The organism is Phyllobacterium sp. RCAM01083 (assembly GCF_055685835.1).
Genome location: NZ_JBVFZN010000004.1, coordinates 195,344 through 253,014 on the forward strand (window position 1 = coordinate 195,344; position 57,671 = coordinate 253,014).

The 57,671-nt window shown below is 57.9% G+C and carries 52 protein-coding genes (2 of these 52 running past the window's edge); 30 read left to right on the plus strand and 22 right to left on the minus strand.

The features are described from left to right. The 6 genes from ACZ25R_RS05020 to ACZ25R_RS05045 form a co-directional block, all read right to left on the minus strand. Positions 1–1,005, minus strand: the beginning of a protein-coding gene (locus tag ACZ25R_RS05020) for a bifunctional aldolase/short-chain dehydrogenase (protein ID WP_472460263.1). 1,050 nt of this gene lie to the left of the window's left edge; the window shows 1,005 of its 2,055 coding nt (coding positions 1–1,005); the start codon lies at positions 1,003–1,005; its stop codon lies off the left edge, out of view. A gap of 77 nt (positions 1,006–1,082) precedes the next feature. Further along, the gene (locus tag ACZ25R_RS05025) at positions 1,083–2,048 is read right to left on the minus strand and encodes a sugar-binding transcriptional regulator (protein WP_472460264.1); all 966 of its coding nucleotides are present in this window, start codon (positions 2,046–2,048) and stop codon (positions 1,083–1,085) included. A gap of 167 nt (positions 2,049–2,215) precedes the next feature. After that, a complete protein-coding gene (locus tag ACZ25R_RS05030) occupies positions 2,216–3,898 on the minus strand; it encodes a dipeptide ABC transporter ATP-binding protein (protein ID WP_472460265.1) in 1,683 nt (560 codons plus the stop codon). Next, positions 3,895–4,785: an ABC transporter permease gene (locus tag ACZ25R_RS05035; protein ID WP_472460266.1), complete on the minus strand. Its 891-nt coding sequence runs from the start codon at positions 4,783–4,785 to the stop codon at positions 3,895–3,897. The genes ACZ25R_RS05030 and ACZ25R_RS05035 overlap by 4 nt, the downstream gene beginning before the upstream one ends. Beyond that, complete coding sequence (locus tag ACZ25R_RS05040) at positions 4,782–5,756, minus strand: ABC transporter permease (protein WP_288191405.1); 975 nt, start codon at positions 5,754–5,756, stop codon at positions 4,782–4,784. Before ACZ25R_RS05040 ends, ACZ25R_RS05035 begins: the two co-directional genes overlap by 4 nt. Before the next feature lie 83 nt (positions 5,757–5,839). Further along, on the minus strand, positions 5,840–6,547 hold the full coding sequence (locus tag ACZ25R_RS05045) for a creatininase family protein (protein WP_346308229.1): 708 nt from the start codon (positions 6,545–6,547) through the stop codon (positions 5,840–5,842). A gap of 145 nt (positions 6,548–6,692) precedes the next feature. Here ACZ25R_RS05045 and ACZ25R_RS05050 point away from each other — a divergent pair, with 145 nt between their 5' ends. From ACZ25R_RS05050 to ACZ25R_RS05070, 5 genes are all read left to right on the plus strand, one after another. Next, positions 6,693–7,262 (plus strand): MarR family winged helix-turn-helix transcriptional regulator, encoded by a 570-nt coding sequence (locus tag ACZ25R_RS05050; protein ID WP_472460267.1) that lies wholly within the window; start codon positions 6,693–6,695, stop codon positions 7,260–7,262. A 28-nt stretch (positions 7,263–7,290) separates the two neighbouring features. After that, complete coding sequence (locus tag ACZ25R_RS05055; protein ID WP_472460268.1) at positions 7,291–8,871, plus strand: ABC transporter substrate-binding protein; 1,581 nt, start codon at positions 7,291–7,293, stop codon at positions 8,869–8,871. Between the two features lie 67 nt (positions 8,872–8,938). After that, positions 8,939–9,898 carry an isoaspartyl peptidase/L-asparaginase family protein gene (locus ACZ25R_RS05060; RefSeq protein WP_472460269.1) on the plus strand — a complete coding sequence of 320 codons (960 nt, stop codon included), beginning with the start codon at positions 8,939–8,941 and terminating at the stop codon, positions 9,896–9,898. A gap of 141 nt (positions 9,899–10,039) precedes the next feature. Continuing rightward, entirely contained in the window at positions 10,040–11,074 is a 1,035-nt protein-coding gene (locus ACZ25R_RS05065) for a glycoside hydrolase family 25 protein (RefSeq protein WP_472460270.1), read from the plus strand. A gap of 104 nt (positions 11,075–11,178) precedes the next feature. Continuing rightward, positions 11,179–11,691, plus strand: coding sequence for a cupin domain-containing protein (locus ACZ25R_RS05070; RefSeq protein ID WP_464663835.1), 513 nt, complete (start codon positions 11,179–11,181; stop codon positions 11,689–11,691). 30 nt (positions 11,692–11,721) lie between these two features. On the opposite strand, the gene ACZ25R_RS05075 is transcribed toward ACZ25R_RS05070, so the two are convergent. Beyond that, the gene (locus tag ACZ25R_RS05075) at positions 11,722–12,867 is read right to left on the minus strand and encodes an alpha-hydroxy acid oxidase (RefSeq protein ID WP_472460521.1); all 1,146 of its coding nucleotides are present in this window, start codon (positions 12,865–12,867) and stop codon (positions 11,722–11,724) included. Between the two features lie 727 nt (positions 12,868–13,594). Here ACZ25R_RS05075 and ACZ25R_RS05080 point away from each other — a divergent pair. The 3 genes from ACZ25R_RS05080 to ACZ25R_RS05090 all read left to right on the plus strand — a co-directional run bounded on the left by ACZ25R_RS05080 (position 13,595) and on the right by ACZ25R_RS05090 (position 18,973). Further along, entirely contained in the window at positions 13,595–17,728 is a 4,134-nt protein-coding gene (locus ACZ25R_RS05080) for a Pls/PosA family non-ribosomal peptide synthetase (protein WP_472460271.1), read from the plus strand. 85 nt (positions 17,729–17,813) lie between these two features. After that, positions 17,814–18,296, plus strand: coding sequence for a GNAT family N-acetyltransferase (locus ACZ25R_RS05085; RefSeq protein ID WP_472460272.1), 483 nt, complete (start codon positions 17,814–17,816; stop codon positions 18,294–18,296). Between the two features lie 56 nt (positions 18,297–18,352). Further along, entirely contained in the window at positions 18,353–18,973 is a 621-nt protein-coding gene (locus ACZ25R_RS05090; protein WP_472460273.1) for a 4'-phosphopantetheinyl transferase superfamily protein, read from the plus strand. 76 nt (positions 18,974–19,049) lie between these two features. Here ACZ25R_RS05090 and ACZ25R_RS05095 read toward each other — a convergent pair whose 3' ends face one another. Together ACZ25R_RS05095 and ACZ25R_RS05100 are read right to left on the minus strand one after the other, a co-directional pair. After that, the gene (locus ACZ25R_RS05095) at positions 19,050–20,132 is read right to left on the minus strand and encodes an acyltransferase family protein (RefSeq protein ID WP_472460274.1); all 1,083 of its coding nucleotides are present in this window, start codon (positions 20,130–20,132) and stop codon (positions 19,050–19,052) included. 469 nt (positions 20,133–20,601) lie between these two features. Beyond that, the gene (locus ACZ25R_RS05100) at positions 20,602–21,411 is read right to left on the minus strand and encodes an IclR family transcriptional regulator (protein WP_472460275.1); all 810 of its coding nucleotides are present in this window, start codon (positions 21,409–21,411) and stop codon (positions 20,602–20,604) included. 173 nt (positions 21,412–21,584) lie between these two features. Here ACZ25R_RS05100 and ACZ25R_RS05105 point away from each other — a divergent pair, with 173 nt between their 5' ends. From ACZ25R_RS05105 to ACZ25R_RS05135, 7 genes are read left to right on the plus strand one after another with little or no spacing between them, the layout of a single operon-like run. Beyond that, positions 21,585–22,658 (plus strand): ABC transporter ATP-binding protein, encoded by a 1,074-nt coding sequence (locus ACZ25R_RS05105; protein ID WP_472460276.1) that lies wholly within the window; start codon positions 21,585–21,587, stop codon positions 22,656–22,658. Beyond that, positions 22,655–23,527, plus strand: a complete 873-nt coding sequence (locus ACZ25R_RS05110) for an ABC transporter permease (protein WP_472460277.1) — start codon at positions 22,655–22,657, stop codon at positions 23,525–23,527. Before ACZ25R_RS05105 ends, ACZ25R_RS05110 begins: the two co-directional genes overlap by 4 nt. Before the next feature lie 4 nt (positions 23,528–23,531). Further along, complete coding sequence (locus ACZ25R_RS05115; RefSeq protein ID WP_472460278.1) at positions 23,532–24,326, plus strand: ABC transporter permease; 795 nt, start codon at positions 23,532–23,534, stop codon at positions 24,324–24,326. Then, the gene (locus ACZ25R_RS05120; protein ID WP_472460279.1) at positions 24,326–24,634 is read left to right on the plus strand and encodes a (2Fe-2S)-binding protein; all 309 of its coding nucleotides are present in this window, start codon (positions 24,326–24,328) and stop codon (positions 24,632–24,634) included. The genes ACZ25R_RS05115 and ACZ25R_RS05120 overlap by 1 nt, the downstream gene beginning before the upstream one ends. Then, positions 24,627–25,997, plus strand: coding sequence for an FAD/NAD(P)-dependent oxidoreductase (locus tag ACZ25R_RS05125; RefSeq protein WP_472460280.1), 1,371 nt, complete (start codon positions 24,627–24,629; stop codon positions 25,995–25,997). The genes ACZ25R_RS05120 and ACZ25R_RS05125 overlap by 8 nt, the downstream gene beginning before the upstream one ends. Continuing rightward, on the plus strand, positions 25,994–27,160 hold the full coding sequence (locus tag ACZ25R_RS05130; RefSeq protein WP_472460281.1) for an NAD(P)/FAD-dependent oxidoreductase: 1,167 nt from the start codon (positions 25,994–25,996) through the stop codon (positions 27,158–27,160). Before ACZ25R_RS05125 ends, ACZ25R_RS05130 begins: the two co-directional genes overlap by 4 nt. Next, a complete protein-coding gene (locus ACZ25R_RS05135) occupies positions 27,144–28,199 on the plus strand; it encodes an ABC transporter substrate-binding protein (protein ID WP_472460282.1) in 1,056 nt (351 codons plus the stop codon). The genes ACZ25R_RS05130 and ACZ25R_RS05135 overlap by 17 nt, the downstream gene beginning before the upstream one ends. A 70-nt stretch (positions 28,200–28,269) precedes the next feature. Here the strand turns inward: ACZ25R_RS05135 and ACZ25R_RS05140 are convergent, their stop codons facing one another. Further along, a complete protein-coding gene (locus ACZ25R_RS05140; RefSeq protein ID WP_472460283.1) occupies positions 28,270–29,193 on the minus strand; it encodes a LysR family transcriptional regulator in 924 nt (307 codons plus the stop codon). Between the two features lie 207 nt (positions 29,194–29,400). Here ACZ25R_RS05140 and ACZ25R_RS05145 point away from each other — a divergent pair, with 207 nt between their 5' ends. The 13 genes from ACZ25R_RS05145 (at position 29,401) to ACZ25R_RS05205 (ending at position 42,809) form a co-directional block, all read left to right on the plus strand. Continuing rightward, entirely contained in the window at positions 29,401–30,690 is a 1,290-nt protein-coding gene (locus ACZ25R_RS05145; RefSeq protein ID WP_472460284.1) for an ABC transporter substrate-binding protein, read from the plus strand. 2 nt (positions 30,691–30,692) lie between these two features. After that, a complete protein-coding gene (locus tag ACZ25R_RS05150; RefSeq protein WP_472460285.1) occupies positions 30,693–31,637 on the plus strand; it encodes a carbohydrate ABC transporter permease in 945 nt (314 codons plus the stop codon). Between the two features lie 103 nt (positions 31,638–31,740). Continuing rightward, positions 31,741–32,514 carry a carbohydrate ABC transporter permease gene (locus ACZ25R_RS05155; protein WP_472460522.1) on the plus strand — a complete coding sequence of 258 codons (774 nt, stop codon included), beginning with the start codon at positions 31,741–31,743 and terminating at the stop codon, positions 32,512–32,514. Positions 32,515–32,517: 3 nt separating this feature from the next. Continuing rightward, entirely contained in the window at positions 32,518–33,537 is a 1,020-nt protein-coding gene (locus tag ACZ25R_RS05160) for a Gfo/Idh/MocA family protein (protein WP_472460286.1), read from the plus strand. Beyond that, positions 33,534–34,646, plus strand: a complete 1,113-nt coding sequence (locus tag ACZ25R_RS05165) for a Gfo/Idh/MocA family protein (protein WP_472460287.1) — start codon at positions 33,534–33,536, stop codon at positions 34,644–34,646. Before ACZ25R_RS05160 ends, ACZ25R_RS05165 begins: the two co-directional genes overlap by 4 nt. Continuing rightward, positions 34,630–35,712, plus strand: coding sequence for an ABC transporter ATP-binding protein (locus ACZ25R_RS05170; protein ID WP_464663803.1), 1,083 nt, complete (start codon positions 34,630–34,632; stop codon positions 35,710–35,712). The genes ACZ25R_RS05165 and ACZ25R_RS05170 overlap by 17 nt, the downstream gene beginning before the upstream one ends. Positions 35,713–35,794: 82 nt before the next feature. Then, positions 35,795–36,703 (plus strand): LysR family transcriptional regulator, encoded by a 909-nt coding sequence (locus ACZ25R_RS05175; RefSeq protein WP_472460288.1) that lies wholly within the window; start codon positions 35,795–35,797, stop codon positions 36,701–36,703. A 119-nt stretch (positions 36,704–36,822) separates the two neighbouring features. Next, a complete protein-coding gene (locus ACZ25R_RS05180; protein ID WP_464663800.1) occupies positions 36,823–37,983 on the plus strand; it encodes an ABC transporter substrate-binding protein in 1,161 nt (386 codons plus the stop codon). A 64-nt stretch (positions 37,984–38,047) separates the two neighbouring features. Next, positions 38,048–39,046 carry an ABC transporter ATP-binding protein gene (locus ACZ25R_RS05185; RefSeq protein WP_223614297.1) on the plus strand — a complete coding sequence of 333 codons (999 nt, stop codon included), beginning with the start codon at positions 38,048–38,050 and terminating at the stop codon, positions 39,044–39,046. Beyond that, positions 39,046–39,999: an ABC transporter permease gene (locus ACZ25R_RS05190; RefSeq protein ID WP_472460289.1), complete on the plus strand. Its 954-nt coding sequence runs from the start codon at positions 39,046–39,048 to the stop codon at positions 39,997–39,999. Before ACZ25R_RS05185 ends, ACZ25R_RS05190 begins: the two co-directional genes overlap by 1 nt. Next, the gene (locus ACZ25R_RS05195) at positions 39,989–40,804 is read left to right on the plus strand and encodes an ABC transporter permease (RefSeq protein ID WP_464663796.1); all 816 of its coding nucleotides are present in this window, start codon (positions 39,989–39,991) and stop codon (positions 40,802–40,804) included. Before ACZ25R_RS05190 ends, ACZ25R_RS05195 begins: the two co-directional genes overlap by 11 nt. A gap of 25 nt (positions 40,805–40,829) precedes the next feature. Continuing rightward, positions 40,830–42,257, plus strand: coding sequence for a gamma-aminobutyraldehyde dehydrogenase (locus ACZ25R_RS05200; protein WP_472460290.1), 1,428 nt, complete (start codon positions 40,830–40,832; stop codon positions 42,255–42,257). A gap of 132 nt (positions 42,258–42,389) precedes the next feature. Further along, complete coding sequence (locus ACZ25R_RS05205) at positions 42,390–42,809, plus strand: GNAT family N-acetyltransferase (protein ID WP_472460291.1); 420 nt, start codon at positions 42,390–42,392, stop codon at positions 42,807–42,809. A gap of 72 nt (positions 42,810–42,881) precedes the next feature. On the opposite strand, the gene ACZ25R_RS05210 is transcribed toward ACZ25R_RS05205, so the two are convergent. The 9 genes from ACZ25R_RS05210 to murA form a co-directional block, all read right to left on the minus strand. Then, positions 42,882–43,997, minus strand: coding sequence for an anhydro-N-acetylmuramic acid kinase (locus ACZ25R_RS05210; protein WP_472460292.1), 1,116 nt, complete (start codon positions 43,995–43,997; stop codon positions 42,882–42,884). 10 nt (positions 43,998–44,007) lie between these two features. Further along, positions 44,008–45,045: a serine hydrolase domain-containing protein gene (locus tag ACZ25R_RS05215; RefSeq protein WP_472460293.1), complete on the minus strand. Its 1,038-nt coding sequence runs from the start codon at positions 45,043–45,045 to the stop codon at positions 44,008–44,010. Between the two features lie 3 nt (positions 45,046–45,048). After that, positions 45,049–46,821 (minus strand): ABC transporter ATP-binding protein, encoded by a 1,773-nt coding sequence (locus ACZ25R_RS05220; protein WP_472460294.1) that lies wholly within the window; start codon positions 46,819–46,821, stop codon positions 45,049–45,051. Then, on the minus strand, positions 46,818–47,657 hold the full coding sequence (locus ACZ25R_RS05225; protein ID WP_464663786.1) for an ABC transporter permease: 840 nt from the start codon (positions 47,655–47,657) through the stop codon (positions 46,818–46,820). The genes ACZ25R_RS05220 and ACZ25R_RS05225 overlap by 4 nt, the downstream gene beginning before the upstream one ends. Then, entirely contained in the window at positions 47,657–48,616 is a 960-nt protein-coding gene (locus ACZ25R_RS05230) for an ABC transporter permease (protein ID WP_472460295.1), read from the minus strand. The genes ACZ25R_RS05225 and ACZ25R_RS05230 overlap by 1 nt, the downstream gene beginning before the upstream one ends. 45 nt (positions 48,617–48,661) lie before the next feature. Continuing rightward, the gene (locus ACZ25R_RS05235) at positions 48,662–50,185 is read right to left on the minus strand and encodes an ABC transporter substrate-binding protein (protein ID WP_472460296.1); all 1,524 of its coding nucleotides are present in this window, start codon (positions 50,183–50,185) and stop codon (positions 48,662–48,664) included. An 81-nt stretch (positions 50,186–50,266) separates the two neighbouring features. Beyond that, positions 50,267–51,190 carry an N-acetylmuramic acid 6-phosphate etherase gene (murQ, locus tag ACZ25R_RS05240; protein ID WP_472460297.1) on the minus strand — a complete coding sequence of 308 codons (924 nt, stop codon included), beginning with the start codon at positions 51,188–51,190 and terminating at the stop codon, positions 50,267–50,269. Between the two features lie 339 nt (positions 51,191–51,529). Beyond that, positions 51,530–52,411, minus strand: a complete 882-nt coding sequence (locus ACZ25R_RS05245) for a glucosamine kinase nucleotide-binding domain-containing protein (protein ID WP_472460298.1) — start codon at positions 52,409–52,411, stop codon at positions 51,530–51,532. Next, entirely contained in the window at positions 52,408–53,664 is a 1,257-nt protein-coding gene (gene murA, locus ACZ25R_RS05250; protein ID WP_472460299.1) for a UDP-N-acetylglucosamine 1-carboxyvinyltransferase, read from the minus strand. Before murA ends, ACZ25R_RS05245 begins: the two co-directional genes overlap by 4 nt. 346 nt (positions 53,665–54,010) lie before the next feature. Between murA and ACZ25R_RS05255 the strand changes: the two genes are divergently transcribed. Continuing rightward, on the plus strand, positions 54,011–54,868 hold the full coding sequence (locus ACZ25R_RS05255) for a MurR/RpiR family transcriptional regulator (protein ID WP_288191445.1): 858 nt from the start codon (positions 54,011–54,013) through the stop codon (positions 54,866–54,868). Positions 54,869–54,914: 46 nt separating this feature from the next. Here ACZ25R_RS05255 and ACZ25R_RS05260 read toward each other — a convergent pair whose 3' ends face one another. Then, a complete protein-coding gene (locus ACZ25R_RS05260) occupies positions 54,915–55,658 on the minus strand; it encodes an aspartate/glutamate racemase family protein (protein WP_472460300.1) in 744 nt (247 codons plus the stop codon). A gap of 22 nt (positions 55,659–55,680) precedes the next feature. After that, entirely contained in the window at positions 55,681–56,310 is a 630-nt protein-coding gene (locus ACZ25R_RS05265; RefSeq protein ID WP_288191449.1) for a flavin reductase family protein, read from the minus strand. 125 nt (positions 56,311–56,435) lie between these two features. Between ACZ25R_RS05265 and ACZ25R_RS05270 the strand changes: the two genes are divergently transcribed. Next, the gene (locus ACZ25R_RS05270) at positions 56,436–57,113 is read left to right on the plus strand and encodes a GntR family transcriptional regulator (protein ID WP_223614320.1); all 678 of its coding nucleotides are present in this window, start codon (positions 56,436–56,438) and stop codon (positions 57,111–57,113) included. 11 nt (positions 57,114–57,124) lie between these two features. On the opposite strand, the gene ACZ25R_RS05275 is transcribed toward ACZ25R_RS05270, so the two are convergent. Beyond that, positions 57,125–57,671 carry the 3' portion of an ABC transporter ATP-binding protein gene (locus ACZ25R_RS05275; RefSeq protein WP_472460301.1) on the minus strand. Its footprint extends 449 nt past the window's final position, so only the last 547 of its 996 coding nucleotides appear in the window; its start codon lies off the right edge, out of view; the stop codon is at positions 57,125–57,127.

Consider the following 57,671-nt stretch of genomic DNA (forward strand, 5'->3'; position numbering starts at 1 on the left):
ATAAGCCGCAACAGCGCGATCCACCGCCACCTTGAACGCATCGAGATCACGGCCATCAGGCGCTGGCAGCACCATCGGACCAGTCTTGATCCGTATGGACAAGTCAGGGGTCGACACGCCGCGCTGCGCCATCTCGTGAACGGTAGTCGCATTGACAAACTCGAGGATCGCCGGCGACGAGCGGAATTCGCTGACCATGCGATCAAACTTGCCTTCGCCCCGATTGACGGCGACGGCGCCGCGCACGATAGCAGCGATATCACCGGATTTGGCGAGTGTTTTCGGCAATGCCGCCGGTGTGAACGGGTTCCGCCCCTTGTCGCGGACATAGGTCTCGGCGAGCGAGACATAATGAATCATGCGGTCGTAGGCTTCCCGAGCCGTCGCGCCAAACGTGAAAATGCCGTGCTTGTCGAGAATGAGGCCGTCAACGGTGGGATCCGCATCAAAAACCGCGGCCGCCCGCTTTGCCAGATCAAAACCGGGCATCACATAGGGCACGAAGCCCATTTTGCTGCCAAAGATTTTCTCGCTGAGGGCCCGGCTCTCCGCCTGGTCAGCGATGGCAAGAATTGCGGTCGAGTGGGTGTGATCGACAAATTTGTGCGGGATGAAGGCATGCAGCAGCGCTTCCACTGACGGGTTTGGCGAAGCCGGATCGATCAGGTTTGCCCGTTGCAGGGTGACCATATCCTCGTCGGACAATTTGCTCAGCTTGCGGGCCTTGAGCAGGGGGGCGATCTTGACGGCCGGCAGGCCGGCTGGCTCGATGATACCCATGTCCCAGCCGCTCCCCTTCACGCAGAGCACATCCCACTCGTCACCAATCAGATCCTTGACGGTGGTTTTGACGGAGGTGTTTCCGCCGCCGTGCAATACCAGCTGCGGCACGCTTCCAAGAAGCCGCGTGGTATAGGTTCTCAATGCGAGATCGCGGTTGATACCCTTGGCGGCATAGACCGCCGCCATGTCTTCCGCCTCTTTGTCATTCCACAAATTTTTCATGCGAACTCCTCCCGTCCGGCAAGTGGTCTCACGGTCTGGCAACGGGCCAGGCGATCCGCCAATGTTTCCAACTGTTGCTATGCTTGTTTGAGCCCGACGCCCTTGGCGCGTTTGAGCAGGCGTTTCGCCATGGATGCCGTGACCATGAGATGGGACGCGAACCCGCCCTTGATGGCTGCCACAAGCGGTTCGTACTTGCTGTCCTCCTGAACCACCAGCATCCTTTTGGGGATTTTCCGGATGGAATCGAGGTCTGCAGAAATACAGCGCCGGTTATGGGCGCAGTCCAGCCACTGCCCGTCCACGTCGATCAGTTGCCCGGCAATCACACCCGCAGCGCCGGCCTGCCCGAGCGCGTGCATTTCTGCCGCGGTGATCGCGCCGCATTTCACCAGATGGCTGTCATCTTCGATGCCACCCACGGAGTAAAGTGCCAGCTGACAGTCGGTGATTGCCAATAACTGCTCCCGGATGACCGGCTCCCGGCGCAACTCCTCCGCCAGACGTTCAGAGCTGAGCACGAGCGGTGCGTAAAGGTTGATGCCTTCCGCGTTCAACCGGCGGGCAATTTCAGTCGTGCATTGATCCGGGCGATAGGAATAAGGCGCCCCGAGATTGCCGCAGAGCTGCACGACCGCCACGCCCTGCAGGTCTGCGTAAGGCATGACGTCGGCAATATGATAGACGGTCCGCCCCCAGGCCACGCCGACACGATCACCCTTGTTGATCAGCTCAATAAACGCAGCCGCTGCAACAACGGGCATTTCAACCGATGGATTGAAAGCCTGTCTGTCTTCGGGAATGATCCAAACGGTTTCAAGGCCAAGGGCATCCTCGGTTTCGCGCGCAAGAACATCATCGGAAAACAATTCCGTCGATGTGGAGATGGTAACAATGCCGATTTCGCGGGCACGGCGCAGATACATCGCCACGGACGCGCGGGAAATATCGAGATGCTTGGCCACTTCGTCTTGCCGCAAACCATGGGTATAATAGAGCCAGGCGGCCTTATGGATTATCTGATCGGCGGACCGGACAGGCATTGAAGTTCCTCACAAAATATCGCTGATTAGACAATATTCATGTGATCTGACAAAAGTCAAATAGCGGATCATCTGCTGTCTGCATTGCGCGCGTTTCTCTCCTCAGTTTTATGGGAAAGTCGCGTTGCCACCCTCGCCCCCGGGTGGCAAATCAATGCGTGAGCGCCTCAGGCGAGCTTGGGTATGGCGTTGAGGAGCGCGCGCGTATAGGCCTCCTGCGGCGCGTCGAATATTTCCTCCGCCGTCCCCACTTCGATGATCTTACCGCGATACATCACGGCAACCCGGTCGCAGAGATGACGCACGACGGAAAGGTCATGACTGATGAACAGCAGCGTCAGGCCCAGTTCCTTACGCAATTGCAAAAGAAGATTGAGAATCTGCGCCTGAATGGAAACGTCGAGCGATGCCACCGGTTCGTCGCAGACAATGACGTCGGGGCGCATGGCCAAGGCGCGGGCGATGGCGATACGCTGGCGCTGACCGCCTGAGAACTGATGCGGATAACGGTCCGCAAATGCCGGGTCGAGCGAAACAGCCTTCAGCCACTCCGCCACATATGAACGGGCTTCGGCCTTGCTGGTCAGACCATGCGCTATCGGTCCTTCCGCGATGGACTGTCCAATCGTGCGGCGCGGGTCAAGTGATGCAAAGGGATCCTGAAAGACCATCTGGACGTTGGTGGTCAGCTTTCTCGGCTGCGGGCCGGCGGACATCACCGGGCTGTTGTTTAGCGTTACCGTGCCTTCGGTCGGCTGATAGATGCCGCAAACAATACGTCCGAGCGTCGATTTGCCCGAACCGGATTCCCCGACCAATCCAAGCGCCTCTCCCTTTGCGAGGGTCAGATCAACGTTTTCAACGGCAAGCACCGGCTTCTTTGATTTGAGCAGGCCGGTCCGCTCACCCAGCCGCGCCCAAAAACCACGCTTCTGTTCAAACACTTTGACGAGCCCATGCATCGCCACGAAGGACGGATCGGCCATCGTCGCGGCAACGGGATGCGCAGCGCTTTCGCTGTCAACGTCGTTGGCGCCAGCACCCAGCCGCTGACCGGGCTTTGACCGCGATGGCAATGCATCGAGCAGAGATTGTGTATAGGGATGGCTTGGCGTGCGCAGGACCTCCGTGGCAAGGCCCGTTTCCACGATCTTGCCCGCCTTCATCACGGCGATGCGCTTTGAGATGGAAGCCACGGTTGCCAGATCATGGCTGATCCAAATCATGGAAATGCCAAGCTCGGCAACCAGCGACTTTACTTCAACGAGAATTTCCGCCTGGACCGACACGTCAAGCGCCGTGGTTGGTTCGTCGGCAATGACAATTTTGGGCCGGTGCAGCAATGCAATGGATATGGCAACGCGCTGGCGCATGCCGCCGGAGAACTGGTGCGGATAAAAATCCACCTTCTGTTCAGGATCGACAATGCGAACCTTTCGCAGCGCCTCGACGGCACGCAGGCGCGCATCGGCGTCTGAAATCCGTTCATGCGCCTGCAGCGCCAGGGTCATCTGATCCAATACGGTCAGGACCGGATTGAGTGTCATCATCGGGTCCTGGAAGACCATGGCAATGTCCCGGCCACGGATCTTGCGCAATTCCGGCTCGCTGAGGCCAACAAGCTCGCGGCCGTCAAGTTTGATCGAACCGCTGACAATGCGCCCTGGCTTGTCGATGAGACCGATCAGGGAAAAGCCGGTAATGGACTTGCCAGAGCCCGACTCGCCCACCAGTCCCAGAATCTCGCCCTTTTCCAGATGGAGCGAGATGCCGTCGACTGATTTCACGGTTCCCGTCCGCGCTTCGAAATAGGTGCAAAGATCAGTCACTTCGAGAAGGGGAGCGGTCATCGTTTCAACCTCGGATTGAGCTGACTCCGCACCTGATCACCGACAAGGTTGATCGCCATGATGAGAATGATGAGAGCCACGCCCGGATAGATGGAAATCCAGTATCGGCCGGAGAGAAGATACTGGAAGCCGCCGGAGATCAGCATGCCAAGTGATGGTTCGGTGGGCGGCAGACCGACCCCGAGAAATGACAGGGTTGCTTCTAGCGAAATGGCGCTCGCCACCTGTACGGTCGCCACGACGATAAGCGGCGGCAGCGCGTTGGGCAGGATATGCCGTGTCACCACAAACCAGCCGCTCATGGGTACGGACAGAGCCGCCTCGACATAGTCCTTGTTCCGTTCAACAGCTGCCGCGCCATGGGCAGTGCGCACGAAATAGGCGTATTGCGAAAAGACCAGTGCGACAATCAGCTGCCCCTTGCCCTGCCCGAGGAGTGCCGCCACCACGAAAGCGAGCAGGATCGCCGGGAACGAAAGCTGCAGATCCACCAGCCGCATCACGAGGGCTTCAAAGCGGCCGCCCACATAGGCGGCGGTACAGCCGACCAGCGCGCCGATTGAAAAGGCTATCGCTCCCGCGAGAAGGCCCATCTCCAGCGAAATGCGCAGGCCGTAGAGGATGGCGGAAAAGAGATCACGGCCCTGGCTGTCGGTTCCCAGAATGTGGGTATATCCGCCGGTGCCGATATATCCCGGTGCCCTGCGTGCATCGCGCATCACAAGACTTGAAAGATCGTAGGGGTCCTGCGGCGCAATCAGCGGCGCGAAAACAGCCAGCACAATGACAACGAGCAGTATGATGGCAGCGATGACAGCAACGGGATGGCGGGCAAACTCCGCCCAGAAATCGGATGATGTACGGGCTTTTTCAACGGATAGGGTCATTTGCCGCCCCCATGGCGCATGCGCGGATCGAGGACGGCATAAGCCAGATCGACAACCAGGTTGATCGTAATGAACATGAGCGAAACCAGCATGAGATAGGCCACCATCACCGGCCGGTCCAGCGACGTGATGCTGTCAATGATCAGCTTTCCCAGACCCGGCCACGAATAGATCGTCTCGGTCACGACGGCGAACGCAATGGTCGAGCCCAATTCCAGTCCGAATACGGTCACGAGCGGAATGGAAATCAACCGCAGCACATGCCGGCGCAGGATCGTCCACTCATGGATACCTGCCGCCCGGGCAAACTTGATCGTATCGGTCAGCATGACTTCCCGCGTGCCAGAGGCCGCCAGCCGTATCATCATCGACATCTTGAAGAGGGACAGATTGACTGCCGGCAGGATGAGGTGGCGCATGCCATCGAACGTCAGAAAACTGAGGGGAACGCCGAAAACAGAAACCGTCTCGCCGCGGCCGCCTGCCGGCATGATGCCCAGTTGCACGGCAAAGACCATGATGAGCATGAGCCCGATCCAGAAGGTGGGAACCGAAAAGCCGAGAATGGACAGCGCCATGATCACCTTCGCGGTCCAGCTTTCCGGTTTGTACCCCGCATATATTCCAAGCGGTATGCCGATGAGGCTTGCCAGGAGAACAGCGATAACCGCGAGCTCCATTGTCGCGGGGAAGCGCGAGGCAATCAGCTGGGAAACCGGCATGTTGTAGACGAATGAACGACCCAGATCGCCATGCAGAAGGTTGCTTGCGAAGTGCAGATACTGCTGCCAGATGGGCAGATCGAGGCCATACTGCGCAATGACGCGATTGCGGATATCCTGGGTTGCATCCGGAGAAATCAGCACATCGACCGGGTTTCCGATGACGAAGACACCCAGAAAAACCAGCAATGACATGACGAGCATGACCAGTGCCGCTTGCCATAATCGCCTGACAATGAACGCAACCATTCGCTCAACCTTCCCCTGCACATTCGTGCTTGTTTGAATTGGCTGTCACCGGCGGGTTTTCCTGCCTCCGCCGGTGACAACAATCAATGCCAGCCGTTTTCCAGCTCTTCCCGTGTTTCCCCGACGGCAACATCCCAGATCGCCAGCATGTCCGCATCGGGCCGCTCGAACAGTCCGTGGTAGTTGCCCTCGCCCTGAGAAAGCTGTGCCCGCTTGCCGCCGGCGCCGACGCGGGCTAGCGCGCCAAAATCAACGCGTTCCTGTGCATGGTCTGGCTGGGCGACACCCGGAAGGCGCGTCCAGGGGAAATTTTCCATCCAGGAGGCGTGCGATGCGCGATTGTCGATTTCGAGAACCTTGCCCATGGTCTTGGGTGCACGCCACCAATCGTGCATTTTCACACTGGCATCGCGATTGCGATTGAGCCATTCGGAAACAACCGTTGCCGCCGGCGTGTTGCCCCCATGGCCGTTGACAATGAGGATACGGCGGAACCCGCCATGATAGAGGCTATCAAGGACGTCCTCGATCACACCGACATAGGTGCGCAGGCTCAGCGATACAGTTCCCGGAAAATCGGCAAAACTTGAAGCAAGCCCATAGGGCAAGACCGGGAAAACCGGAACGCCGAGCGGCTCGGCTGCATCGACCGATACTTTTTCCGCCAGGATCATGTCGGTCGCGAGACTCAGCCGCGCGTGCTGCTCCACGCTGCCAATGGGCAGGATGCACCGGTCATCCCTGCGGATGCGTTCCTCAACCTGACTCCAGTTCATCGCACTTATGCGCATGCCTCTTACCTCTGCTGATTTCGTCCCCAAGCATAAACACAAGGATCATGCGCATACAAGTTCCAAATGGTACAAAAATTACGTTTGACATACAGCAATAGCAAGATATTTTGTCCCTAATGGAACTTAATGGCGAGGAGCGCGCATGCAGAACCTGATCGATATCGCGCTGCTGGAGGGCCGTGCCGGACGCACGACAGCACCGAATGAGAGTATTGCGGAAAGCGATATTCTTTACGCAAAGCTGTGGTCGAACCCCTGTTGGCTTTCCTTCCGCATCAACTATCTGGCACTGCACTACAACAACCCCGTATATGGCACGATCAATGCGGATCATGACCTGCTGCGCCCCGAATTCGTCGTGCTCTATTCGCTGTTTCTGCGGGACCGCACCACGCTTTCGGAAGTGGTGGCCGGTTCCGGTTTTCCAAAGAACACGTTGAGCCGCGCAACCAAGAAGCTCGACCGCCTCAAGCTGGTCCGGCGCGAGGAGGATCTGGGAGATCTTCGCCGCGTCGTCCTGTGCCTGACGCAGGAAGGCCGGGCGATTGTCGAAGCCAAGATGGCGCCCATGATCGACCGGGAACGCATGATGCTGGAGGCACTCAGCCCCGCCGAACGCATGATGCTGTCCGACATCCTCGCCAAAATGGTCATCGCTTCGCGCGGCTGGCCCGATACGATTTCTTCCGAAGCAACCGCATTCGAAGAATAAGAAGCAACCTCTGGAATAGGGAACAACAATGCAAAGAAGACTGAGAGCCCTCTTATTGGGAACCGCACTCCTGCTGGGCACAGGCCAAGCCATCGCCGCAGACCTTATCATGGCGATCAAGGCCGGGCCGGCCTCGATGGATCCGCATTTCACCGCCACCGCCGCCAATGCGGAAGCAACCAAGCATATTTTCGATACACTCATCCGCTCGGGCAGCAATCTCGAGCTGGAGCCATCGCTTGCGCTCAGCTGGACAGCCGTCGACCAGACAACTTGGGAATTCAAGCTGCGTCAGGGCGTCAAGTTTCACGATGGATCAGATTTCACGGCGGAAGATGTGAAATTCTCCATTGAACGCATTCCTCATGTCACCGGCCCCAACCCCGCGACAATCTTTGTGCGCCGGGTCAAATCGGTGGAGGTGGTCGATCCATTCACCGTGCGTGTCAAGACAGAAGGCCCGGCGCCCACCTTGCCGAATGATTTTGTGCGTCTGTTCATCACCTCGCACACGGCAGCCGCCAATTACTCAACGCAGGAAACAGCGGCCGAAGGCTTCAATTCGGGCAAGGCAACCATCGGTACCGGCCCTTACAAGTTCGTTTCCTGGGCTCCGACACAGGATCTGGTTCTCCAGCGCTTCGACGGCTATTGGGGCGGAGCACAGCCCTGGGATCGCGTCATCCGCAAGGAAATCCCCAACGATGCAGCGCGCGTTGCACAGTTGAAGGCAGGACAGGTCGACGTGATTTCGAAAGTGCCTGCCGCGGATGTGCCGGTGCTTGAACGGGATGCGTCGCTTGCCGTGATCAAGAACGAGAGCATCTATATCAGTTATCTCGAATTCGATTTCCGCGAGAAAAGCCCGCAGGTCTTCGACAAGAGCGGCGCGAAGCTCGACAAGAATCCCCTGCTCGACCCGCGTGTGCGCCAAGCCATCGATCTCGCACTCGACCGCCAAACCATCGTCGAATTCGCCCTGGAAGGGATGGCTGTCGTGCCGACCCAATTGGTCACATCGAATATCTTCGGCTATGACAAGTCGCTCCAGGCACCGGCCTTCGATCTGAAGCGCGCCAAGGAATTGCTGAAGGATGCGGGTTATCCCAACGGCTTCAAGATCACGCTCAGCTATGCCAATGATCGCATGCCAAACGAGCTTGGGCCGACAGTCGCACAGATGCTGGCTGCAATCGGCATCACAGCCGATGTTAATGGCGTGCCTGCGACTGTGTTCAATCCGGCAAAGACCCGGGGCGAGTATTCACTCTATATGGCCAGTTGGGGCACGTTGACGGGCGAAGCAAATTACATGCTCTCGTCGCTGATGCACGCCCATGACACCGCAAAATCGCTGGGCGCTTTCAATGTCCGCGGTTATGCCAATCCGCAGATGGACAAACTGATTGAAGACGCCGGAGCCGAGATGGATACGGACAAGCGCCGCGTCCTTCTGGAAAAGGCCAACAATCTCGTCGCAACGGACCGCCCCGACCTGCCTCTCGCAACCCAGCTCAGCGCCTGGGCTGTGAAGAAGGCCAAAGTCGTCCTGACACCCCGGGCGGACGAAGACACGCTGGCGATGAATATCCGTCCGGCGCAGCAATAAGCATCGACGTGAAGGGGCCGGATACTGATCCGGCCCTTTTGTTGTTTCACACGCAGGAAAGACAGACATGACGAACATAGCTCTGGCCATTCACGGCGGTTGCGGCGTGATGGCCAAACTTGATCTGAGCGAGGCTGAGTGGGCCGGCGCCCGCGCCGATCTGGCATCGGCACTGAAAGCTGGTTGGGCAATTCTGAGTTCCGGCGGCTCCTCGCTCGATGCGGTGGAAGCTGCGGTGGTGGTGATGGAGGACAGCCCGCATTTCAATGCAGGATATGGCGCCGCGCTTAACGAACATGGTATCCATGAACTGGATGCATCCATCATGGATGGCTCCAGCCTGGCTGCCGGTGCGGTCTGCGCCAGCAGGGCTATCCGCAATCCCATAAGGGCAGCACGCGCAGTCATGGAAAAGGGAGATGCGGTTCTCTTGAATGGAACGGCGGCCGATCGTTTCGCTGAAGTGGCTGGATTGGCCACGGAACCGCAAGCCTATTTCACGACCGAACGCCGCCTCATCGCTCTTGCAGCCATGAAAGCCCATGAGGCCCGGGGCACGTCCGCGCTGGCGAAGGAGGCTGAGAAACACGGCACGGTCGGCGCGGTTGCGCTTGATTCTGCGGGTCACCTCGCAGCAGCGACCTCAACAGGCGGCTACAACAACAAGCCCGATGGCCGTATCGGCGATTCCCCGATCATCGGTGCAGGCACCTATGCGCGGGATGGAATCTGTGCCGTATCCGGTACCGGCAAGGGTGAAGTATTCATCCGCCATGTCGTCGGTCACGAGATCGCAAGCCGGATGGCCTATCTCGGAGAAGACCTCAAGACAGCTTCGGACAAGGTCATCCACGAAGACCTCAAACGGCACAATGCGGGTGCCGGGTTGGTTGCCGTAGGTGCCGACGGCTCCATCGTCGCGCCGTATAATACCGATGGCATGTTCCGCGGCTGGGTCACCAGCACCGGTGATGTCTTTGTCGGCACGCACGACAAAGTTTTCCAGCTCCCAGGTCTTCCGCGCTAGGACCTGGGCGGCACGGTTGATGGCACCTTATGGTTAAAATCGGGATTCAGTCTTTCTTGGTAATTTCCTGTTAGCAATTGCAGCAGTGAAACCGATTGGCCTCGTTCGCGCCATCGACAGTTATTTCGAGTACGGGTGCCTATGCGTGTTTCGTGTGTGCTGACAATCATGTTTTCGTGCCTCGTGCTGACGAACTGTCAATCCAGTTCGGGCGTGGACGATGTGCTGGCGCAACGGCCTTCGCAGGAAATGACCAGTTCGGTGGTCCGGCCAAGCCGTTCGGTGAAGCGTATCGCCATGGCAACCGTTCCCCCCTCGCCGGTACCCCAGCAGGAAATTCTGGCTTGGGCCGGACCCGTCCCGGAATCGGCAGCGATACTGCCTCCGGCACCATCCCCTGTCATGGCCGCCCCAACGGAAAGGCCGGTCCCCCAGCCTGCCCCCGCGGATCCCATGGTCAAGGCTGCACCGCAGGCCCGAATGCAGATCTACAGCCGCCGTTTCCGAGATGCCAAACCCATTAATTTCGGGCCGGCATCGCCGAAGAAACTCGCCGTGCACGGGGTTGACGTGTCGCGCTGGCAGGGTGACGTGGATTGGGCGAACCTGCGTACGCAAGGCGCCAATTTCGCCTATATCAAAGCTACCGACGGCGGCGATCATATCGACCCGATGTTCAAGACCAACTGGCGCAAGGCCAAGGAAGCCGGTCTGAAGCGGGGCGCCTATCACTTCTTTTACTGGTGCCGCACGGCGGGCGAGCAGGCTGACTGGTTCATCCGCAATGTTCCCCGGGAACCCGGTGCGCTTCCACCTGCGATAGATGTGGAATGGAATGGCGAATCGAGCTGCAAGCGGCGCCCTTCCCGCGCGCAGGTGCTGGAAAAGATGCAGGTCTTCATGGACAAGCTGGAGAAACATTATGGCCAGCGGCCGATCATCTACACCGCCCCGGATTTCTATCGGGACAATCTGAGGGGCGAGCTTGCCGACTATCCCTTCTGGTTGCGCTCGGTCGCCGCTCATCCCTCCAAGGTTTATCCCGGCCGGCGCTGGCTGTTCTGGCAGTACTCCGGTTCGGGCCTTTCCCATGGCGTCAGCGGCCGAATTGACCTGAACGTGTTCCATGGCAGTGAGGAGGAATGGCACAACTGGGTGACGGCGCGGGCCGGTTAACCCAAGTAAGCGTAGCGCCAATTACATGCAATTTGCGTCCCGGGTTTAACCTAATTCTGACGAATGGCCGCTATTCAAGGTGTTCCATTCTGAAGGGGGAAACAATGGCGTGGAGACTTATGCTGGCAAGTGCCGTACTTGCCATGACACGGACGGTACCGAACGTTTTCACAGGGCCGCGCAGTTCTGGTCTCGTATCGGACAACGCCCTCGAAATGCAGTTGAACCCCGCTCCCATCAATCCCGACTGGATATTGGACGGTAACCCGCTGGCGCGCGCACGCGAACAATCTGCAAGCCGCGACCGGGCGGCCTACACCGCGATATGGGATTGCACGGCCGGAACCTTCCGCTGGTATTTCGGTTGGGACGAAACCGTCTGCATTCTCGAAGGTGAAGTACACGTCACGGACGCGGAAGGGATCACCCGTACCTTGCGTGCGGGAGATGTTGCCTACTTTACCGGCGGAACATGGGCAACCTGGAAGATAGACCGCTATCTGAAGAAGGTCGCGTTCATGCGCCGTACCCTGCCTGCACCGGCATCATTCATCTATCGCGCCAGTGATGCCGCCCGCAGGCGTTGGGGCCGCACCAAAGGCGGCGCGCTGCAATAGGGCAGCCCCTTCCAGCCAAGATTTCCCGATCTATCGCAGCTTGAGATTCTCCCGGGTCAGTTGATCGACGGAGGTGCAGCCCATGAGCTTCATCCCCCGCTCTATCTCGATCTTGAGCTGATCCAGCGCGCGGTCGACGCCCGCCTGACCGGCCGCGGCAAGGGGATAAAGATAATAACGTCCGATCCCGACCGCCTTGGCGCCCATGGACAAGGCCTTGAGCACATGCGTCCCGCGCTGGATTCCGCCGTCCATGATCACATCGATTTTGTCGCCCACGGCATCAACGATCTCAGCCAGTTGGTCGAATGCGGCGCGCGATCCGTCGAGTTGCCTGCCGCCGTGATTGGAGAGAATGATGCCCGTGCAGCCGATATCGACTGCACGCCTTGCATCCGCCACCGACATGATGCCCTTCAGGCAGAACTGCCCTGACCAGTGCTGCACCATCTCGGCAACATCGTCCCAGGTCATCGAGGGATCCAGCATCTCCGTGAAATACCGGCTGATCGACATGGCGCCGCTGCCCATGTCCACGTGTTCTTCCAGTTGCGGCAGACTGAAGCGTTCATGCGTGAGATAGCTCAGTGCCCATTGCGGCTTGATGGCAAATTGCAGCATGCCGGCAAGATTGAGCCTGAACGGAATGGAAAAGCCGGTGCGTAAATCACGCTCGCGATTACCCCCGGTAATGCTGTCGACTGTCAGCATCATCACCTCGACGCCAGCGTCCCTGGCCCTCTGCATCATCGCCCGGTTCAGGCCGCGGTCCTTGTGAAAGTAGAACTGATAGACCTGCGGGCCGCTATAGGATTTGCGCAGTTTCTCAAGGCTGACTGTACCAAGCGATGAAACACCGAACATCGTTCCGTGCCTTGCCGCAGCGGCTGCAACAGCATGCTCTCCCTGATGGTGAAACAGCCGCTGCAGGGCTGTCGGGGAGCAGTAGAAGGGCACGGCAAGCTTTTGTCCCATGACAACAACAGATGTATCGACACTCTTTACCCCGCGCAGCACATTGGGAATGAGATCGCAACGGTCGAAACTCTCCGTATTCCGGCGATAGGTGACTTCATCATCCGCTGCCCCGTCGATATAGTCGAAGATTGGCCCCGGCAGCCGCCGTTTGGCCAAAGTCCTGAAATCGTGGAAATTGTGGCAATCGCTCAGACGCATCATTCAACCCTTGTTTGATTCACGCCTCAGAATAGGCGGGAATTGCTGCGGATGCACTAAGTGTGGCGACAAGACATCATTTTCCAACAGGTATGAGGCTGAGCCTCGGCTATATTGCCCATGCGTCATTTGTGGCGGCAATATCACTCAGCGCAAAATCTTATGCCTGCCCGGTCGCACTTAACGTCACCGCGAAGACGCCTGAAAAAGCTCGAACCCGAATAATATTCTTCATCTGAATGATCTCTTCTGCTGTCTTCGTCCTTCTGCCAGCAATAGTCGGACTTGCAATCTGTCGAAAAATGGGCTGCCTATACTGAAAATGGAATAAGGAGCGGTCCCTTGCAGCGCACTTTTCTCCGGTTGGTCGGTTCCTGCTTGCGGTCGGCACTTCTTTCCACGGAGACAAGGGGAAATTACTTCCGGTTCACGATTTTTCAAAAGATTTATCTGTCAGTTATATTATCAATAAAGTTCTTGATCTTGGCGTTATATGATATCGTCACACGTGTGATGGGCAGAGGACGGGGGTTCAAAGCAAAAGCAAGTTAGAGTTGCGGGCTTTTCTTTTATGGAAGCTTAGGCTATTCCGCCGTCCATGACTGAAAGGTCAATTGCAGCTACCGCGCACAATCAGCCGATAGACAGTGCTCGCTGAAGAGGCAGCACGGTGTTTTCTGCGGGCATAAGCCCGGCGATGCTCGACCTACGACGAGAGAGTTTGGAAATGGACCATGGTGTTGACGGTGCCGGACGCGACAGGGGCGCGGCGGAAAATTCAAGTAACCAGCCTGTAGCAAGGACTGGCTTCGGAAGTATTGATGCGATTGTAAAAAACGCCTCCGACTCCGGAACGATTGCGCGCCCGCAGATTTTGACGGGTGCTGACTTTGCTCAGGAAGGGCGCCCGGGTGAACGGCTCGACCGCTTCTTCGAGGAGCTTGCACAAACCTATGATGCGTCACCGGCGGTTATCTCCGAAGGACGCGTCTGGACCTATCGCGAGCTGAACAGGCGGGCCAATCAGTTCGCCTGTCTCCTGGCGGATCGGGGCGTGCAGCCCGGCGACCGGGTCGGACTCCTGCTCGACCGTTCCGCCGAGACCTACGTTGCATTGCTGGCCGTGATGAAGGCCGGTGCGGCGTTTGTTCCGCTCGCCACCGCCTTTCCCGAAGAGCGGATGAAGCTCATCATCGAAGATGCCAATGTCGGACTGATCATCACCATTGCGGCCTATTCTTCCCGGGTCGAGCAGTTGCCTGTTCCCCATGTGCTGATCGACGGGGCTGCAGCCGAAATCACCGCCAAGCCCGACAAGCCTTTGCCGTTGAATCCAGCAGCCTCCACGGCCGAGGACATCTGCTATATCCTCTACACCTCGGGCACCACCGGCAGGCCAAAGGGCGTGGCGATCACGCATCAGAGCATCTGCAACTTCGTCCGGGTCGCCGCCGCATCCTACGGCTACCGGCCGGGCGACCGCGTCTATCAGGGCATGACCATCGCCTTCGACTTCTCTGCGGAAGAGATCTGGGTGCCTTTCGCCGCCGGTGCAACGGTGGTGCCTGCGCCGGGACCGCTGACACTGGTTGGCGAGGAACTTGCTGATTTTCTCCGGGCGAATGATGTAACATGCATGGCCTGCAGCCCGACCCTGCTTTCCTCCATCGAGAGCGATGTACCCAGTCTGCGGGCGTTGCTGGTGGGCGGCGAGGCATGCTCGCACAACCTTGTGGTGCGCTGGTCGAAACCCGGACGGCAAATCCTCAACACCTATGGCCCCACCGAAGCCACCGTTACCGCCACGATGGGCCTGCTCACACCCGACAGGCCCGTGACCATCGGCGCGCCGCTGCCCACTTACTCCATTGTCGTGATCGATCCTTCCGTGTCGGCACTGACCGAGCCCGGTGAGCTTGGCGAAATCGGCATTGCCGGCATCGGTCTTGCGGTGGGCTATCTCAACCGGCCGGACCTGACGGAACAGAAATTCATTCCCGATTTTCTCGACCTGCCGAACAATCCTTCAAAGCGCATCTACAGGACGGGTGATCTTGGCCGGATCAATGACGATGGCGAGATTGAGTATCACGGGCGCATCGATACCCAGGTCAAAATCCGCGGCTACCGCATCGAACTCGGAGAAATCGAAACCGTGCTGCTGGAGCAGCCCGCAATCGCACAGGCCGCCGTCACGACCTGGGAAATTGAACCCGGCCGTGTCGAACTCGTTGCCTATTATGCTCCCAAGAGCGGCATGCCGCCGATCTCCCGCGCCGACATTGCCGGAGAGCTGAAACGGCGCCTGCCCGACTACATGGTGCCATCCTATCTGGAAGAGCTGGCCGCCATCCCGATGACCGTCTCGAACAAGGTGGACTTGCGCCAGCTTCCCAAGCCGACAAGCGTGCGTTTGTCGGCCGAACGGACCATCACCCCGCCCAGCAATGACGACGAACGCTTTTTGGCCGACGTGCTGGCCGAAGTGCTGAAGTTCGACCAGGTATCCGTGGAGGACAATTTCTTCGACGATCTCGGCGCCAATTCTCTGCTGATGGCCCGTTTCTGCGCGCGCGTCCGCACCCGGAAAGAATGGGCGACGACGTCCATGCGGGATATCTATCTCTATCCCACCGTCGCCCGCCTTGCGCAGCATCTGCGCATACCCGAGGAGATGGCGACCGCCGTCAACGAGCGCGTTCTTACGCACCGGGCGTCGAACATTGCCTATTGGACCTGCGGAGCGGCACAGCTGCTTTTCTACGGTCTCTATAGCTACTTCGGACTGTGGGCACTGGACCGCGGACTCAACTGGACCTACGACAAGCTCGACGAGCCGCTGCAGCTCTATCTGCGTTGTGTGCTGCTTTCGGGTGGCATCTTCTTTGGAATGTCAGGCGTTGCCATCGTTGCAAAATGGGTGCTTGTCGGGCGCTGGAAGCCGGAAGTCTTCCCCATCTGGGGCTGGCGCTATTATCGTTTCTGGGTTCTGCAGACGTTGATCCGTACAGCCCCCGTTGTGCTGTTCCGCGGCAGCCCGCTCTATAATCTGTATCTTCGGCTCCTCGGAGCCAAGCTCGGACGAAACGCAGTCATTGAGTGCCGCACCGTTCCAGTGTGCACAGACCTCATATCCATTGGCGACAATGCGATACTGCGCAAGGAATCGATGATTCTTGGCTATCGAGCCCAAGCCGGCTATATCCAGACGGGATCGCTGACCATCGGTCATGATGCATTTGTCGGCGTGGGCTGCACGCTCGACATCGACACCAAGATGGGCGACCGCTCCCAGCTTGGCCATTCTTCTTCGCTTCAGCGCGGGCAGAGCATTCCCGACGGTATCCGCTGGCATGGATCGCCGGCAGTGCCGACGACGGCTGACTATTGCAAGGTTCGCAACGTCAATCCGTCCAATATCCGGCGCTTCCTCTTTGAAGCCGTTCAACTGGTGGGCTTGTTTACCCTCGTCACCCCGATCCCGCTGCTGTTCCACAGCTATTGGCAGAATGTCAGCGACGACTACCAGGAAACCATCGGCATCGTGGCGATCGGCACCACCGTCACGTTGTTCGGATATATTGTCGTGGCTTTTTTGGCAGCAACAATCGTGCCTCGCCTGCTCAGTCTGATTTTGAAATCTGGCCGCACCTACACGCTTTACGGGTTCCGTTACTGGTTGCAGACTGTGGTCGAATTCACCAGTAATTCGCGCGTTCTCAATCTCATGTTCGGCGACAGCTCGGCAATCGTCCATTACATGCGCGCCATCGGCTGGAACCTCAACAAGGTGGTACAGACCGGTTCCAACTTTGGCAGCAACCAGCAGCATGAAAATCCGCTTCTTTGCGAAATCGGCAGCCAAACCATGGTGTCGGATGGGCTGTTCATGATCAACATGCACAAGTCCGCCTCCTCCTTCCGGCTTGAGCATACGAAGATTGGCGAACGCAACTATTTGGGCAACAACATCTACTATCCGCCGGACGGACAGACGGGCGATAACTGCCTGCTTGGCACGAAAGTGATGATCCCCATTGACGGACCGGTCCGTGAGAATGTCGGCCTTCTCGGCTCGCCGTCCTTTGAAATCCCTCGCATGGTCAACCGCGACAAGGAACTTATTGCCGGCATCAGCGAAGAGGATAGGCGCCATCGCCTCAAGTTCAAGAACCGTTACAATGCGATGACAGCGCTGCTTTTTCTGGCGGCGCAATGGGTCATGCTGTTTGTCACGTTGGTGATCTGGGACCGTGCGCTCAACTACTACACCGAATGGGCGCAGACGGCGCTCTTCGTCGCCGTGCTCCTGACGTCGGTCATCACCATTCCATTCTATATTCTGGTGGAGCGGGCAAGCCTCGGTTTCGGCAAGCTGAAGCCGCAGATGACAACCATATATGACGTTACTTTCTGGCATCACGAACGTCACTGGAAGCTGGCGGATTCGCCCATCATCCGCTTGTTCGCGGGCACGCCATTCCGGCCGATGATCCTGCGCCTGTTGGGCGTCAAGATGGGCCGGAGGGTTTATGACGGCGGCAGCAATCTGACCGAACGTTCGCTGGTGGAAATCGGCGATGATGCCACCCTCAATGAAGGTAGCGTCATTCAGGCCCATTCGCTCGAAGAAGGTGCATTCAAGTCCGATTTCATCCGCATCGGCCGCGGCTGCACGCTCGGACCTGCTGCCTTTATCCATTACGGTGTCGTGATGGGCAACGGGTCGGTGGTGGATGCGGATTCATTCGTGATGAAAGGCGAAGTGCTGGAGCCCAACTCCATATGGCGGGGTAACCCGGCCAAGCTTCACCGCTTTGTCACGCCTGTTCTGAACGGTGGTATGAAGACAACCACCTGACCCTCGCCTTCGTGATGTGGATTGTTGAACTGCAAAACACTCCTGGGATGCTTGTATCCCAGGAGATTGTGTCGGAGATCACATATTGACAGACCGCCAGGGGAAGCTTGTTGACGTCCAGCTCGCACCCGTTACCGAGGCCATCAGGGCCCTGGTGACGTTGCTTGAACTTGCCCCGGAGCAGTTGGATTTTGTTGCAAGCAATGCGGAATCCCTGGATGAGGCCGCTCTTGATACGGATGCACGGCCCCGCGTCGTGATGGCCGGGGACCGCGTCGTCGGTTTCCTGATGTACGAGGCGCCCGCAGATGATGATGAGGCGACGATCTACCGTTTTATGATCGATCGCGCCCATCAGGGCAAAGGCTATGGCAAAGCTGCCTTGCGCAAGGTGCTGGACGAAATCAGTGGCCTTGGACACGTGCGGCACGTTTCGATCTGCTATGAACCGGAAAACGAAGGTGCGCGGCACCTCTATCGCACCGCAGGCTTCGTGGAAGAAGGATTGGACGAAGACGGAGAAATGATTGCCGATCTGGTTCTGCCGACGCAGACGGTTGATCCGTGACACATCCACCCCGCATCTCCGCAAATCCGTCAGCAGAATTAATCCTCCTGGAAGCCATGAATGGTATTGCGCCGGAGGGCGTCCGGGTCGGATGCCGCAGTATCCGTGACGGAGATGAGGCCTGCCTGCTGTCCCGGGAAGCGCATTCCATTCCGTCACGCCACCCGGCCAGGCGCCGGGCCAGTGGCGCGGCGCGGCGGGTCGCACGGGGATTGCTGGCGGAACATGGCTTGAACGACGTTGCGATCCTGCGCGCGTCATCCGGTGCGCCGGTATGGCCCATGGGCATGACCGGTTCTCTCGCCCATGACGAGGAAATGGCCGTAGCCGCGGTTGCAGCCCTTTCAGCCAAGATCGGCTCAATCGGCATCGATGTCGAACCTGCCACGGCGCTCCCGGATGACATTTTTGCGCTCGTTGCAACCCGGGACGATGTGACAGACGCGGTGGAGCCGAGCCTTGCCGGCCGTGTCCTGTTCGCGGCCAAGGAGGCCGTCTACAAGGCTGTGTATCCGCTCGACCATGACATGCTGGACTATGACGATATCGCGGTGGATTTGAACGCAGGCCACGCGATGACCAGCACGGGACGCAGGCTGAGTCTCACATACTGCATTGCGCCAAGAGTGGTCGCCCTCGCCCTTGTTCGCGGCAGTGGTCCGGTCGGATTCGCCTGACCCGCTCCACCCACGCGACCGCACGATTTAGTCGGGTGAACCGGATATCCGTTGGAATTTGACTGCAATCCCCACGTCAAATCACCATCTCGGGGCGCAGTGGCTTGCTGCCGGCGGTCAACCATTTTGCAAAATTGATCATCCGCTTCTCCACGACCACAAATACGGCCCATGAGACCAAAATCGTAAGAAGTACACACAAACTCATAACAAGCAGATCGCTCCATTGCCCAGTCAATGGAAAAACCCGGTAGACAAGCGTGCAGACGATCCAATGGAACAGGTATATCGAATAACTGATCTGACCAATAAACGAGAGGAACGCAAAGTTTGGTCGCGCGCTCCGGACCGCAGCAATGAAAACAACCGCCGCGAGCCCATAGGCTCCCAGCACCGGTTGCAATCCAGTGATGACAAAACCATCGTCACGCCCAAGTGAAAAATCTGATACTGCCGCCATTGAAGCAAACTGCACACAAAGCAGGCCGATCGCTGCAAGCCCAGAATATCTAACCTTTTCCATGATGGCGAGACGCAGCAGCAATCCGCAGAACAAGAATGACAGATGCAACCCGATATATTGGACGGGAATGTTTGCAGAGAAATAAAGCCGGGCCAAAATCGGCAGAGCTGTCGACGCCACGAGGAGAAGTCCAAACGCAAAGATCGCACGAAAATCAAAGAGCAATCCGGTTGCAAACAATGCAGCAGACAGAAAATAGAACACAAGCTCGATGAACAATGTCCAATAAATACTGGAAAGCCAGGCTTTGCCGAACAGGGTCGGCGCCATCGTCAGGTTCGCTGTGATCGTCGCAAGGCTCGGCGTGTTCCCGTCACTCCAGTACAACACCGTCAGCGCAGCAATCGCAACCCATAGCGCCGGATACAGCCGGAACAGGCGCGATATCGCAAACCTCTTGAGAGGCCGATCGCCGCGAATGCTGAACGGGACAACGAAACCACTGATCAGAAAGAATAGAACGACGCCGAACCGTCCAAGGTCGATATTGTCAATCGACTGGCCAGCGAAGCTGAACAAAGCTCCTGGTCCAGCAGCACTGCTGCGCAGCATGTCGCCGAACATATGTTGAACCAAAACGGAGAGCGCAGCGATGGCCCGCAGGCCATCGATATGTGATAGTCGGTTTAAAGACATGGTTCATCATTCAGCAGTTAGAGAAAATTGTCAGCCTAAAGCAACGAACCGTTACCCGACCCCCCAGCCAACACCGCGCATTCCCCTGAAATTTCGCGTCATGTTGTAGTCTTTGAATATTCTTGTTTCACCCTACCAGTCAGTTGTTACCTGTTGCGCCGATAGTTCGGTCAAATTGTCTTAACCTGCTGTAACGAATTTGATAGTGGAGCGCTGAGCATTTGCAGCGGGCTTTTCAAGCGGTGTCAAGCGGTATTGAGCATGATAGCTTATTACGACCGGGTTCTGTTCTTGTCGCTGAAACAATAGATCAAGTTCAAATCGCAAAAGCGACCGATAAGTCTCCCGCTCCGGCGCGAGCCAAGCACATCGCCGAAATAATGCTCGTGGGTTGTCCCCAAAGCCCATCTCATCTCTCGTCATCGCTTTCATTGCCAACGGTCCGCTTTCAGCGAAATTGTACGCACGCCTAACGCGAGAGCGCCTGGCTTGGATAACGCAATGCCGGATCAAAAGGATTGAGTTTCGCACTGATCGCAGCGGCTTCTGACTTCAAAAGCTCTGTCATCGTAGCGCGACGCGCATCAGTCAAACGATCGGACAGCGTGCCGATACTGAGAGCGGCGACTGCGCAGCCCTTGTTGTCAATGATGGGCACGCCGAGCCCCGCCATGCCCGCTATCATGTCAAAATTGATGTGTGCCGCCCCGAGACGCCGCACTTCCTCTATCTTGATACGCAGATCGACTTCATCAATCTGCGAGCGATCCAGAATGCGTGGCATATTGAACTGAATGATTGCGTCACGCTCCGGCTCTGGCAGAAAAGCCAGGATTGCAATACTTCCCTGGCCGATTCCAAGGGGCACCTTCCCACCGATATCACCTGTGAAAGACCGTATTGGAAACGGCCCTTCCACGCGATCGAGGCAGACAGCGTCAAAGTTGCTGCGAACGAGAAGAAACACCGTGTCATTCAGGGTCGCCGAGAGCCGAAGGAGCGACGGCCTTGCGATCTCCAGAATACCGTCGCGGCGGCGTGCCTGAGCAGCCATTGAAAAGAACTCGAGGGACAGGCGGTATAGTTTGCTGCCTGGCAATTGCTCGACCAAGCTCTCGGCAACCAGTGATTTCAGCAAGCGGTGGGCCGATGGTTGATTCAACCCGACAGTCAGGGCCAGCTCTTTCAGCCGCATGCCTTGTGCTGGCCCGTGCGAAAGCGCCTTCATGAGGTTTACAGCCTTGTTCAGGCTCGTGCTTGTTTCGATCTGCTGTTTCATTTCCACAACCATTTTTCTGTAAATTGGCACAGTAATTTTGTATTTCAGAATTTTTATTAACTTTATTCCAAAATACAAGATTTCATTTGATGAACCCTCCGGATTTGGGTCACTAATAGTGAAACTGCCACAAAGCAACCACGATGGCGGATCTGAATTCAGGGGATTGCGGCATGGGATTCTTACACCTCGAACGGGTTTCCAAACTTTACGGAGAGTTTGCTGCCGTTCGTGATTTTGATCTTGAAATCGAACAAGGCGAGTTCATTTCGCTGCTGGGGCCGTCCGGTTGCGGCAAGACAACAACCCTTCAGATGATCGCCGGACTGGTGGCGCCGACAGACGGCAGAATTGCCCTCAACGGCCGGGATATCACGCGGGAGAAACCGGCCAGACGCGGACTTGGCGTTGTTTTCCAGAGCTATGCGCTTTTTCCGCACATGACCGTCGCGCAGAATGTCGCCTTCGGACTGGAAATGCGGAAAATTGCAAAGGCCGAGCGTGACAGACAGGTTGCGGAAATCCTTTCGCTGGTTCAGCTGACCACCCTCGCCGATCGTTATCCGCGCGAAATGTCCGGTGGCCAGCGCCAGCGGGTGGCAATTGCCAGGGCGCTCGTGATCAAGCCCCCCGTACTGCTTCTCGATGAACCTCTCTCAAATCTCGACGCCAAACTGCGTGAAGAAATGCAATTCGAACTGCGCCGCATTCAACGCGTCGTCGGTATTACCACGATCATGGTGACCCACGATCAGGCGGAAGCCCTATCCATCAGTGATCGCGTCGTGGTGATGGAAGGTGGCAGGATCACGCAGGTCGATCATCCCTACAGTCTGTACGAACACCCGAAGAACAACTTCATTTCCTCGTTCGTCGGCAAGTCGAATTTTCTGGCCGCCCGCGCGGTGAAAGAAACTGCTGGTGTATTGCTGCTCGTTGACAACACGGATCTGAAGATACCAGCAACGGGAAACTATCCGGGCGGCGAACTTTGCCTCTCGGTCAGGCCGGAAAAGATCCGCTTGACGGATCCCGCCAGCGGTATGCTGCGTGGATCGATATCGAGCCGTTATTTTCTCGGAAACCAGTGGCTTCTCAGTGTTGCGACGCCAGCGGGCGAAGTATCCGTCTCGGTGGCCAATCTGGGCGCTCCGCCGCCATCTGAAGGAGAGGTCACGGGGCTCGCATGGAACATGGAAGAATGCCGGATACTGGCCGCTGAGCAGGAAGGCATTCTGCAATCATGACAGGCGTAGCGACCAGACCCTCGCCGCGCCTGCCGGCACCATTCATTCTCGCAGCACCGGCCACACTGCTGTTCATCGGGCTTATTCTCTTACCCCTCGCATTGACGGCCGTTCTGTCATTCAATGTCTATGACTACAGCAGTGGCGTGCAGAACCGGTACACAACGGCAAACTATCTGACCGTTCTCCAGGATCCCTATTACCTCGCTATATTCTGGCGGACGTTGCGTCTTGCCTTGCTCACCACGGTGATCGCGGTCCTCTTGGGAACACCGGAGGCCTATATTCTCACGCGCATGGGCAAGCCGTGGCGCTCGATCTTCCTGCTTGTCATCATCGGGCCGCTTTTGGTGTCCGTCGTCGTCAGGACCTTTGGCTGGAGCATGCTGCTTGGCCGCGATGGCCTCGTCAATCACGCCCTGGCCATGCTCGGCCTCGAGCCGGTACAACTGCTTTATACGGAAACGGCCATCGTCATTGCGCTCGTTCACATCATGCTACCCTTCATGGTCATTCCCGTGTGGACGGCTTTACAGAAGCTTGATCCGACGGTTGAAGCCGCCGCACTATCGCTGGGCGCTTCGCGGTTTACCGCCTTGCGCCGCATTGTCTTTCCACAGGCAACACTCGGTATTCTCTCCGGCAGTCTGATCGTTTTCGGACTTTCGGCCAGTGCCTTCGCCATCCCTGGCCTCCTTGGCGGTCGGCGGCTCAAAATGGCGGCAACGGTGGTCTACGATGAATATCTGATCGAACTGAACTGGCCGCTCGGAGCGGCGATTGCGATCATCGTGCTGTTGGCAAATCTTGCGATCATGCTGGCCTACAACCGCATGGTGGAGCGTCAGGCAAAGCGGAGGCTCGGATAACGCCATGCAGAAGAATGGTCTCTTTGCCCTCGCGTTTCACAGCCTGATTGTCCTCTTCGTGCTTGCACCCCTGATTGTGGTCTGCCTCGTCGCCTTCACGCCTCAGAACACGCTTTCCCTGCCATGGGATGGCGTGTCCCTGCGGTGGTTTTCGGCGGTCTTCCATCATCCCGACTTCGTCGCTTCATTTTGGAACAGTGCACGCCTGGCACTCTTCTCGGCAACCATCTCTACGACACTCGCCGTACCCTCGGCGCTCGCCATCACCCGGTATTCATTCAGAGGCAGGGACGCGCTCAATGCCCTGTTTCTGTCGCCGCTCATCATTCCGCATCTGGTGATTGGCGTGGCCTTCCTGCGGCTCTTCTCGTTCATCGGCGCAACTGGTTCTTTCGGCTGGCTCGTGGCTGCCCATGTGATGGTGATCATGCCCTATGCCCTCCGCCTGATATTGGCCGCCCTGAACGGCATGGACCTCAGCGCTGAAATGGCGGCGCGTACGCTTGGCGCCGGTGATTGGACCGTGTTCCGGCGGATTACCTTTCCGATGCTCCTGCCCGGCATCAGCGGCGGATGGCTGCTCGCCTTCATCAACAGCTTTGACGAACTGACCATGTCGATATTCGTGACTGCACCATCAACCGTCACCCTGCCGGTGCGCATGTACATGTATGCGAGCGAGTCGATCGATCCAATGATGGCTGCCGTCTCGACCCTGATGATCGCCCTGACGGGCGTCACCATGATCATTCTCGACAGATTGTTCGGGCTTGATCAACTGCTGGTTGGAAAAGGCTGATGGCCGCACATCATTCCCGGTCGCAGTTTCAGCGTCACTTCAGACACGATGAAGCGCCCATCCCATTCACGATCGATGGCATTGCATATTCCGGACGGCGCGGCGACACGGTTCTCGTGGCCATCATGTCCGTAACAGACCGCCTGCGCCAGAGCGAGTTCACCAGTGAGCCGCGTGCAGGGTTCTGTCTTATCGGAGCGTGTCAGGATTGCTTCGTGACCCTTGCCTGCGGAGCACGGGTGCGGGCGTGCACCACGCCTCTCGAGGCGCAGATGGCATTCATAACAAGAGAATCCGGCAATGAATGATACGTCACCCCCGGTGGTTGTTGGAGCCGGGCCTGCAGGCATCTGCGCCGCAAAAACGCTTGTCGCTGCGGGGTTGTGCCCGATCGTGATCGACGAAGGTTTCCGTGCCGGTGGTCAGATCTATCGCCGTCCCTACCTCGATGACGGCCGCAGCGCCACAGATCTTTATGGCTCGGAAGCAGCCAAGGCCACCAGACTGCACCGTGAATTCGATGCCCTGCTCCCGTCCATCGATTACCGGCGGCAGACACTGGTCTGGAATATTGCGGACAATCAGCTCCACCTTATGGCCAATGGAGATCATCAGCAGATCAGCTTTCAAAATCTGATCCTGTCGACCGGCGCCACCGACCGTGTGCTGCCTTTTCCCGGCTGGACTTTGCCGGGCGTCTATACGTTGGGCGCAGCCCAGACCGCACTGAAAGCACAGGGCTGCGCCATCGGCAGAAAGGTCATCTTTCTCGGATCAGGCCCGCTTCTCTACCTTGTCGCCTGGCAATATCTGAAGGCCGGCGCCAGCGTGGCCGCTGTACTCGACACAGCTCCGTTCACCGCCAAGCTCAATCTTCTCTCCGCATTCCGGTTCGATCCGCGTCTCGTGCTCATCGGCATGTCCTATGCGGCAAGGCTCGTTCGCCGCGGCGTAAAGATTCGCTACAACGTTCGCCCAACGGGTGTGGACGGCTCTCAACATGTCGAGGGGCTGAGTTTTAAATCCGGCGCAAAGACATATTCCATAGCGTGTGACGCAGTTGCATACGGTTTCGCGCTTCGTCCCGAAACACAATTGGCAGACCTTGCGGGCTGTTCATTCCGCTTTGATGGCCGGGATCGTACTTGGTTGCCGGTAACGGATGAGACTGGCCGCACGAACCGCAAGGGCGTTTACCTCGCCGGTGATGGCAGCGGCATTGCCGGTGCCGATGCTGCGGAGATTTCAGGCGAACTTGCCGCCCTCGCCCTGATCCAGGATTCCGGAGCGGTGGCTGATCGCGGGCGAATGTCTGTGCTTGCGAAAGCACGCCGACGGAAAGCCAAACTGAGGGATGTTCTTGAAAAGGCATTCCCATTCCCGGAAAACTGGTTTGAACAGGTTCCGGGAGAGACAAAACTCTGCCGCTGTGAGGAAATCACCGTTTCCTCCGTTGTCGACACGGTGCATGGAAACGACCTTCGTGAGCTCAACCGGCTGAAAGCGCTGAGCCGCGCGGGTATGGGGCGCTGTCAGGGCCGCATGTGCAGCGCGGCTTTGGCGGAAGTTCTTTCATCCACGCAAAAGCTCACACTAACGGAAATCGGACGCTTGCGGGCGCAGGCGCCGGTCAAGCCACTACCGCTGTCTTTGCATGAGGGCGGCTCATGACCCGGCGTTTCTCTGCAGATGTTGCTATCGTGGGTGGCGGCCTTGTCGGCAGCTCTGCCGCACTTGCACTGCGCTTGGCTGGCCTGTCGGTCATCCTCATCGACAAGGGCTTTTGCGGGGCGCAGGCAAGCGGTGTCAACTATGGTGGCGTGCGGCGTCAAGGCCGCTCCGTAGCGCAGCTCCCGCTCTCACAACGCGCCCACCAGATCTGGCCGAGATTGAAGGAGTTGATCGGGATCGATGGAGAATACCAGCGCAGCGGGCATCTGAAACTCGCACGCACGCCGGAGGACTTCGCAAAGCTCGAACAATATGCGGAAACCGTAAAACCCGTTGGTCTTGATCTCGAACTGTACACCGGCGCGATGGCAAAAGCCCGTTTTCCATGGCTGTCCGGAAACATCGCTGGCGCTTCGCTGTGTCCGGATGACGGACAGGCCAATCCCCGGCTGGTATCGCCAGCCTTCGCCAAGGCAGCACGGGATGCTGGGGTGATTGTCCTTGAACAGACCGCTGTCCATGCGGCGGTGCGCGCAAATGACGGGTTTGCCCTTCAGGCGGGCGCGGACTGTGAAATAACCTGCCGCTTCCTCATCAACAGTGCCGGGGCATGGGCCAACAAAATTGCCGCCAACTTCGCCGAGCCCGTGCCGCTCTCCCGCATATATCCCTCAATGGTCGTGACCGAGCCGCTTGCACCGCGGTTGTCCGTTAGCCTGGGAGAGGAAGGCGGCGGTTTCTACTGCCGGCAGGTGACACGCGGAAACTATATCATGGGCGGCGGGCGTGGTTACGCCCTTGCCGATCCTGATTTTTCCCGTCCATCCACCACGGCCGCGCAATCCGTCATGAAACGGGCCACCACACTTTTCCCGCATCTTGCCGGCGCGCACGTGATCCGTTTCTGGTCGGGTACGGAAGGCCAACTTCCCGACAGCAATCCTGTCATTGGCCCAAGCGGCACGACACCGGGCCTTTTCCATGCGTTCGGTTTTTGCGGCGCCGGTTTTCAGGTGGCACCGGCAGTTGGTGCCGTCCTGTGTGACCTCGTCACTTCAGGCGAAACAGCAACACCGATCGAGGCTTTCTCGATCGAACGCTTTCAGAACATGCCTCCACAACACAACGAGAAAAAGGGAACTCACAATGAAACAGTTGAATAATTGCCTGGTGTCCACGATCGCTCTGACAGTCGCGGGATTAGCCGCCTCGCACGCTCAGGCTGATACGAAAACGCTCTACGTGGGAATGAATGGCGGAAATTACGAACGCACATTCACCCAGGACGTCTTTCCTGAATTCGAAAAGGCCAATGACGTCAAGATCGTCGTCGTGCCCGGCACATCCGCCGATATTCTCGCCAAGGCGACGGCGGCGAAAGATAACCCGCAGATGCATGTCATGTTTCTGGACGACGGCGTCATGGTCCGGGCGATTGGTACGGGCCTGTGCCAGAAACTGCAGCCTTCACCGGTTCTTGACGACATTACGCCCGGTGCACGGCTGAAAGACGACATGGCTGTCGGCATTGACATGGGCATGACAGGCCTTGCCTACAACAAGCAGATGTTTGACCAGAATGGCTGGAGCGCACCCACATCATGGATGGATCTTGCCGATCCAAAATTCAAGGGCAAGGTGGTCTTCCAGTCGGCTTCCGTCTCAACGTTTGGTCTCCATGCGTTTCTGATGTTCAACCGCATCCAGGGCGGCGATGAGAACAATGTCGAACCGGGATTCGAGAAATTCGCGGATACGGTTGGCAAGAATGTCCTGGAGTATATCTCCAGTTCGGCAAAAATTTCGGAAATGGTCCAGACCGGCGATGCAGCGATCTTTCCGCTCACGCCGACAGCCGTCAACAATCTCAAGGAGAAGGGTATTCCGGTTGAGTATGCCCAGCCAAAGGAGGGATCTGTTGTGCTGACGGTCTCCGAATGTGTGATCGCAAACAACAGCGAGCCGGAACTCAGCCAGAAACTGGCCCAATATCTTCTTTCTGCCGAGGCGCAAGCCAAGGCGCTGGACAAGGGTAACATCGTCCCTTCAAACGTCAAAACCCACGCAGGAACGGCTGGAGGCGAAGAAAAGCTGACTGCCTTTCAGACCTATATGAGCAATGCTAGGGTTGTGGATTGGGACGCAATCAACAAGAACCGGCCCGAATGGAACAATCGCTGGAACCGCAAGATCGAACGGTAATCCATGGTGGTGGAGCGCAGCGCCGATCAGGGCTGCGCTCACCGCTTTGATGGACGAAGGCGCTGCACCGTCAACCCGCAGGCACCACCCGAGCGGCTGCAACTTTAATATCGTCGATCAACCGGCTGACAAACATGTCCTCCATCCGCTCGTGAAGGACATAAATTCCCACATTGAACCGCTCAAGCACATTCTCGTCTTCGATAATGACGGGATAGACGTCCCGTTGCCTGAACGTGTGCGACATCACTGCCGAGTGACAGAAGACGGCATCGGTCTCCTTGATGTAATCAAGGCAAGCCGCCAGTGAGTTGGAGGCGAACGCAAACTTGTAGGCATTGGAAGCGATGTCCGCCCGTTCCCTGACATTGTAGCCAAAGAGCCTCAGGTGCCTTGTTTCTGGAGAGTTGCTCACCACCGCCGGATATTCCTCCAATTCGGCCAGTTTTCGCGGTTTGCCGAGCAAAGGATGACCCGCCCGGACAAAATAGCCATTGTGCACCTGTGTCAGCGGGAGGAAGGTCGTCCCCGTATCCCGCGCCATGCCCTTCACCTCATGGCCGATGAAGAGTGAGGTATCGCCGGAGAGCAGTTGATCCATGCAGCGCAATTGATTGCCGATGCTCACATAAATCGGCGCATTTGGATTTTTCTGGCGATAATCAAGGATGAGGTCCTTGAGAAAAAGTGACCACCAGGAATAGCCGGTGCCGATATTCAGACCCTGTTCGCGGCGTGCGCGCTGCTCCTCGATGGATGCGATCGTATTGTCGTAGAGGCGGCGCATGACGCGGGTGTTTTCATACAGCGTCTCGCCATAGCTGGTGAGGGTAATGCCGCGCGATGTGCGCACGAACAGCGGCACGCCAAGGCTATCTTCCAGCTTTTTCATGTTGAACGTCAGCGTGGGCTGGGTCACGAACAATGTGGTTGCCGCCCCGCTGATGGTGCCGGCTTCCGCAATAGCAAGAAACTGCTGGAGTACCTTGTCCATGACATTTGCTCCCCTACAAAGACTGGCAGATGGCTGCCGGTTCGTTTGCTTCCGGCGTCAACACGGCGATGACTCTACTTCACGATATAGATTTTATCTATAATACGATGCTCATTTCGTATTTTTCCATAGTCTGGTGAACTGTTACAGTTGCATGCCGTCATCCGGTGAGGAGACCGATGCCGGCTCGTTTCAGTGGGAGGCACTATGAACGGACAAATCGACAGGCGTCATTTTCTCAAGGCGACAAGCGCATTGCTGGCAATGGGAGCCATGGGAAGCCGGATGGCCTTTGCAGAAGGCAGCAATCTGCGTCTCATTTTCTGGGGAAGTCAGACGCGAGCCCAAGTCACCAACGCAGCCGCCGACCTTTACGGAAAGAGAGAGGGGGGCAGCATTCAAAGCGAGTTCCTGTCATGGAACGACTACTGGCCAAAACTGGCCACGCAAACCGCCGGCGGCAACGCGCCGGATGTGCTGCAGATGGATTACCGCTACATCGTCGAGTACGCCGCGCGTCAAGCGATTGCACCGCTTGACGAGTTCATCGGCAACGCACTCAATCTCGGTCAATTCGACAAGGATCAGCTTGCGGGCGGCTCGGTCGGCGGAAAACTGTATGGCATCAGCCTGGGTGCCAATTCATGCGCCACAATGATTAATACGGATGCTTTCAAGGAAGCAGGCATTGCAGTCCCGACAAACGCCCTCACCTATGACGGTCTTCGCGACATTGGCGCGGCGTTCAAGAAAGCCAATATACGCGGCGGTATCAAGGCGATTGCGGATACATCCGGACTGGAACCAGTTCTTGAAAATTGGCTGCGGCAGCGTGGCAAAGCGCTCTACACGACAGACGGTAAACTTGCATTTGATGCCGACGATATCGTTCAGTGGTTCAAACTGTGGACCGACCTGCGCGCGGCCGGAATCTGCGTGACCGCGGAAGACCAGGCGCTCGATACGGGCTCGCTCGAGACCTCGATGCTTGTGACCGGCAAGGCTGCGATGTTCCCTGCAAATTCCAACCAGCTTGTCGCCCTGCAGGCGCTCGTCAAAGACAAGCTCGGACTGTGCGGTTATCCGCGCGTCGCGGCAACCACGGGCGGCGGCCACTACCGCAAGCCCGCCATGCTGTTCTCCGTCGCCGGTTCATCCAAGCAAAAGGCGGCAGCGGCCAAGTTCATCAGCTTTTTCGTCAGCGACCCCGATGCCGCCAAGCTGCTCGGTACGGAGCGCGGCATCCCCTGTTCGGCTGCCGCTCGCGAAGCCATTGCAGCAACCCTCAACGAAAACAGCCGGATGGCACTCGACTTCGTCACCAATCTCGGCGACCTGCTTGGGCCAATTCCTCCGTCACCGCCCAAAGCTGCCGGGGAGATCGAACTCTCTGTCCTCAGAACCCTTAGCCAGGAAGTCGCATTCGGAACCAAGACACCCGAAAATGCCGGACCTGAATTTGTTGCACTTGCCAATGATCTGCTGAGCAGGGGCTGATCATGGATATCACCGCCTCTAATCCAGCTGCCCGCACAAACCGGCGGGCAGCGACAGGAGAGCTATCACGCGGTTTTGGCTCCAGGGAACGCTACGGCTATCTGTTCCTGGCTCCCTGGTTCATCGGTTTCTTCGGCTTGTCGGTCGGGCCGATGATCTGGTCCTTCTATCTGTCATTCACAAACTTCGACCTATTGACCAATCCCAAATGGGTCGGCGCCAGCAATTATATCCGCATGTTCACGACTGATCCGAAGTTCATGACGTCCATGCGTGTCACGCTGTTCTTCGTTGTCCTGTCCGTGCCCCTGAAACTGATCGCGGCCTTGACTGTCGCCCTGCTGCTCAACCGCGGCATGAAAGGCCTGCCGATCTACCGCGCCCTGTTCTACCTGCCGTCGCTTTTGGGAGCCAGCGTGGCAATCGCCATACTGTGGCGGCAGATCTTTGCCGGGAACGGGCTGGTCAACAAGTTTCTGGCGCTGTTCGGAATCGCCGGGCCAAGCTGGATATCCAATCCCTCCTATTCGCTCTGGACGCTCATCATCCTGTCGGTTTGGCAGTTTGGCTCACCGATGATCATTTTTCTCGCCGGCCTGCGGCAAATTCCAGCGGATGTGTATGAGGCTGCCAGCCTTGATGGTGCCGGACGCTGGCGGCAGTTCATCAAGATCACCCTGCCCCTGCTGTCTCCGGTGGTTTTCTTCAACGCGATCATTCAGACCATAGAAGCATTCAAGAACTTTACTCCGGCCTTCATTATCTCCGGCGGCACCGGTAATCCGATCAACTCGACCCTGTTCTATACGCTTTACCTCTATCAGGAAGCGTTCGGCTTCTTCCGCATGGGCTATGCCTCGGCGCTTGCCTGGGTTCTTCTTGCGCTCGTGGCGATCTTCACCGCCTTTGCCTTCCTCACAGCGAAGTATTGGGTGCACTATGACTGACATCGCAAAACAACCGGCTGCATCGGCAGAGGCGTCACTGAACGCCCGAAAATATCTGGCATTGGGCGCAACGCATATCGTCCTGATCATCGCCTGCGTCGTGATGCTCTATCCGCTGTTGTGGATGCTGTCGGCCTCCTGCCGTCCGGAGGAGGAGATTTTCACATCGGTCAGCGTCTGGCCGTCATCCTGTCATTTTGATGCCTATGTCCGCGGATGGAACGGACTGAAGGTCGGTTTCGAGACCTTCTTCAAGAACTCGCTCGTCATTGCGCTCTTGTCGGTGGCGGGCAATGTGCTCAGTTGCTCCATGGCGGCTTATGCCTTTGCCCGGTTGGAATTCCGGGGGCGCAGCTTCTGGTTCGCCCCCATGCTGATGACGATGATGCTGCCCTATCAGGTCACGCTCATCCCGCAATATGTGCTGTTCCGGCACCTCGACTGGGTGAATACCATCCTGCCGCTGGTTGTCCCGAAGTTTCTCGCGGCCGACGCATTCTTCATCTTCCTGATGGTGCAGTTCTTCCGCGGGCTGCCGAAGGAGTTGGACGAGGCGGCCATGATGGATGGCTGTTCGCCCTGGCGGATTTACTGGAAGATTATCCTGCCGCTTTCAACGCCGGTGCTGGCGACCGCGGCAATCTTCACCTTCATCTGGACCTGGGACGATTTCGTCGGCCCCCTGATCTATCTCAGCGATATGCGGCAATACACCGTGATGCTGGGACTTCGCACCTTCACGGACTCAACCGGCGTTTCCGACTACGGCAGCCTCTTTGCGATGTCGGTTCTGTCCCTTGTGCCGATCTTCGCCTTTTTCCTCTTCTTCCAGCGCCTTCTGATCGAAGGCATAGCAACCACAGGAATGAAACGATAAGCCATGTCCCATCTGAATTTTGCAGCCATTGGCATCAATCACAGCCACATCTATGGCCAGGTCGAGTGCCTGAAACGAGCAGGCGCACGGCTCGTCTCCTTCCACGCACGGGAAGACGATCTTGCCGCCGCATTTTCCGGCAAATTTCCGGAAGCCATACGCGTTGCCGATCCGCGCGCGATTTTCGACGACCCGTCCATCCAGATCATTACGACAGCCGCAATTCCCGCCGAGCGCGCTGCAATATCGATTGCCGCGATGCAGCACGGCAAGGATGTCCTGTCCGACAAGCCGGGAATGACAAGTTTTGAACAGCTGTCGGACATTCGCGCGGTCCAGAAGGTCACCGGGCGAATATACAGCGTCCTGTATTCCGAGCATTTTGAGGTGCCGGCCACGGTCAAGGCGGGCAGCCTAGTCGCTCAAGGAGCGATTGGCGAGGTTATCAACACCGTCGGTCTCGGCCCCCACGCCATCCGCAACAACCACCGGCCTGACTGGTTCTTTGACAGAGCGCAATACGGTGGAATTCTCTGCGATATCGCCAGCCACCAGTTTGAACAGTTTCTGTTCTTTTCCAATGCGATCGACGGGGAAATCATTTCGGCCACCGTTGCCAACCGGGCCAATGCCGGTCGGCCCGGCCTGCAGGACATCGGCGATGTCCACATGAAGACAGAACGCACATCCGGCTACGTCCGCGTTGACTGGTTCACGCCGCAGGGACTTCCCACCTGGGGCGACGGCCGCCTGACCATCCTAGGCACGGAAGGATATATCGAGCTTCGCAAATATATCGACATCAATGGACGTCCTGGAACAGACCACCTTTTCCTGGTCAATGCGGATGGTATCCAGCACCTGGACTGTACGGCCGTCGACCTGCCCTTTGGGCGGCAATTCCTCGAAGACGTGCGCAACCGGACCGAAACGGCCATGCCGCAGGAACGATGCTTCAACGCCATGAAACTTGCCTTGACCGCTCAGCACCTGGCCGAGCACGGTACGGAGTGGAAACAATGACACGCCTCAGAACAGTCGCCGTCGTCGGATGCGGTATCGGCAGAAGCCACATTGTCGAGGGCTATGTCCCCAATGCCGACAAATTCAGGCTCCTCGCCATCTGCGACATCGACGAGGAAAAAATGCACGCGCTTGCGGATGAATTCGCCGTCGAGCGCCGGATCGCTGATTTCGACGACCTGCTGGCCATGGACGATCTGGATATCATCGATATCTGCACGCCGCCCAAACTGCACTTCCCGATGGTCATGAAGGCGCTGAAGGCAGGAAAGCACGTTATCTGCGAGAAGCCACTCGTCGGGTCGCTATCCGAGGTGGATCAGGTTATCGCCCAGGAGAAATTGTCCAAGGGCCGCCTGATGCCGGTGTTCCAGTACCGCTTTGGTGACGGGATCGAGCAGGCAAAGGCCATTATCGACGCCGGTATCGCCGGAAAACCCTTTATCGGTTCCGTCGAAACATTCTGGACGCGCGGACCGGACTACTACGAGGTGCCATGGCGCGGCAAATGGGCAACGGAACTCGGCGGTGTGTTGATGACACACGCCATTCACCAGCACGATCTGTTCAATTATCTGATGGGGGATATCAAACGTCTGTTTGGCCGGGTCGCCACCAGAGTCAACAAGATCGAGGTGGAGGACTGCGTCACCGCCTCGATCGAACTGACCAACGGCGCGCTTGCCAGCTTCACCGCCACCCTGGGCTCTGCCGATGAAATCACCCGTATCCGTCTCACCTTCGAGCACGTGACGTTCGAAAGCGACCACGAGGCCTATAACCCCGGCGCAAAACCCTGGGTTATCCTGCCACGGGATCAGGCAACGAAGGACAAGATCGACGTCCTGCTCAAAGACTGGAAACATGTTCCGTCGCGCTTCCAGACGCAAATGGCACGGTTCTTCGATGCGCTTGAAAATGATAGCGCGCTTCCGGTGACAAGCGCCGATTCACGCAGGGCACTCGAACTGGTCACCGCATTCTACTATTCATCACTGACGCACCAGGATGTGGAGTTGCCAATTCCGAACGACCACCCGAACTATGAAAGCTGGGTCCCCGCCGCATTCCGTCAGACTGATGAGGTCCCGCATGGCAACCGCAGTTGAGCTTCAGAATGTTGTAAAGAGCTACGGTAATCTTCAGGTCATCCACGGCGTCAACCTGACGATCGATCCCGGCGAATTCACCGTCTTCGTCGGTCCGTCCGGTTGCGGCAAGTCGACATTGCTGCGGATGATTGCAGGTCTTGAAGCCATCAGCGACGGGGACCTGCTGATTGATGGCGAGCGCATGAATGCTGTCACGCCGTCAGAGCGGGGAATTGCGATGGTTTTTCAGTCATACGCGCTTTACCCCCATATGAGCGTCTACAAGAACCTTGCTTTTGGTCTCGAAACCGCGCGGCTGCCGCGGGCTGAAATAGCAAAACGGGTTCAGCGGGCCGCTGAGATTCTGCAAATTGAACCGCTGTTGAACCGCAAGCCGAAGCAGCTCTCCGGCGGGCAGCGTCAGCGTGTTGCCATTGGCCGCGCCATTGTGCGCGAACCGAAAATCTTCCTGTTCGACGAACCTCTCTCAAACCTGGACGCGGAACTGCGGGTTCAGATGCGCGTGGAGATCGCCAAACTCCAGCAGCGACTGGGTAACACGACGATCTACGTCACGCATGACCAGGTCGAGGCGATGACCATGGCGGACAAGATCGTTGTCTTGCGCGATGGCAGGATCGAACAGGTCGGTGCGCCCCTTGATCTATACAATCATCCGCGCAACCTGTTTGTCGCCGGCTTCATCGGCTCGCCGAAAATGAACTTCCTGCAGATCTCCACCGCGGAGATCAAGGCCGATGCTGACGCAACTGCATCAGCAGCGGGCGGGCGGGCGGACATCCCCATGACATTGGGTATCCGCCCTGAACATATCACCATCGACCCCAATACCGGTACCTCCCTCGGTCCGTTGAAAGTCGTGCTGGTCGAGAGCCTGGGCGGTCAAACCGTGGTCTACGCGACCGCGGCGAATGGACAAACGATTACGGTTGTTCTCGATGGACAGGTGGCGGTTGGAGAAACGCTGGAGGCCTTTTTTGATCCGGCCAAGGCCCATCTTTTTGCGGCCGATGGCAATGTGGTGGCGGGCGCCCGACTGCCACACATCATAAAGCTCGTTTGACAGAAACGGGCGGTCTGGCACGGATGGGCCGTCCCGCGTCAGACCGCTTGCCATGCTCTGCTTTGCCGGTATTAATCCGTGCATGGCATTCACACTCCGGCAGTTGCAATATTTCGTCGCCGTCGCGGAACAGGGCTCGATCACCCGCGCCGCGCAGAACCTGTCGATTTCGCAGTCGTCCATCACCGAAGCCATCAAGGAGCTTGAAACCGATCTGGGCGTCGAGCTGTTCGAACGCCACCCGCGCGGCTTGCACATCACCTATAACGGCCATCAGTTCCTGCGCCATGCCACCAAGATACTGGCCGACGTTTCCGATGCACGCCGCTCCTTCTCCGAGGACAGGCCGACCGATGCCGGCAAGCTGCAATTGGGTGTCACCTCGCTTGTCGCCGGTTATGTCCTGTCCGATCTGCTCGCCCGCTATCGCCGTGCGTGCCCGGGAGTGGAAGTCAGCGCCATCGAGGACAATGGCTCTTATCTCGAACACCTGCTGATCGGCGGCGAACTGGATGTCGCCGTCATGGTCATTTCCAACCTGCGCGACCGCATGGCCCTGCAGGCGGAAATCATCGAGACCTCGCCCTACCGGCTGTGGCTGCCGCTTGGCCATCCCCTGGTCAGTGCCGATATCATTTCCATCAATGATATCTCCAAGGAACCGCTGATCATGCTGACGGTCGACGAAATCGAGGAGAACACCGGCAAGCTGCTGACGGCATTGGGCGCCCGCCCGCATGTCGCTTTCCGTACCCGATCCGTCGAAGCGGTCCGCAGCCTCGTGGCGACTGGCGCAGGCATCGCGCTATTGCCCGATCTGGTCTACCGCCCCTGGTCGCTGGAAGGCGACCGCATCGAAAGCCGTGACGTTTCCGGCGCGCTCCCGGTGGTGCAGGTGGGCATGGTCTGGCGCAAGGGATCCAGCCTGCCGCAGGCGGCGCGTGACTTTGTCGGCATCGCCGAAGCGCTGCGCAGCGGCCGTACGCGATGATATCGGAAAAACCGATAGCGCCCTTCTGATTAATGAATTTGCGAAAGCGGCAAAAGAGAGGCACTTTTTCTCCCGGGAACACACGCCGCAAAGGCGGCACCACAATCGGGAGACTCAAGATGAAGCAGTTTTTGAAATCCTGCACGGCGCTGACCCTTTCGCTTGCCTTCTGCACGCAGGTCATGGCTCAGGAGGCCTTGAAGCAATTGGGCAAGGGCGAAGGCGAACTCTCCATCGTTGCCTGGGCCGGCTATATCGAGCGCGGCGACACCGACAAGGCCTATGACTGGGTTACCGGCTTCGAAAAGGAAACCGGCTGCAAGGTCAGCGTCAAGACGGCCGCCACATCGGACGAGATGGTGGCGCTGATGAACGAAGGCGGCTTCGATCTCGTAACCGCTTCCGGTGATGCCTCGCTGCGCCTCGTGGCAGGCAAACGCGTCCAACCCATCAACACTGATCTTATCCCGAGCTGGAAGACAATCGACAAACGCCTGCAGGATGCTCCTTGGTACACGGTCAAGGGCGTCCATTATGGCGTGCCCTATGTCTGGGGTCCGAACGTCCTGATGTACAATACCGAGGTCTTCAAAGGTAAACCGCCAAAGAGCTGGAACGTTGTCTTTGAGGAAATGACCCTGCCGGACGGCAAATCCAACAAGGGTCGCGTACAGGCCTATGACGGTCCGATCCATATAGCCGACGCCGCCAACTATCTGATGTTCCATAAGCCGGAACTTGGCATCAAAAGCCCCTATGAGTTGAACGAAGACCAGTACAAGGCAGCCCTTGAGCTGTTGCGCGGGCAGCGCAAACTCGCCGGCCGTTACTGGCACGATGCAATGATCCAGGTCGATGACTTCAAGAATGAAGGCGTTGTCGCTTCCGGTTCGTGGCCTTTTCAGGTCAATTTGCTGAAGTCGGAAAAGCAACCCGTTGCTTCGAATTTCCCGGAAGAAGGCACGACCGGCTGGGCTGATACGACCATGCTGCATGCGGAAAGCACCCATCCGAACTGCGCCTATATGTGGATGGAACACAGCCTTTCCGCAAAGGTGCAAGGCGATGTTTCCGCGTGGTTCGGCGCCAACCCATCCGTCGGTGCAGCCTGCAAAGGCAATGAACTCCTCACGGACGAAGGCTGCGCGACCAACGGCTACAATGATTTTGACAAGATCAAATTCTGGAGGACGCCGGTTGCCAAGTGCGAAAGCCAGAGCGAATGCGTGCCGTATCACCGCTGGGTGTCCGATTACATCGGTGTCATTGGCGGCCGCTGATCCCCGGTATCACGCTGCGGTGTGTGGTTCGCCCGGCAAGCGTGCCTGAAACATGGAGTGAGACATGACAGCTGCTGTCCTGTTTGAAAACGTATCGCGCCATTTCGGAGCGGTTCGCGCCGTCGATGCGGTTGATCTTGCCGTTGCCGAAGGGGAATTCTTTGCCATGCTTGGCCCCTCCGGCTCGGGCAAGACCACCTGCCTGCGCCTGATGGCGGGGTTCGAACAGCCAACCGGCGGCCATATCGAGATTTTCGGCGAGACGGCGGAGGGCGTGCCGCCGTACCGGCGCAACGTCAACACGGTGTTTCAGGATTATGCATTGTTTCCGCATCTGAGTATCCTCGACAATGTCGCCTACGGCCTAATGGTCAAGGGCGTGGCGCGGGAAGAACGGCGCAAGGCTGCGGAAGATGCGCTTGCGATGGTCAAGCTGCCTGGGTACGGCACGCGGCGGCCCGGTCAGCTTTCCGGCGGCCAGCGCCAGCGCGTTGCGCTTGCGCGCGCCCTCGTCAACAAGCCTAAAGTCCTTCTGCTGGACGAGCCATTGGGTGCGCTTGATCTCAAGCTGCGTGAACAGATGCAGGAGGAATTGAAGACCCTGCAGAAATCGCTCGGCATCACCTTTGTCTTTGTCACCCATGATCAAGGCGAAGCCCTGTCCATGGCCGACCGCATCGCCGTGTTCAACGAAGGCAGGATCCAGCAACTTGGTACGCCGGAAGATGTCTACAAGCGGCCGAAGACGCGGTTTGTCGCCGATTTCGTCGGCTCGTCCAATATTCTGCAACCGGAATTTGTCACCCAGCTCGGCGCTGGCCGGCAACTCGCCAGCCTGCGTCCCGAAGCCATCGAGCTTACCGGCAAGAAAGACGGCCAGCTTTCGCTGTCCGGCATCGTTCTGTCACGCAGCTTCCTTGGTGCATCGAACCGTATCACCGTCGATGTCAGCGGGACCAAACTTCATGTGACCAGCCCGGCGGCAAGTCCTGTTCCGGAAGAAGGCAGCAAGGTCACATTGAGTTTTGCCCCGGCCGATCTTCATCTCATGGAGGCGGTGTGATGAGCGCCATCACCAGCGAACAGGCCATATCAACGCAAAGGTCCGGTCTCGCCGGTCGCATATCGGATTTCTTCTGGAAACATCCGCATGTTTTCCTGGCAGTGATGCTGGCTCCGCCGCTGCTGTGGCTCGGCATCATCTATTTGGGTTCGTTGCTCGCGCTCCTGTTGCAGAGCTTCTTTTCCATCGATGATTATTCGGGCCTGGTGAATTACGAGTTCACGCTTGCCACCTACGGGCAGCTGCTGAACGAAACCAATCTCGACATCATCATCCGCACCGTGTGCATGGCGGCGATCGTGACCCTGTTTTCCGCACTGATCGCCTTTCCGATCGCCTACTATGCGGCGCGCTATGCCAGGGGAAAATGGAAGGCGCTGTTCTATCTCGGGGTAATGCTGCCGCTGTGGTCGAGCTATCTCGTCAAGATTTACGCGTGGAAATTGATCCTTGCCAAGGAAGGTATTCTGACCTGGCTCTTGACCAAGCTGAACCTGCTCTGGCTGCTGGATGCGTGGCTGTCACTTCCGGTGATCGGCGGCAATTCCCTCTCGGTCAGCTATACCGGCACCTTCATCGTGTTTGTCTATGTCTGGATGCCCTTCATGATCCTGCCGATCCAGGCGTCGCTGGAACGCGTACCGGTCAATCTGATCGAGGCCTCCTCCGATCTTGGCAGCACCCCCCAGCAGACATTCCGCCACGTGCTGTTTCCGCTGGCTCTGCCCGGCATCGTTGCCGGATCGATCTTCACCTTTTCGCTGACGCTGGGTGACTACATCATTCCGCAGATCATCGGCTCATCGCGTCTGTTCATCGGCCAGGCCGTCTATGCGCAGCAGGGCACGGCGGGCAACATCCCGCTTGCTGCCGCTTTCACCGTCGTGCCCATCGTCATCATGGGGCTCTATCTCTGGGCCGCCCGCAGAATGGGAGCTTTCGATGCGCTCTGATCGTTCCGCCTCGGCTCCGCTGGCCTTGAAGATTGCCGCCGCCGGCGGGCTGCTCTTCCTGCATCTGCCGATCCTGCTGATTTTCCTCTATGCCTTCACCACGGAAGAAAAGAGTTACCAATTCCCGCCGCCCGGCCTGACACTGCAATGGTTCGCGGTGACCTGGAACCGGCCGGATGTGTGGCAGGCGCTGAGCCTCTCGGTCCGGGTCGCCTCGATCGCCACGGCCATCGCATTGCTGCTTGGCACGCTCTGCGCCGCCGCTGTCAGCCAGACCCGGTTCTTCGGGCGCGAGACGATTTCACTGCTGGTCATCCTGCCGATTGCCCTGCCCGGCATCATCACCGGCATTGCTCTGCGGTCAGCCTTCAGCATGGCGGACATTCCCTTCTCGATCTGGACCATCGTGCTTGGTCACGCCACGTTCTGCGTCGTGGTTGTCTATAACAATGCGGTCGCCCGCTTCCGCCGTGTTTCGGGTTCACTGGTCGAAGCGTCGATGGATCTCGGGGCCAACGGCTTCCAGACATTTCGGTATGTCATCCTGCCGAATATCAGCACGGCGCTGCTGGCAGGCGGCATGCTCGCCTTTGCCCTGTCCTTCGACGAAGTCATCGTCACCACATTCACCGGCGGCCAGCAATCCACCCTGCCGATCTGGATGCTGCAGGAACTCATCCGCCCGCGCCAGCGGCCCGTCACCAACGTGGTCGCGATGGTCGTGGTGCTGGTGACATTCCTGCCGATCCTTGCCGCCTATTACCTTACACGCGACGGCGATCAGATCGCTGGTTCCGGCAAATAATGCAAAGACTATGGGAGAACGACACATGGATACGCAACTGCTGATCGGGTCGACATTCGTCGCCGGAACCGAGGCCGAGGAACATATCCTCAATCCGAAGACCGGCACGACAATCATTGATCTTGCCGAAGCCTCCCACAGTCAGATCGATGCAGCCGTCGACGCGGCCGAACGGGCCTTTGCGACGTGGTCGCTGACGACGCCTGCCGAGCGCTCCGGTTATCTCCTGCGGATTGCCGATGCCATTGAAAAACAGGCGGATGATTTCGCCACGCTTGAAGCGCTCAACTGCGGCAAGCCGATCAATGCCGTGCGCAATGACGAACTTCCCGCCATCATCGATTGCTGGCGGTTCTTTGCCGGAGCCATCCGTTCCATGCATGCGCCCGTCGCGGGCGAATATCTGCCCGGCCACACCTCAATGGTTCGCCGCGATGCCGTCGGCATTGTCGGATCGATTGCGCCGTGGAATTACCCGCTGATGATGATGGCGTGGAAACTTGCGCCTGCCATTGCAGGTGGCAATACGGTGGTGTTCAAGCCGTCCGAACAAACACCGCTGACAGCGCTGAAAATGGCGCGGCTTCTGGCGGATATTCTCCCCGAAGGAGTGGTCAACGTCATTCTTGGCCGCGGCGACACGGTCGGCAACGCGCTGATCAACCACCCCAAGATTGGCATGGTGTCCATCACCGGCGATATCGCCACGGGCAAGAAGGTGCTGCAGGCCGCCGCCAAGACGGTCAAGCGGACTCATCTGGAACTGGGCGGCAAGGCGCCTGTCATCGTCTATGACGATGCGGACCTTGACGCGGTGGTCAACGGTATCCGTACCTTCGGTTATTACAATGCCGGCCAGGATTGTACGGCCGCCTGCCGCATCTATGCGCAGGATGGCATCTACGAGAAACTGGTGGCTGACCTCACCTCGGCCGTTTCCACCATCCGCTTCAACGACGCCGACGATACGGTCAACGAGATCGGGCCACTTATCTCCAGCCGCCAGCGCGATCGTGTGGCGAGTTTTGTCGAGCGCGCAACGGAACAGAAGCACATCGAGATCACCACTGGCGGCCATGCGGGCAGCGCCAATGGCTTCTTCTTTCAGCCCACCGTCGTTGCCGGTGCGACGCAGGAGGACGAGATTGTCCGCCGCGAGGTGTTCGGTCCGGTGGTTTCCGTGACGCGTTTCCGTGCCGATGATGAGGCGGTAAGATGGGCCAATGACAGCGATTACGGCCTCGCCTCTTCGGTCTGGACGAAAGATATTTCCAAGGCGATGAGAACCGCATCGCGGCTGCAATATGGCTGCACCTGGATCAACACCCACTTCATGCTGACCAACGAAATGCCGCATGGCGGCGTGAAGCAGTCAGGCTATGGCAAGGATATGTCGATCTACGCATTGGAGGATTATACGGCCGTTCGCCATATCATGATCAACCACGGCTGAAGGCCGCATTGGGCAAAGTGGGATCAGCATCAACGCTCTTTGCAGAAAGGAATAAAATATCCATAAAACATTGAAATCGGGAATTTATTATTCTAGCCTGATTTTACTGACCTGACTTATCCATACGGTAGAATGAACATCCATCTCGAAGTCACAGAAGCCCCCTCACCAACCGATCTCAAATTCCTGGGAGATCAGCTGACGGCATTCAATGATGGCGACGTAGGGCCGAGCCAAAGAGTGGCCCTTGCGGTCTTTGTGCGCGATGAAGCGGATAGGGTTGTCGGTGGAATATCGGGCTACACCGCGTGGGGATGGCTCTACATTCAATGGTTGTGGGTGGATGAGAGTTTTCGCGGACAGCACATGGCAGGCAGAATGTTGGATGCCGCAGAACAGGAAGCCGCGGCACGCGGATGCCATGGCGCATATATTGATACGTTCAATCCAAGAGCCGCGAAGACCTACCAGAAGCAGGGATACCAGACCTTTGCTACCCTGCCCGATTTTCCGATGGGGCGTGACCGCATCTTCCTGCAGAAACGGCTCTGACTAGTGGTCCGATTCTGACATTCGCATGCTGCGCGTCATGTCAAATGGGATGCGAATGTCAAATTCGTTCCACTAGCCTGCAATGCGTCCGCCGCGCGTGGGCTCGCGAACGCCTGTTGTCGTCGGAAAACTGATCGGCAGGTTCCTGAGAACACGCACCGCAAGAAAACCAAAGCATTCCGCCTCGACCGCGTCCCCGCGCAAACCCAAGGTTTCGGCGGACAGGACCTCGACGTCGCCGCGCGCTGAAAGCATGGCCATGATCGCCGGATTGCGGCGGCCGCCTCCGCAAACCACCAGCCTGCTGGGCCGCTGCGGCAAAAGATCGAGCGCTTTCCCGACGGCAGATGCGGTAAATGCCGACAGAAGGGCAGCCCCATCCCGTGCATTGAGGCCATCGGCCATTTCCGCACCGAAATCGAAGCGGTCCAATGATTTTGGATAAGGTGCTGCCAGATAAGGATGCTGCAGGAGCTTGGAGAGGCGTTCTTCATCAACCGTTCCGACCAAAGCCAGGGCGCCGTCCCGATCCATTTCGCCCAGCCCTTTCGACTTGACGAAATCGTTGAGTGGCGCGTTGGCAGGCCCGGTATCGAACGCGACAAAGCCACCATCGCCATCCCACCAGGTAATGTTCGCAACACCGCCCAGGTTCAGCATGGCGGTGTCCTTTCCCACTCCGGCAGCCTGCAGCAGTGCAGCATGATACGCGGCCGACAAAGGAGCACCCTGCCCGCCCAAGCGCATATCAGCCGAGCGAAAATCATAGGCGACCTTCGTTCCAAGAATGGCGCTCATCAGTTCGCCATCGCCGAGCTGGCGGGTCGCACCAAGACGGCCGCCCTGGGGAGCGCGGTGCAGAACGGTCTGGCCGTGAAAACCGACGATGCCGATGTCGGCCATTGTCAGGCCGGCACCGTTGACCAGGTCCTGGGCTGCCGCGGATTGCGCGCGCGTCAGTGCCTCTTCGGCTTGCCGGAAGATCACCGGTTCGGGACCGTTGAAATTCCAGACACGGGCCTGGTTCAACGTCTCCTCCAATAGGCTTCGAACGGATGCGTCGTAGGGGGTCAGCGCGTAAGCGCCGAACGCCTCTATGCGTTCGCCGTCTGTTTTGATCAGGGCAACGTCAATGTTGCCGTCAAGTACAGTACCGGTCATCAGGCCAACGGCCCACATTGGTTCCATGGTTGAATTCCTACTGTCCGTTGACGAGATTGCCGACTTCCTGCCGAAGCAACGTTATTCCACTGTCGAAATGGCGTGTCGGATGAATGCGATTGGTGAGCAGTGTCCAGGCCCTGCCCTTGTCGAAATCAATCCACAGGCCAGTACCTGTAAAGCCCGTGTGACCGATCGTGTTCGCAGAACACAATCCTCCGCCTGACCAGTCCTCATAGGGCCGCTCCCACCCATGGGTGCGTTTGGCGGACAGAGGTTTCTTCATGAGCGCAATCGCATGCTCGGACGCTCCTGTTCCATCCAGCAGACCTTGCGCGAAATCCAGAACGGAATGGGCCGTTCCGAACAGCCCGGCATGACCGGCTCCCTGCAAGGCAGCGCAGTTGTCGTCATGCACCTCGCCCGACAGCACCCGGTGCCGCCAGGTGCAGTCCTCGGTGGCCGCCGCAGCATCAGATGCAGCAGAGAACGCAAAGCCTGCTCCTGGGTCCATGTCACGGATGGAGCACTTGGATAGGCGCTCCAGCACAAAACCCAGAAGAATGAAATTGATATCGGAATAGACCGGTTCCCCGGCCTGCCATTCACGCTGCAGGATGAAACTGCGCAGCAAATCCGGATCGCGGCCATAGGTGTATATCGGGGCAACGGCCGGCAAGGGCGTCTGATGGCCGAGACATTGCCTAAAGGTGATTTTCCGCTCCCAGGCGGTTGCGTCATATTGGCGTAGATCCGGCAGCACGGAGATGAGCGGTGCGTCGAGATCAATGACGCCCGCTTCCGCCAAAGCAAGGATACGCGGTGTCGTAAAGATGACCTTGGTCAGCGATGCAAGGTCGAACCACGTGTCGATCCGCATCGGCCTGATATTCGGAATGAGTTGAGCTGAGCCAATCGCCTGGATGATCCGGCGCTGGTCCCGATCAACGATGCCGAACACGCCCCCGGGGATGCGGCCGGTTGCTACGGCATTGGCAAGTGGTGCAAAAGCGCGATTGAACAACCGGGAAAGCGCGGCATTGGCGAACTGTTCCGAACGATCAGATGCACTCATGATCTATCCCGCCATTTGCGAATATGATGGAGCTTCGGTACGTGCCTTGTGATCGGCACCAAAATGCGTCCAGTCGGCCGGGGCGGGTTCAAAACCTGGCTGGCGCACCAGGGACGGAACCTGCCGCGTATCCAGTTCAAAGTGCTCCTTGCGGCGGCTAACCGTCGGAACGGCGGCAATGAGCCTTTGCGTATAGGAATGCTGCGGATTTGCCAGCACCGCTGCAGCACGACCGATTTCAACAATCTGTCCGGCATACATGACGGCAATCCTGTGGGCGATCCGCTCGACAACGGCCATGTCATGCGAGATGAACAGATAAGCCAGATTGAATTCCCGTTGCAGGTCGACAAGCAAATCCAATACCTTGGCCTGCACGGACACATCCAATGCCGAAACCGCTTCATCCAGAACCACAACGGAAGGGTTCAGCATCAGCGCCCGGGCAATGCACAAGCGCTGGCGTTGACCGCCGGAAAATTCATGCGGATAGCGGTCAAGGCTGTTGGACGGCAGGCCGACGCGCTCGATCAGCATGGACATTCTCTCGCGCGTCTGGACATCGAGCCGCCCGCCTGCAGCAATCACCGGCTCCGCAAGAATGCTCGCAATGGAGAGCCGCGGATTGAGCGAAGCATAGGGGTTCTGGAAAACCATCTGCACCGGCCGCTGGCTTTGCCGCGCGGAGGCTTCCTGCCTGACGGCAGAAAAGGTGCCGCGCGTAGATTTTGTCAGACCCAGAATGGCCCGCGCCGTTGTCGATTTCCCCGAGCCGCTTTCACCGACAATCGCCAGTGTTTCCCCTGGCATCAGGTCAAAATCCACGCCCTCCACCGCGTGAACCGCACCGGCGGGACGGCGAAAAATGCCTGTCGTAACCGGAAACCGCACCGTAAGCCCGTCAACCCTGAGAGCCGGATCGACCGATGCCTCGCTGTTGCGTTTGCCGTCGGTACGCGCTGCCTGCCCGCTGGCGAAATGCGGGACGGCATGCAGGAGATGTTGCGTATAGGGATGTTGCGGGTGATCGAGTATCTGGTTCAACTCCCCTTGTTCCATCGCCTGCCCGTTCTGCATCACCATGACCCTGTCGGCAATTCCCGCGACCAGGCCGATGTCATGCGTGATGAAAATCATCGACATCCCGGTTTCCCGCTTCAATTCTGCGAGAAGCGCCATGATCTGTGCCTGCACGGTGACGTCCAATGCCGTGGTGGGCTCATCGGCAATCAGCAGACGGGAGTTGCACGCCAAAGCCGTTGCTATCATGACGCGCTGGAGCATACCGCCCGATAGCTGGTTCGGATAATAGTTCAAGCGCCGTAGAGCGTCGGGAATCCGCACGCGATCGAGCGCGTCCTTGGCAGCCGCACGCGCCTGCTTTCCGGTCAGACCCCGATGGAGCCGAAAGGATTCTTCAATCTGCGTGCCTATGGAAAGCACGGGATTGAGCGATGTCATCGGCTCCTGAAAAATCATGCCGATTTCAGCGCCGCGCACTTTTGTCAGTTGCGGTTCCGTCGCGGCCGTCAGGTCCAGAATGCTGTTATCGGCCCGTTTCAGCTTTATGGAACCGGAGACGATGCGGCCTCCGCCAAAATCAACGAGCCGATTGATCGAGAGCGCCGTGACGGATTTTCCGGAGCCGCTTTCACCGACGATCGCCAGCGTTTCACCCGCCGCCAGATCAAAGCTTATGCCGCGCACAACCTGATTAACCTCGGGATCGTGGCCGAAGCCGACGCGCAGATCAAAGACAGAGAGCAGCGGGCTCATGGGTTTGACCTCCGCATTCTCGGATCAAGGATATCGCGCAGCGCATCACCGAGCAGGTTGAAACCAAGGATGCTCACCATGATTGCAAGGCCGGGGAAGACCAGCAGCCATGGGGCGGTTTCCATCAGATTGCGGCTGTCGCTCAGCATCAGACCGAGCGAAGATGCGGGCGGCTGTGTGCCAAGACCAAGGAAACTGAGGCCCGCTTCCGTCAGGAGAGCCCATGCCAGCGCCAGGGTGATCTGAACCGTCAGCGGCGCCACCAGATTGAGCAGGAGATGCCGCGTCAAGATATATGTGCGGCTGCTGCCGAACGTGCGCGCCGCGTCAACGAAATCGCGTGCCTTCAGTGACAGCGCCGGCCCGCGCACGACACGGGTGAATATGGGCGTGTAGACAATCCCGATCGCCACAACGCTGGTCCAGGTTCCCGGCCCGACAATTGCCACGACCAAAAGGGCGAGAAGAATGGCTGGAAATGCCAGCAACACATCCATCAGGCGCATGATAATGCCATCCAGCCGATGGCCGAACCATGCCGCGGCCAGGCCAAGGACAGTTCCCGCAAGCGATGCAAAGGCAACCGACAGGAAGGCCACCGTAAAGGACTGCCCTACCCCACGCATGAGACGGCTGGTGACATCGCGGCCGAACAGGTCGGTGCCCATCCAATAGGTGATGGTGGGAGAGTGCAGGCGGTCCAGACGGTTCTGCATCAACGGGTCATGCGGTGTGAAACCCATAAGGCCGAGCAAGGCGATCACGAGGTAGAGCAGGACGATGGCCCCGCCAATTCTGCCACTTGTATGTCCAAAAATCGCGCGGAGGATGCGCATCAGCGTTCTCCCAAACGAATACGGGGATCGAGCGCCGAATAAGCGAGGTCGACCAGAAGATTGACGACCATGAAGTTGAAGGCAATGAACAGCACGCTTCCCTGCAACAGGGCATAATCCCGCTGCAAGATCGCATCGAGAACCACGCGCCCCAATCCCGGCAGCGCATAGATCTTCTCGACGAGAACGGCACCGCCCAGCAGATAACCGAATTCCATACCGCTGAGAGTGACGACCGGGATGAGTGCATTCGGCAGCGCATGCCGCCAGATGACACTGCGCGCCGACGCCCCCTTGCTGCGTGCGGTCCTCACATAATCATCGCTCAGGACATCGAGCATGGCCGAACGGGATATGCGGGTGACGGAAGCGGCAAATGCCAATCCAAGCGTGATGGCCGGAAAGATCAATTGGCTGAGGTTACGCAGCGGGTCCTTCCAGAAGGGCGAAAACTCTCCCATCGTCGGCAGCGCGCCGAAGCCGACGGACAGCATGTAGATAATCAGGAGGCCGACAACGAAGCTCGGCGTTGATTGGCCAATCATGGCAAAGATGCGCACTGTCAGGTCGGATGGCTTGCCATTATGGGTTGCGGCGAACACCCCTGCCGGAAGACCGATGGCAAGCGCGATGATCATGGAAAGAAAGGCCAATTCCAAAGTCAGGGGAAAGCGATCAAATATTACGTCGAGCACCGGTTTTCCGTAGACGACCGAGATACCCAGATCGCCGCGGAAAAGCCCGAGCAGCCAGTGCCAGTATTGAACGAGCCAATTCTGGTCGAGGCCGAAATAGGCCGTCAACGCCAAGCGCTGCTGCGGCGTCAACAGCCCGGCCTCTGTCCCCAGCATCGCCGTGATGGCATCGCCGGGAACGAGACGGATTGCAACGAATACAAGTATTGAGACGCCGATCAAAACCAGCGGAAACGTCACCAGACGCCGTGTAACATAACCCATCCAGAAACGTCTCCGGGTAAGAAGTGATCGGCAATCCCAGCCCAGCTATTGCTGGACGGTCACCTTACTGAGACCGAAAAGCGAACCGATGGGCGTTGCAGTGAAGCCCTGGACACTCTTTTGCTGTGCCGTATAGCTGTAGGAGGTATAGAGCCAGATCCAGGGAGACATCTCTGCGAGATGTTTTTCGAAATCACTGAAAATGACCTTGCGCGCTGCGGGATCGGTCTCGGCGCGGCCCTTCTGCATGAGGCTGTCCAGGGTATCGTCAATGTAATTTGCAACCTTTTGCAGGTTTCCGGTCTTGGTCCAGTACCGGCTATACATCGAATAGGGATCCGCACTGCCGCCATTCAGGGCAACAGCCATGTCGAAATCGCCTTTCAGCCATGTATCGACATAGACGTTCAGTTCCATGACCTTGATATCGAGTTTGACGCCGATTTCGGCCAGTTGGGATTGGATGACCTGAGCCTCTGCGGCGGCTGTTGGCGGTTCGCCGGTTGCCGCGATGACCGTGGCCGAGAATCCCTTCGCATATCCCGCATCGGCCATGAGTTTCTTGGCCTTTTCGACATCCCGCTTGTAACAGAACAGGCTGTTGGGATCGGTTGCAAAGGATGGTGTCGTTATCGGGCCTGTCACCTTGCCTTCTCCCAGGGAAGCCGTATCGAGAACCTCCTTCCGATCGATGGCGCAGGAAATAGCCTGCCGTACCGCAAGCTCGGTCATTGGCTTGCGCGACGGATTAAGCTGCAGCACGTGATAGGCAAGCACAGGCGCACGGTTCAGGATCAGTCGCTCTTCCCGTGGAATAAGTGTTGCAATCAGAGGGTCGTTCAGCAACGCAAAATCGACCTGGCCGGTGCGCATGGCCGCCAGGATCGCAGTTTCGTCGGGAAGAACACTGATATTGATGCCCTCGACACCTGTTGCACCTCCGGCCCACGCCTTGTTGGCAACCAGTATCTCGCGGGAATTCGGATCCCACTTCTCAAGCTTGAAAGGCCCCGAGCCTACAGGCGTTGTGCTGATCGCTCCTTTTTCAATTTCACGCGCGGAAATGATCGCCGCGTTCAGATTTGTCATCGCCGTCAGAAGCGGCACATCCGGCTGGGACAGATGAAAAACTACCGTGTGAGGGTCAACGGCTTCGATATTGGCAATCGACAGGAAGTTGGCCCGCGCCACCGCACCGGTCGCCTCGTTGAGTATACGCTCAAATGACGCCTTCACATCCGCTGAGGTGACCGGGTCCCCATTCTGGAATTTTGCATTCGGGTTGAGTTTGAAGGTCAATTCCGTACCATTGGACGAAAACTGCCAGGAATCGGCAACAGCCGGAACAATCTGCAGATTGGCATCCAGACGCACGAGCGGCTCATAAATGAGCTCAAGCAGCCTTATGGAAGAGAATGCGGTCTGCTTGTGCGGATCGAGACCCGTCGCGTCCTGCGACCAGGCCATGCGCAGCGTTGCCGCACTTGCTGGCGAACCCACCATCACCACGCCAAGGGCTGCAGCTATTGCAAGACAAGAAACCAGTTTCGCTGTTGAACGCCTTTTCATTTTTCTTTTTCCCTCTGGAGCTATTTTGAGCGGCCTTGTGGACGCTTGATTCGTTTTACTTCCTGCTAAACCGGCATGGTCTTACAACGGCTTTGCATTTATCGCCTTTCGCAGAAAACCTCCTGCATCTTTTAGCGCCACCCGCGCTTTTTCCACGTCCATTCCCGTTTTGACCATCAATATCGCCAGCTTCACATCATTGCTTGTCTGATCGAGAGCTTGGCGCGCCTGCTCAGTGGTACAACCGGTTGCCTGCATGACAATACGCGACGCCCTGGCCACGAGTTTTTTGTTGCTCGCGTGCACGTCCACCATGAGATTCTGATAGCTCTTACCGATCCGTATCATACTGGCCGTCGTCAGCATGTTGAGAATGAGCTTTTGTGCTGTGCCCGATTTCAACCGGGTTGACCCGGTAAGAACCTCCGGACCGACAACGGGAGAAATCGCGATATCGGCAATTCCGGCAATGATTGAATCCGGGTTGCAGGACAAGGCAATGGTCGAAGCCCCCACCTGTTTGGCGTAATTCAGCCCGCCGATCACGTAGGGCGTGCGTCCGCTGACTGCGATACCCACAACCACATCCTGTGCCGTCAGTCCAATGTCCCGCAGCGCTTGTTCCCCCTTGTGCGGATCGTCCTCAGCGCCTTCTATGGCCCTGACCATCGCCTCGGGACCGCCCGCAATCAGCCCTACCACCACGCCTTCGGGTACGCCGAAGGTTGGCGGACATTCCGAAGCATCCAGAACCCCCAAACGGCCGCTGGTTCCCGCTCCCATATAGATCAGCCTCCCCCCGGCTTGGAACGCAGTGACGACCCGGTCAACCGCCGTAGAGATGTGTGGAATAACCTTCTCGACAGCCGATGGCACGCCTTTGTCTTCATCATTGATCTTCTGCAAAATATCGGCAGTCGGCAGAAGATCGATCTGCATGGTCTGCGGATTTCTGCCCTCGGAGACCAGTTTTTCCAACTCGGATATCAACGCTTGCTCAGTCATCGGCCAACTTTCGGGAGAACTGCTTCTAATGAAAATGCGATACCGGCGAAAAGCGATGAGATCGCATCTCACCGGGGTCGTCCGCGCATTGCATGAATTGTCTATTCCGCATCCGGAATGCGGCCGCTCGCTCCCTGCTGCAACAGTTCTCATTCTTTTTATGTTAACTTTTTATGATTTATTATTCCTTATGTCAATATAAATTTGGAATTATATATTCCTAACCAGATGCATTTATCCCTCGGCTGAAACTGGCAGTTCACTTGCCCTCCGCAAACGGACGGCCGTGATTGAGCGCCGCTTACCGACAATGATGATGGGCAGTCGTTATCTGAAGTCTCAGCACGATTTTCTCGCCAGAATGATCGCACCTGAAACCGCATCACCGTCGGCTGGTTTCAGGCAGCGGCGAATGTCGGGAGCCAGCCAAGGCTCCAGCGGCGTCGACAGCCCTCCAAGAAGCGTAACGCGGGGCGCACCTTTTTCGATCAGCGCGCGGACGATGGAGTCAATCTGTTCGGCCGCTCCCTGAACCAGACGCCGCCCAACCATGTCACCCTGATCAGCATGGCGCATCACCATGGGCGCAAGGACGGCATAATCGGTCGCTGTCGCCCGATCCATCCACGCAACCACCTCCACAGGGTCGTTCTGGAACCGCTGCATCACTTCGCCCAGCAATGCACTCTGTTCGTGGCGGCCATCGAAAGCCCGCAACGCGAGTTGAACGGCCTTCAATCCGAGATCCGCACCACTGCCTTCATCAGATATTGGAAAGCCATAACCGCCAACCCGCAGATCGCGCCCTTCGGCAAAACCGAGGCCGATGGAACCCGTTCCGGCAATGACGATCGCGCCATCCGCGCCGGAGTGAGCTCCCAGACAGGCAGCAACGCCATCGCTCGTGAAAGCGATGCTGGCAAAAGGATGAGGGATAGCCCGAAGCGCCTCAAGCGCGCCCTTCCGGCCGATGCCGGCAAGACCGATACCGGCATGTATGCGCGCGGTTTCCCGCTCCGTGAAACCGGCTTCCGCTATTGCCGAGGTAAAGGCACTGGAAACGGAAGCCCAGGCCGCGTCCACGCCAAGACGGGTTGTCGCAGGTCCGGAGAGCCCTTGGCCGAGGACCGCACCAAAGCCGTCTTCAATGCGGGCGCGGCAGCCCGTGCCGCCACCATCGACGCCAAGAAAAAACGGCTTCTCATGCATGGCGTCGCTCATGAGCTGATCCGCTCGATATCCGCGCCGCAGAGCCGAAGCTTGCGATCCAGTTGCTCATAGCCGCGATCAAGGTGATACACCCGGTTGATGATCGTCTCACCTTCGCAAACGAGCCCCGCCAGAACGAGCGAGACGGAAGCCCGCAAATCCGTCGCCATGACCTGCGCACCATGCAGCGGTTCCCCGCCGCGCACCAGCGCGGTGGTTCCCTGCAGCGTTATGTTCGCCCCCAGACGCATGAGCTCCGGGACGTGCATGAAGCGGTTTTCGAATATGGTTTCGCGCAGCAGCGATGCGCCCTGGCTCTGGCACGTCAATGCCATGAACTGGGCCTGGAGATCCGTGGGGAACCCCGGATAGGGCTCCGTGGTGATGTCCACGGCCTTCAGCGGCCCCTCCCGAGACACAATCAGGCCCCGGTCGCTGGGCCAGACGCTGACACCTGCCGCTTCAAGCGCCTGCACGACGGAAGCCAGATGCTCCAGACGGGCATGGGTCAGCTCGAGCTGGCCGCCGGTGATGGCCGCAGCGATTGCATAGGTGCCGGCCTCTATCCGGTCAGGGATGATAGCATGCCGGGCGGAGCGCCACGTCGTATCGCCTTCCACAAGGATGCGATGCGTCCCGGCCCCTTCAATGCGGGCTCCCATCGCATTGAGGCAGGCAGCGAGGTCAACCACTTCCGGTTCGCGTGCAGCATTGAGGATTTCCGTTTCACCTTTTGCTGTCGTGGCCGCCATCATGGCCGTTTCGGTCGCCCCCACAGAGGGAGAGCTGAGAACAATACGGGTTCCCCGCAGCGAACCTTGCGCAGATGCAACGATGACGCCGTTCTCGATGGCAATATCGGCCCCAAGCGCGGCAAGTGCACTGACATGCATGTTGACGGGCCGGGCACCAATTGCACACCCGCCCGGCAGCGAAACCCTGGCATGCCCGAAGCGCGCGAGCAGCGGCCCAAGAACCAGTATGGTCGCACGCATTCGCCTGACAGTGTCATAGGATGTTTCCTTCGACACAACGGCGCTTGTATCGATGGTTGCCGCATGCGGCGACCGGTCAATGCGCGCGCCGTGGAGCTGCACCACGCCCAGCATGTTCTCGACATCGTTGACAGCCGGCAGATTGGTCAGTTCCAGCGGATAGGGACTCAGCAGCGCAGCGGCGATTTGCGGGAGTGCCGCATTTTTCGCGCCGGAAATCGTCACCGCGCCTTCCAGCCTGTTTCCCCCGATGATCCGTAATCTATCCATGATAACCACTGCCTGATCTGAGGAGCATGAAAACAGGGTGGGTTTCGTTCGACACCCTCTTCACCCGCAGGCTGCGTCCGGTATAGACGGTGCAACCATCATGGCGATGCACAAAAACTAATTGATCATTCCACGGTGTCAATTGATTTAGGAATATATTATTCTACGTCAGATTGTTTTGGGCGTGGTGCTTTTATCGGGAACGCTTCTGACGCCATTGCGAGGAGTAGCCAGTGCTTTGAATTGACGGTAGGTATGTCATTTCGGCGAGCTTGAAGGCTCCGATTATTCCATAGGTCCGCGCTTTGGCGCGAGCAGCCTGAACTGCCAACGCGCAAAGGAACGCATGTCTATACTGCAGAAAATCAATGCACAGTTGGACTCCATGGCGCCTGCCGATCGCCAGATCGGGCAGTTCATCATCGACAATCCGGATCAGATGCTGCGGCTGTCATCGGCTGCTCTGGCCGTGGAGACGGGCCGGAGCCAGTCCAGTGTGGTGAAGTTCAGCCAGAAGCTCGGCTACGCCGGCTATATGGAGCTGAAGCTCGCTGTCAGCGAAGCCAAGGCACAGGAATGGACAGCTCCGGCGGGAATGATCCACGGCACGATCGAAATAGGCGACAGCTATCTCGTGATCCTGCAGAAACTGATCGGCAGCAAACAATTGTCGATGCAGCAGACGGTTGCCGTCAACAATGAAAAAGACATTGGCATCGCTTTGGAAATCCTGCGCAAGGCCCGGCGCATTCATATGGCAGGCGTCGGCGCATCGTCGCTGGTAGCACGGGATTTTGCCTATAAGCTGATGAAGCTTGGGCGCAATGTGCTGCACGACAGTGATAGCCATGTCCAGATGGCCAACGCATCCACGCTTGGAGCTGATGACGTCTTGTTCGCCCTCTCCTATTCGGGCGACAGTATCGAGACGTTGCGCATTGCCGAACTTGCCAGCCAGCGCGGCGCGACCGTCATTGCCGTGACCGGGTTGAAGGACAATCCATTGAGCCGCGTGGCGGACATCCGGCTTTACACCTTTGCCGATGAAGAACGCGTTCGCTCTTCATCCATCACCGCAAGAGATGCGCAACTGACGCTGACCGACCTGTTGTTCATCCTGCTTATTCAGGGGCAACCGGATGCCCATGAATATATTCACAACAGCGAAGTTGCAGTCTCCGTTCTGAAGGCTGAACACCTCTAGAAACCCGGGCCGGCAACCCATACCGGCCGCTACCTTGACGGGTTGATCACGCCAAATTGCCCACCTGCTCCACGTTCGATGCGGGGGACGGCGATTTGATCCGGGGGAAATCATAGCCATTCACCTTGGATGTCTTGTATCCGGCCCCGACCAGCGCTTCGGCAACCTTGACGGCCGCCGTGACGCCGTCAATGACGGGAATACCGGTCGCGGCACTGAGCCGGTCGCACAATAAGGACATGCCCGCACAACCAAGAACGATCGCTTCCGCGCGGTCTTCCAGTTTCGCCTTGCCGATTTCAAGCACGAGAAGACGCTCTGCCTCGACCGGGTCTTCATCCAGTCCCAGCACCGGCAGATTGATGGCGCGCACGTTGCGGCAATGATGGTTCGCGCCGTAAGCGCTGACCAGATCTTCGATGATCGGAATGGATCGGGGCAATGTCGTGATCACCGTGAAGCGCCGGCTGATCGTCATCGCGACCTGTATGGCGGCCTGGCAGATGCCGATCACGGGGCCGCGTGCAATCTCGCGTGCCGCATGCAGGCCGGGATCATCGAAGCAGGCAATGACATAGGCATCCACGCCTTGCGCCTGCCCTTTACGTATTTCGGAAAGCATGGCCGGAACAGCCATGGCCTCGTCGGCCCCGCCCTCGATGCTCACCGGCGTATCCACAGGGTTGACCGCGGTGACGCGCGTTGTCGGATAGGCCACCCGGACGGCACTTTCCAGAACCTGGGAAGTCATGGACGTAGTGGAGTTTGGATTGATGAGAAGAATATGCACGGTCGAGTTCCTTCAGCGCCACTTAATCGCGGCGGGATTTGGTAAAATCGGCAATTGGCGGAGGCGCCAGAACGAACTGTCGATCGGATGTGATGTAATTATCGGCGTGGAGACGGGCGATGGGCTGATAAACGTCCGGATTGACGTAGCGCCCCTCCGCGTCAAGGCAATCGCGGCGCACATGCATGTGGACGACTTCGCCAAGGACAAGCACCCGCTTCGGAAATTCGATCAGGCGCTCGACGCGGCATTCCAGGGCACAGGGAGCCGTGGCAGCATACGTCGCATCGATTTGATTGCATGCGGCTGCCTCAAGACCGGCCATCTCCAGTTCATCGACCTCGCTGTCGAAACCCAGCCCGCAAATGAGCATCTGCTGCGCCATGCTCATATCCACCATGTTGACGGCAAATTCACCCGTACGGCGGATATTGGCGATCGTGTCTTTCTCTTCCCCCGACGGCCGCGGTTGTACACCGAGGATCAGGATCGGCGGATCATGCGAGAACACGTTGAAGAAGCTCATGGGCGCCGCATTGCTGTGGCCGGCGCTTGAACGGGTCGTTACCAGGGCGATCGGCCGCGGGCCGATAAAATTCGTCAGCAGACGATATCGGCTCTCCGGTTCAAGCTCTGTAAAATCAAACTGCATGCCGACTCTCCCGTTTCGCTATATAGTATACAATTATTGGCATTATTGTCTACAATCATGCAGACAAAACGAGTTGACATTTTCCATTTGATCGCGATTGTCTGTCACAATCGGGAGACAGGTACATGACTGAACAAGCAGGGGCTTCAACACAGCAGATTGTTGAACGGGTATGGCTTTCCATTGCCGAGCGCAGGCTTCGGCCCGGCGTGCAACTCAAGGAAGGGCAACTGGCAGCGATCTTCGACGTCAGTCGTGCCCGCATCCGCCAGGCATTGGTCGCACTTGAACGGGATGGGCTCGTCACGATCATCCCGAACCGCGGCGCATTTGTCTGCCAACCTTCGGTGGATGAAGCACGGGATGTCTTCTTTGTCCGCCGTGCGGTCGAACGCTGCATTGTCGAGCGGCTTTGCAAATCAATCTCCAAGGTAAATGTCACGCGGCTGCGAACCCATGTTTCCAAGGAACGAACCGCAAATGCACAGGATAGCACGACCGATATCATCAAGCTGTCAGGCGGCTTCCATCTCTTGCTTGCAGAGGTCGCGAACTCGGACTTTCTTTTCGCCACGATGCGCGATCTGATCGCAAGAAGTTCCCTCATCACTGCGGTCTACCGCAACACCAATCGCTTCAACTGCGGGCCGGACGAACATGCCGAAATTGTGGACGCAATCGCAAATGGCGATCTTTCCAAGGCAACGGGGCTCATGGAACACCACCTTGAACATGTGGAGGCCGAGCTCGATCTGAGCGAAATCCGTGATCTTCCGCACGATTTGCGTTCCGCGCTGGCCTGAACCGCTGACCGTCATTCTGCGGCAGTTGCCATCTTCTCCTCGACCAGATGGCATGCCACGCGCGCGCCGCCCTGGAGAGTACGAACCTCTGGCACTTCAGCCGAGCAGCGTCCAATGGCAACCGGACACCGCGGGTGGAAAGTACAACCGGATGGCGGCTTGAGCGGGCTCGGCACCTCGCCCCCGCCAACGACCCGGTCCCTGTTCGGCTGCTGCACATTGGGGATCGTCTGCAGGAGAAGCCGGGTATAGGGATGCCGCGGATTGGCAAACAGCTCTTCCGTATCCCCCTCTTCGACGATACGCCCGAGATACATGACCGCTATGCGGTCCGACATATGCCTGACAACGCTCATGTCATGGCTGATGAACAGATAGGTAAGACCGAGTTCGTCCTGCAGCTTGCGCATAAGGTTGAGAACCTGCGCCTGAACCGACACATCGAGCGCAGATGTCGGCTCGTCGCATACGAGGAATTCGGGTTCGCTGGCGAGTGCCCGTGCGATTGAAATACGCTGGCGTTGACCGCCCGAAAACTCATGCGGATATTTTTCGCCA

Excerpts from the sequence above, each read along its gene's own strand:
- ACZ25R_RS05025 (WP_472460264.1), bottom strand. The coding sequence starts at position 2,048 with ATGCCTGTCCGGTCCGCCGATCAGATAATCCATAAGGCCGCCTGGCTC.
- ACZ25R_RS05030 (WP_472460265.1), bottom strand. The coding sequence starts at position 3,898 with ATGACCGCTCCCCTTCTCGAAGTGACTGATCTTTGCACCTATTTCGAA.
- ACZ25R_RS05035 (WP_472460266.1), bottom strand. The coding sequence starts at position 4,785 with ATGACCCTATCCGTTGAAAAAGCCCGTACATCATCCGATTTCTGGGCG.
- ACZ25R_RS05040 (WP_288191405.1), bottom strand. The coding sequence starts at position 5,756 with ATGGTTGCGTTCATTGTCAGGCGATTATGGCAAGCGGCACTGGTCATG.
- ACZ25R_RS05045 (WP_346308229.1), bottom strand. The coding sequence starts at position 6,547 with ATGCGCATAAGTGCGATGAACTGGAGTCAGGTTGAGGAACGCATCCGC.
- ACZ25R_RS05050 (WP_472460267.1), top strand. The coding sequence starts at position 6,693 with ATGCAGAACCTGATCGATATCGCGCTGCTGGAGGGCCGTGCCGGACGC.
- ACZ25R_RS05055 (WP_472460268.1), top strand. The coding sequence starts at position 7,291 with ATGCAAAGAAGACTGAGAGCCCTCTTATTGGGAACCGCACTCCTGCTG.
- ACZ25R_RS05060 (WP_472460269.1), top strand. The coding sequence starts at position 8,939 with ATGACGAACATAGCTCTGGCCATTCACGGCGGTTGCGGCGTGATGGCC.
- ACZ25R_RS05065 (WP_472460270.1), top strand. The coding sequence starts at position 10,040 with ATGCGTGTTTCGTGTGTGCTGACAATCATGTTTTCGTGCCTCGTGCTG.
- ACZ25R_RS05070 (WP_464663835.1), top strand. The coding sequence starts at position 11,179 with ATGGCGTGGAGACTTATGCTGGCAAGTGCCGTACTTGCCATGACACGG.
- ACZ25R_RS05075 (WP_472460521.1), bottom strand. The coding sequence starts at position 12,867 with ATGCGTCTGAGCGATTGCCACAATTTCCACGATTTCAGGACTTTGGCC.
- ACZ25R_RS05080 (WP_472460271.1), top strand. The coding sequence starts at position 13,595 with ATGGACCATGGTGTTGACGGTGCCGGACGCGACAGGGGCGCGGCGGAA.
- ACZ25R_RS05090 (WP_472460273.1), top strand. The coding sequence starts at position 18,353 with ATGAATGGTATTGCGCCGGAGGGCGTCCGGGTCGGATGCCGCAGTATC.
- ACZ25R_RS05095 (WP_472460274.1), bottom strand. The coding sequence starts at position 20,132 with ATGTCTTTAAACCGACTATCACATATCGATGGCCTGCGGGCCATCGCT.
- ACZ25R_RS05100 (WP_472460275.1), bottom strand. The coding sequence starts at position 21,411 with ATGAAACAGCAGATCGAAACAAGCACGAGCCTGAACAAGGCTGTAAAC.
- ACZ25R_RS05105 (WP_472460276.1), top strand. The coding sequence starts at position 21,585 with ATGGGATTCTTACACCTCGAACGGGTTTCCAAACTTTACGGAGAGTTT.
- ACZ25R_RS05110 (WP_472460277.1), top strand. The coding sequence starts at position 22,655 with ATGACAGGCGTAGCGACCAGACCCTCGCCGCGCCTGCCGGCACCATTC.
- ACZ25R_RS05115 (WP_472460278.1), top strand. The coding sequence starts at position 23,532 with ATGCAGAAGAATGGTCTCTTTGCCCTCGCGTTTCACAGCCTGATTGTC.
- ACZ25R_RS05120 (WP_472460279.1), top strand. The coding sequence starts at position 24,326 with ATGGCCGCACATCATTCCCGGTCGCAGTTTCAGCGTCACTTCAGACAC.
- ACZ25R_RS05125 (WP_472460280.1), top strand. The coding sequence starts at position 24,627 with ATGAATGATACGTCACCCCCGGTGGTTGTTGGAGCCGGGCCTGCAGGC.
- ACZ25R_RS05130 (WP_472460281.1), top strand. The coding sequence starts at position 25,994 with ATGACCCGGCGTTTCTCTGCAGATGTTGCTATCGTGGGTGGCGGCCTT.
- ACZ25R_RS05135 (WP_472460282.1), top strand. The coding sequence starts at position 27,144 with ATGAAACAGTTGAATAATTGCCTGGTGTCCACGATCGCTCTGACAGTC.
- ACZ25R_RS05140 (WP_472460283.1), bottom strand. The coding sequence starts at position 29,193 with ATGGACAAGGTACTCCAGCAGTTTCTTGCTATTGCGGAAGCCGGCACC.
- ACZ25R_RS05145 (WP_472460284.1), top strand. The coding sequence starts at position 29,401 with ATGAACGGACAAATCGACAGGCGTCATTTTCTCAAGGCGACAAGCGCA.
- ACZ25R_RS05150 (WP_472460285.1), top strand. The coding sequence starts at position 30,693 with ATGGATATCACCGCCTCTAATCCAGCTGCCCGCACAAACCGGCGGGCA.
- ACZ25R_RS05155 (WP_472460522.1), top strand. The coding sequence starts at position 31,741 with ATGCTCTATCCGCTGTTGTGGATGCTGTCGGCCTCCTGCCGTCCGGAG.
- ACZ25R_RS05160 (WP_472460286.1), top strand. The coding sequence starts at position 32,518 with ATGTCCCATCTGAATTTTGCAGCCATTGGCATCAATCACAGCCACATC.
- ACZ25R_RS05165 (WP_472460287.1), top strand. The coding sequence starts at position 33,534 with ATGACACGCCTCAGAACAGTCGCCGTCGTCGGATGCGGTATCGGCAGA.
- ACZ25R_RS05170 (WP_464663803.1), top strand. The coding sequence starts at position 34,630 with ATGGCAACCGCAGTTGAGCTTCAGAATGTTGTAAAGAGCTACGGTAAT.
- ACZ25R_RS05175 (WP_472460288.1), top strand. The coding sequence starts at position 35,795 with ATGGCATTCACACTCCGGCAGTTGCAATATTTCGTCGCCGTCGCGGAA.
- ACZ25R_RS05180 (WP_464663800.1), top strand. The coding sequence starts at position 36,823 with ATGAAGCAGTTTTTGAAATCCTGCACGGCGCTGACCCTTTCGCTTGCC.
- ACZ25R_RS05185 (WP_223614297.1), top strand. The coding sequence starts at position 38,048 with ATGACAGCTGCTGTCCTGTTTGAAAACGTATCGCGCCATTTCGGAGCG.
- ACZ25R_RS05190 (WP_472460289.1), top strand. The coding sequence starts at position 39,046 with ATGAGCGCCATCACCAGCGAACAGGCCATATCAACGCAAAGGTCCGGT.
- ACZ25R_RS05195 (WP_464663796.1), top strand. The coding sequence starts at position 39,989 with ATGCGCTCTGATCGTTCCGCCTCGGCTCCGCTGGCCTTGAAGATTGCC.
- ACZ25R_RS05200 (WP_472460290.1), top strand. The coding sequence starts at position 40,830 with ATGGATACGCAACTGCTGATCGGGTCGACATTCGTCGCCGGAACCGAG.
- ACZ25R_RS05205 (WP_472460291.1), top strand. The coding sequence starts at position 42,390 with ATGAACATCCATCTCGAAGTCACAGAAGCCCCCTCACCAACCGATCTC.
- ACZ25R_RS05210 (WP_472460292.1), bottom strand. The coding sequence starts at position 43,997 with ATGGAACCAATGTGGGCCGTTGGCCTGATGACCGGTACTGTACTTGAC.
- ACZ25R_RS05215 (WP_472460293.1), bottom strand. The coding sequence starts at position 45,045 with ATGAGTGCATCTGATCGTTCGGAACAGTTCGCCAATGCCGCGCTTTCC.
- ACZ25R_RS05220 (WP_472460294.1), bottom strand. The coding sequence starts at position 46,821 with ATGAGCCCGCTGCTCTCTGTCTTTGATCTGCGCGTCGGCTTCGGCCAC.
- ACZ25R_RS05225 (WP_464663786.1), bottom strand. The coding sequence starts at position 47,657 with ATGCGCATCCTCCGCGCGATTTTTGGACATACAAGTGGCAGAATTGGC.
- ACZ25R_RS05230 (WP_472460295.1), bottom strand. The coding sequence starts at position 48,616 with ATGGGTTATGTTACACGGCGTCTGGTGACGTTTCCGCTGGTTTTGATC.
- ACZ25R_RS05235 (WP_472460296.1), bottom strand. The coding sequence starts at position 50,185 with ATGAAAAGGCGTTCAACAGCGAAACTGGTTTCTTGTCTTGCAATAGCT.
- murQ (WP_472460297.1), bottom strand. The coding sequence starts at position 51,190 with ATGACTGAGCAAGCGTTGATATCCGAGTTGGAAAAACTGGTCTCCGAG.
- ACZ25R_RS05245 (WP_472460298.1), bottom strand. The coding sequence starts at position 52,411 with ATGAGCGACGCCATGCATGAGAAGCCGTTTTTTCTTGGCGTCGATGGT.
- murA (WP_472460299.1), bottom strand. The coding sequence starts at position 53,664 with ATGGATAGATTACGGATCATCGGGGGAAACAGGCTGGAAGGCGCGGTG.
- ACZ25R_RS05255 (WP_288191445.1), top strand. The coding sequence starts at position 54,011 with ATGTCTATACTGCAGAAAATCAATGCACAGTTGGACTCCATGGCGCCT.
- ACZ25R_RS05265 (WP_288191449.1), bottom strand. The coding sequence starts at position 56,310 with ATGCAGTTTGATTTTACAGAGCTTGAACCGGAGAGCCGATATCGTCTG.
- ACZ25R_RS05270 (WP_223614320.1), top strand. The coding sequence starts at position 56,436 with ATGACTGAACAAGCAGGGGCTTCAACACAGCAGATTGTTGAACGGGTA.